Annotated in this window: 40 protein-coding genes and 1 riboswitch (1 of these 41 only partly in view); of the genes, 28 read left to right on the forward strand and 12 right to left on the reverse strand. The window is 68.2% G+C overall.

The annotated features are described in order from the left end of the window. Together AB0I34_RS34025 and AB0I34_RS34030 are read left to right on the forward strand one after the other, a co-directional pair. On the forward strand, window positions 1–766 hold the 3' portion of the coding sequence (locus AB0I34_RS34025) for an SDR family oxidoreductase (protein WP_360453066.1). The gene continues 8 nt to the left of window position 1, outside the view; only the last 766 of its 774 coding nucleotides appear in the window; the start codon falls outside the window, past its left edge; it ends in the stop codon at window positions 764–766. 172 nt (window positions 767–938) lie between these two features. Further along, window positions 939–1325: a MerR family transcriptional regulator gene (locus AB0I34_RS34030; RefSeq protein WP_360453068.1), complete on the forward strand. Its 387-nt coding sequence runs from the start codon at window positions 939–941 to the stop codon at window positions 1323–1325. Here AB0I34_RS34030 and AB0I34_RS34035 read toward each other — a convergent pair. From AB0I34_RS34035 to AB0I34_RS34050, 4 genes are all read right to left on the reverse strand, one after another. After that, on the reverse strand, window positions 1306–2031 hold the full coding sequence (locus AB0I34_RS34035) for a DUF427 domain-containing protein (RefSeq protein ID WP_360453069.1): 726 nt from the start codon (window positions 2029–2031) through the stop codon (window positions 1306–1308). The two genes, AB0I34_RS34030 and AB0I34_RS34035, sit on opposite strands and share 20 nt — an antisense overlap. Window positions 2032–2090: 59 nt before the next feature. Further along, window positions 2091–4160 (reverse strand): fibronectin type III domain-containing protein, encoded by a 2070-nt coding sequence (locus AB0I34_RS34040; RefSeq protein ID WP_360453071.1) that lies wholly within the window; start codon window positions 4158–4160, stop codon window positions 2091–2093. A gap of 67 nt (window positions 4161–4227) precedes the next feature. Further along, window positions 4228–4872: a GNAT family protein gene (locus AB0I34_RS34045; protein ID WP_360453073.1), complete on the reverse strand. Its 645-nt coding sequence runs from the start codon at window positions 4870–4872 to the stop codon at window positions 4228–4230. A 120-nt stretch (window positions 4873–4992) separates the two neighbouring features. After that, the gene (locus AB0I34_RS34050; RefSeq protein WP_360453076.1) at window positions 4993–6531 is read right to left on the reverse strand and encodes an MFS transporter; all 1539 of its coding nucleotides are present in this window, start codon (window positions 6529–6531) and stop codon (window positions 4993–4995) included. A 109-nt stretch (window positions 6532–6640) separates the two neighbouring features. Here AB0I34_RS34050 and AB0I34_RS34055 point away from each other — a divergent pair, with 109 nt between their 5' ends. After that, window positions 6641–7528 carry a LysR substrate-binding domain-containing protein gene (locus tag AB0I34_RS34055; protein ID WP_360453079.1) on the forward strand — a complete coding sequence of 296 codons (888 nt, stop codon included), beginning with the start codon at window positions 6641–6643 and terminating at the stop codon, window positions 7526–7528. A 4-nt stretch (window positions 7529–7532) separates the two neighbouring features. Here AB0I34_RS34055 and AB0I34_RS34060 read toward each other — a convergent pair whose 3' ends face one another. After that, window positions 7533–8159, reverse strand: coding sequence for a dihydrofolate reductase family protein (locus AB0I34_RS34060; RefSeq protein WP_360453082.1), 627 nt, complete (start codon window positions 8157–8159; stop codon window positions 7533–7535). 130 nt (window positions 8160–8289) lie between these two features. On the opposite strand from AB0I34_RS34060, the gene AB0I34_RS34065 reads away from it, so the two are divergent. Then, complete coding sequence (locus AB0I34_RS34065) at window positions 8290–9150, forward strand: LysR family transcriptional regulator (RefSeq protein WP_360453085.1); 861 nt, start codon at window positions 8290–8292, stop codon at window positions 9148–9150. A gap of 30 nt (window positions 9151–9180) precedes the next feature. On the opposite strand, the gene AB0I34_RS34070 is transcribed toward AB0I34_RS34065, so the two are convergent. Beyond that, window positions 9181–9993: a UbiA family prenyltransferase gene (locus tag AB0I34_RS34070; protein WP_360453088.1), complete on the reverse strand. Its 813-nt coding sequence runs from the start codon at window positions 9991–9993 to the stop codon at window positions 9181–9183. Window positions 9994–10011: 18 nt separating this feature from the next. On the opposite strand from AB0I34_RS34070, the gene AB0I34_RS34075 reads away from it, so the two are divergent. Genes AB0I34_RS34075 through AB0I34_RS34085 form a run of 3 tightly spaced genes read left to right on the forward strand, consistent with a single transcriptional unit; the run spans window position 10012 to window position 12589 of the window. Beyond that, entirely contained in the window at window positions 10012–11064 is a 1053-nt protein-coding gene (locus AB0I34_RS34075) for a type III polyketide synthase (protein ID WP_360453091.1), read from the forward strand. After that, window positions 11064–11576, forward strand: a complete 513-nt coding sequence (locus AB0I34_RS34080) for an isoprenylcysteine carboxyl methyltransferase family protein (RefSeq protein WP_360453094.1) — start codon at window positions 11064–11066, stop codon at window positions 11574–11576. The genes AB0I34_RS34075 and AB0I34_RS34080 overlap by 1 nt, the downstream gene beginning before the upstream one ends. Continuing rightward, on the forward strand, window positions 11573–12589 hold the full coding sequence (locus tag AB0I34_RS34085) for an FAD-dependent monooxygenase (RefSeq protein ID WP_360453097.1): 1017 nt from the start codon (window positions 11573–11575) through the stop codon (window positions 12587–12589). The genes AB0I34_RS34080 and AB0I34_RS34085 overlap by 4 nt, the downstream gene beginning before the upstream one ends. Before the next feature lie 242 nt (window positions 12590–12831). Here AB0I34_RS34085 and AB0I34_RS34090 read toward each other — a convergent pair whose 3' ends face one another. Next, window positions 12832–14379, reverse strand: coding sequence for a helix-turn-helix domain-containing protein (locus tag AB0I34_RS34090; RefSeq protein WP_360453100.1), 1548 nt, complete (start codon window positions 14377–14379; stop codon window positions 12832–12834). Window positions 14380–14469: 90 nt separating this feature from the next. Between AB0I34_RS34090 and AB0I34_RS34095 the strand changes: the two genes are divergently transcribed. The 3 genes from AB0I34_RS34095 to AB0I34_RS34105 all read left to right on the forward strand — a co-directional run bounded on the left by AB0I34_RS34095 (window position 14470) and on the right by AB0I34_RS34105 (window position 17535). Beyond that, window positions 14470–15747 (forward strand): FAD-dependent oxidoreductase, encoded by a 1278-nt coding sequence (locus AB0I34_RS34095; protein WP_360453103.1) that lies wholly within the window; start codon window positions 14470–14472, stop codon window positions 15745–15747. A 252-nt stretch (window positions 15748–15999) separates the two neighbouring features. After that, window positions 16000–16401: a VOC family protein gene (locus AB0I34_RS34100; RefSeq protein WP_360453106.1), complete on the forward strand. Its 402-nt coding sequence runs from the start codon at window positions 16000–16002 to the stop codon at window positions 16399–16401. A gap of 465 nt (window positions 16402–16866) precedes the next feature. Beyond that, window positions 16867–17535 carry a hypothetical protein gene (locus tag AB0I34_RS34105; RefSeq protein ID WP_360453108.1) on the forward strand — a complete coding sequence of 223 codons (669 nt, stop codon included), beginning with the start codon at window positions 16867–16869 and terminating at the stop codon, window positions 17533–17535. Window positions 17536–17566: 31 nt separating this feature from the next. On the opposite strand, the gene trxA is transcribed toward AB0I34_RS34105, so the two are convergent. Further along, the gene (gene trxA, locus AB0I34_RS34110; protein WP_360453111.1) at window positions 17567–17956 is read right to left on the reverse strand and encodes a thioredoxin; all 390 of its coding nucleotides are present in this window, start codon (window positions 17954–17956) and stop codon (window positions 17567–17569) included. Between the two features lie 152 nt (window positions 17957–18108). Then, window positions 18109–18984 carry an aldo/keto reductase gene (locus tag AB0I34_RS34115; RefSeq protein WP_360453113.1) on the reverse strand — a complete coding sequence of 292 codons (876 nt, stop codon included), beginning with the start codon at window positions 18982–18984 and terminating at the stop codon, window positions 18109–18111. 769 nt (window positions 18985–19753) lie between these two features. On the opposite strand from AB0I34_RS34115, the gene AB0I34_RS34120 reads away from it, so the two are divergent. The 8 genes from AB0I34_RS34120 (at window position 19754) to AB0I34_RS34155 (ending at window position 30044) form a co-directional block, all read left to right on the forward strand. Beyond that, window positions 19754–20653, forward strand: a complete 900-nt coding sequence (locus AB0I34_RS34120) for a conjugal transfer protein (protein ID WP_360453116.1) — start codon at window positions 19754–19756, stop codon at window positions 20651–20653. Window positions 20654–20702: 49 nt separating this feature from the next. Continuing rightward, complete coding sequence (locus AB0I34_RS34125; RefSeq protein ID WP_131350394.1) at window positions 20703–20990, forward strand: hypothetical protein; 288 nt, start codon at window positions 20703–20705, stop codon at window positions 20988–20990. Beyond that, complete coding sequence (locus AB0I34_RS34130; protein ID WP_360453121.1) at window positions 20991–21554, forward strand: hypothetical protein; 564 nt, start codon at window positions 20991–20993, stop codon at window positions 21552–21554. It begins immediately after the preceding gene. Beyond that, the gene (locus tag AB0I34_RS34135) at window positions 21551–24850 is read left to right on the forward strand and encodes an ATP-binding protein (RefSeq protein WP_360453124.1); all 3300 of its coding nucleotides are present in this window, start codon (window positions 21551–21553) and stop codon (window positions 24848–24850) included. Before AB0I34_RS34130 ends, AB0I34_RS34135 begins: the two co-directional genes overlap by 4 nt. Before the next feature lie 266 nt (window positions 24851–25116). Continuing rightward, the gene (locus tag AB0I34_RS34140; RefSeq protein ID WP_360453126.1) at window positions 25117–26850 is read left to right on the forward strand and encodes a hypothetical protein; all 1734 of its coding nucleotides are present in this window, start codon (window positions 25117–25119) and stop codon (window positions 26848–26850) included. A gap of 156 nt (window positions 26851–27006) precedes the next feature. Beyond that, a complete protein-coding gene (locus AB0I34_RS34145) occupies window positions 27007–27792 on the forward strand; it encodes a hypothetical protein (protein WP_360453129.1) in 786 nt (261 codons plus the stop codon). A gap of 15 nt (window positions 27793–27807) precedes the next feature. After that, on the forward strand, window positions 27808–28956 hold the full coding sequence (locus tag AB0I34_RS34150) for a hypothetical protein (RefSeq protein WP_360453132.1): 1149 nt from the start codon (window positions 27808–27810) through the stop codon (window positions 28954–28956). A 41-nt stretch (window positions 28957–28997) separates the two neighbouring features. Beyond that, complete coding sequence (locus AB0I34_RS34155; protein WP_360453135.1) at window positions 28998–30044, forward strand: M48 family metalloprotease; 1047 nt, start codon at window positions 28998–29000, stop codon at window positions 30042–30044. 34 nt (window positions 30045–30078) lie between these two features. Here AB0I34_RS34155 and AB0I34_RS34160 read toward each other — a convergent pair whose 3' ends face one another. Together AB0I34_RS34160 and AB0I34_RS34165 are read right to left on the reverse strand one after the other, a co-directional pair. After that, a complete protein-coding gene (locus tag AB0I34_RS34160) occupies window positions 30079–31197 on the reverse strand; it encodes a winged helix DNA-binding domain-containing protein (RefSeq protein ID WP_360453138.1) in 1119 nt (372 codons plus the stop codon). Window positions 31198–31292: 95 nt separating this feature from the next. Next, the gene (locus tag AB0I34_RS34165) at window positions 31293–31853 is read right to left on the reverse strand and encodes an alpha/beta hydrolase (protein WP_360453141.1); all 561 of its coding nucleotides are present in this window, start codon (window positions 31851–31853) and stop codon (window positions 31293–31295) included. 89 nt (window positions 31854–31942) lie between these two features. Between AB0I34_RS34165 and AB0I34_RS34170 the strand changes: the two genes are divergently transcribed. The 6 genes from AB0I34_RS34170 (at window position 31943) to AB0I34_RS34195 (ending at window position 38015) form a co-directional block, all read left to right on the forward strand. Continuing rightward, window positions 31943–32398, forward strand: coding sequence for an Lrp/AsnC family transcriptional regulator (locus tag AB0I34_RS34170; protein ID WP_360453144.1), 456 nt, complete (start codon window positions 31943–31945; stop codon window positions 32396–32398). Between the two features lie 170 nt (window positions 32399–32568). Continuing rightward, window positions 32569–34029: a M36 family metallopeptidase gene (locus AB0I34_RS34175; protein ID WP_360453147.1), complete on the forward strand. Its 1461-nt coding sequence runs from the start codon at window positions 32569–32571 to the stop codon at window positions 34027–34029. A gap of 40 nt (window positions 34030–34069) precedes the next feature. Continuing rightward, a complete protein-coding gene (locus tag AB0I34_RS34180; RefSeq protein WP_360453150.1) occupies window positions 34070–35005 on the forward strand; it encodes an oxidoreductase in 936 nt (311 codons plus the stop codon). A 70-nt stretch (window positions 35006–35075) separates the two neighbouring features. Beyond that, entirely contained in the window at window positions 35076–36671 is a 1596-nt protein-coding gene (locus tag AB0I34_RS34185) for a CocE/NonD family hydrolase (protein WP_360453153.1), read from the forward strand. Between the two features lie 161 nt (window positions 36672–36832). Next, window positions 36833–37669 carry an aldo/keto reductase gene (locus AB0I34_RS34190; protein WP_360453155.1) on the forward strand — a complete coding sequence of 279 codons (837 nt, stop codon included), beginning with the start codon at window positions 36833–36835 and terminating at the stop codon, window positions 37667–37669. Between the two features lie 3 nt (window positions 37670–37672). Then, window positions 37673–37740: riboswitch (guanidine-III (ykkC-III) riboswitch) on the forward strand. Between the two features lie 20 nt (window positions 37741–37760). Continuing rightward, window positions 37761–38015 (forward strand): hypothetical protein, encoded by a 255-nt coding sequence (locus tag AB0I34_RS34195; protein WP_360453158.1) that lies wholly within the window; start codon window positions 37761–37763, stop codon window positions 38013–38015. A 63-nt stretch (window positions 38016–38078) separates the two neighbouring features. On the opposite strand, the gene AB0I34_RS34200 is transcribed toward AB0I34_RS34195, so the two are convergent. Then, window positions 38079–38924: a hypothetical protein gene (locus tag AB0I34_RS34200; protein ID WP_360453160.1), complete on the reverse strand. Its 846-nt coding sequence runs from the start codon at window positions 38922–38924 to the stop codon at window positions 38079–38081. Window positions 38925–39165: 241 nt separating this feature from the next. Here AB0I34_RS34200 and AB0I34_RS34205 point away from each other — a divergent pair, with 241 nt between their 5' ends. The 4 genes from AB0I34_RS34205 (at window position 39166) to AB0I34_RS34220 (ending at window position 42799) form a co-directional block, all read left to right on the forward strand. Next, entirely contained in the window at window positions 39166–40200 is a 1035-nt protein-coding gene (locus AB0I34_RS34205) for a MoxR family ATPase (RefSeq protein WP_360453163.1), read from the forward strand. Between the two features lie 29 nt (window positions 40201–40229). Beyond that, window positions 40230–41189, forward strand: a complete 960-nt coding sequence (locus tag AB0I34_RS34210; RefSeq protein ID WP_360453166.1) for a DUF58 domain-containing protein — start codon at window positions 40230–40232, stop codon at window positions 41187–41189. After that, on the forward strand, window positions 41189–42142 hold the full coding sequence (locus tag AB0I34_RS34215) for a VWA domain-containing protein (RefSeq protein WP_360453169.1): 954 nt from the start codon (window positions 41189–41191) through the stop codon (window positions 42140–42142). The genes AB0I34_RS34210 and AB0I34_RS34215 overlap by 1 nt, the downstream gene beginning before the upstream one ends. A gap of 159 nt (window positions 42143–42301) precedes the next feature. Continuing rightward, window positions 42302–42799, forward strand: coding sequence for a DUF3145 domain-containing protein (locus tag AB0I34_RS34220; RefSeq protein WP_131350428.1), 498 nt, complete (start codon window positions 42302–42304; stop codon window positions 42797–42799). Window positions 42800–43018: the final 219 nt, after the last annotated feature.

Genomic DNA, 43018 nt, shown 5'->3' on the forward strand with positions numbered 1-43018 from the left:
GCAACTGTCCGGCAAGACCGCGGTGGTCACCGGTGCCAGCAAGGGAATCGGGCTCGCGTGTGCCGAGGCACTCGCGTGGGAGGGCGTCACGGTGACCGGGATCTCCCGTGATTCCGCCAACCTGGCGAAGGCCCAGGAGGAGCTCGCCGCCAAGGGCCTGACGTACGCCGTGGAAGCGGTCGACCTCACCGATCCAGACGCGACCAACACTGTGTTCGAGCGCATCGGCGTACCGGACATCCTGATCAACTGCGCGGGAGCGGCCCGCCGTACGCCGGTTGACGAGTTGGACAGCAAGGCCCTGCACGCCGCTATGGAGGCGAAGTACTTCACGTACATGCACGCGACCGACGCGGTCATCCGCGGTATGGCCGAGCGTGGCAGCGGTGCCATCGTGAACGTGGTCGGCCAGGGCGGCCGGCAGGCGAACCCTCTGCACATCGGTGGCGGCGCGGCCAACGCGGCCTTGATGCTGGCCTCGGTCGGCTACGCCAAGGCGTACGCCGCTCAGGGTGTTCGGGTCAACGTGATCAACCCGGGCACGACCCGCACCGGCCGCGTCGACGAGGGCCTGGAAGCGGCGGTCCGGGCGAGCGGCCGGTCGAAGGAGGAGTTGCTCGGCGAGATGGTCGCCGACACCCCGCTCGGCCGGATCGGCGAACCTGAGGAGGTGGCTCGGGTCGCTGTCTTCCTCGCGTCGCCCGCCGCCAGCTACGTAACCGGCGCGATCATCCCGATGGACGGCGGCGTCACCTCGGCCATCTGATGCCGCCGTCTTGACGGTGAATTTCCAGGTCGGTCCACCTGGGCGCGATCGACAGGACGTATACGTCCACTGCCGTCCACCGCCCGCCTGAGCCGACCGGATATTCGGCTCGATCGCCAGACACCTCCTGTCGAACTGCACGACTCAGAACGGCGACCACTAGATTCGGTGGATGAGGATCGGCGATCTGGCCGCCCGGTTCGGGCTCGCGACCCACGTCCTGCGGCACTGGGAGGACGTCGGCCTACTCACCCCGGCGGCCCGGGTCGCCGGCCGGCGGCAGTACGACGAGTCGCACGTGGCGCGGGTGGTGATGATCCAGCGCGCCAAGGCGACCGGGCTCAGCCTGGAGCAGATCCGCCGGATGTTCGAGGCGCCCGGTGGAGCCGAGCGGCGGACGGTGCTGGCCGAGCAGGACACCCGGCTGGACGAGCAGATCCGGCGGGCTCAGGAGTCCAAGCGCCTGATCGAGCATGCGCTGACCTGCGAGACACCGGACTTCACCGAGTGTCCGCGCTTCCACCAGTTGGTGGCCGAGCTCAGTCCGAGAAGTGGGTGACCGGGCGGTCCAGCGGTACGCCGTCCAGCGTCACGTCGACGCGTTCGTTGAAGAACGCGATGAGGCCGGCGATCGGGAGGAGCGGGGCGGTCGGGAAGTCGTAGGACCAGGCCAGGTCGCGGCCGTCGACCGACCAGTATCCCGTGGTGCGGCCCTTGTACGGGCACGCGGTCCGGGTCTCGCTGGCGGTGAGGTGCCCGAAGTTCACTTCGGTCCGCGGGAAGTAGTAGCGCGGCGGCAGACCGGTCTCGAACACGATCACCGTCGAGCGCGACTCGGCCAGCACCTTGCCGTCGTACTCGACCTTCACCTGGCGGCCGGAGCGGATCGCGTCGCACCGGGCGTAGGGACTGCGCGGGTGGACGAAGACCTCCTCGTCCTCCTCGAACCAGCTGTCCAGCGCGTCCCACTGGAACCGGACCCGATCCTTCGCGATCCCGTCGTCGTACACCCACGCCTTGCCCGACCCAGCTGTGTGCACCCGCGCGACCCCGTGCTCGAACTCCTTCGTCTCACCGGTATCGGTCAGTACGCCGTCCGCCACATCGGCGACCGGGATGTAGTACTGCGGGTACGGCGGGAACTCCCACAGGTAGATCCCGTCCTGGGTGTCGAGTACGACGCGCCCGTCGAGTGTCGCGCGGATCCGCCGCGGGACCGGGACGGTCTGACCGGGTGGGACCAGGGGAGCCGGGTAGTCGTTCATGACTCCAGTAAAGGTCGCGGGGCCGACCTGAGGGAAGGCCGGCCCCGCGGTGGGGTGGGTCAGACAGTGATCCAGTCGATGTCGGCGATGTAGCCGCTCGGGTTGCTGACCTTGATGGAGTTGGCTCCGGCGGTCAGCTTCATCGGGAGGTACGTCACCTGCGGCGTACCCCAGTCGTTGTCGCCGAGGCCGTGGTAGTTGACCCAGTAGGAGTCGGCGTCGTTGACGGTGAGCATGCTCTGCCGGCTGGTGTCGCCGTCGGTGTACGCGATCTTCACCAGATAGGTACCGGTGGTCGGGACGGTGATGTTGTGCAGCGTCACTGTGGCGTCGTACCCGATGTTGCCGATCTTCGAGCCGCCGGAGCACAGGTTGCAGCCGGAGATACCTGCGTTCCCGGTCAGCGTGCTGGTCGATGCCTCGGCCTCGTACCGGACCGGCCCACCCGACTTCGAGGTGAACATGGTGACCGGCGCGCTCGCATCCGACGTACGACCGCCGGACACGCCCTTCACAGTGAAGGCGTACTGCGTCTGCGGCAGCAGCCCGGTCACCACAGCGCTCGTGGTCGAGCTGGTCGCCACCTGCTTGCCGTTGGCGTACACCTTGTACGACGAGGCGCCGGTGCTCGGCCGCCAGTTCAGGCTGACCGTCGTACGGCTCACGTCGGTCGCGGTGAGGTCGGCCGGCTTGCTCGGCGCGTCATTCTTCTCCGGCGTGATCTTGTACAGCTTCGAGCCGTGCGCAGGCAGCGCCGCGCTGACCTGGCCGGCGACGTTCCGGGTGTTCTGGTTCGCCCAGATGTCGCGGACGGTTGCCTTGCCGGTCAGGCCGAGCTGGTCGAAGTTCCCGGTCACCGTGGCTGGAGTGTCGGCCAGGTTGAAGAGGGCGACGGTGACGCTGCCGTCCGCGTTCTTGGCGTACCAGGTCTGCTGCAACTGGTCCTGATTCAGCGGCCGGGCCGGGTTGCCGGACTGGTTGATCGCGATGACCTCGCGGTTGGTCAGCAGCTTCAGGCCGTACGCGTCCAGCTTGGTCATGTCGTCACCGACGAACAGCGGTGCGGTGTTGATCGCCCAGAACGTCATGTAGCTCTGCCGCTCGGCGTCGCTGAGGCCGTCCATCTCTCCGACGCCGACGTTGATCGCGTCCAGGTTGTTCCAGTGACCCGGTCCGGCGTCGTCGATCCACTGCGGCAGATCCCACCAGCGGGCCTTCACCGAGCTGTCCCAGCGGACGATCGTGTCGCAGTAGCACTCCACGTCGGTGTCGATCCGCCAGCCGTTCGAGTTCTGCTTCCAGACATCGGCGTACCGGTGGCTCAGCGACCACGACAGCGTGTACATCATCGGGCGCCCGGCGTTCTGGACCGCGCGCCACCAGGCCTCGATGTCCTCGGTGTTGTTGTGGTTCGGGTCGTCCGGCGCGCCCTTCCACGAGCCCGGGCCGACGCCGTCCATCTTGATGAAGTCGACGCCCCAGTCCGCAAAGAGCTTGGCGATCGAGTCGGCGTACTTCTGCGCGCACGGGCTTGCGTAGTTGATCTTGTACGCCTGGTCCCAGCCGTTCGTCGTGCGCAGGTCCGGGTACACGATGTCGCGGGTGAAGCAGCCGGGTGCGTTGTAGATCGGTGTGTTGCCGTCGCGGTAGACGTCGAAGCCGAGGCCGACCACGGTGTAGATGCCGAACTTCAGTCCGAGTTTGTGGATGTCGTCGCCGACGGCCTTCATGCCGCGCGGGAATCGCTGCGCGTTCGCCACCGGCCGGCCGTACTCGTCACCGCCGAGCTGCCAGCCCGCGTCGACGTTGATGTACTCGTAGCCGTACGGCTTGAGCTTGGTCGCCAGTGCGTGCGCCTGGGTGAGGATGTTGTTCTCACTGATGAAGCTGCCCGGACCGTCCGGGTTCACGCCCGGGTAGTTGGTGGACTGCAGGCTCCAACTGCTCCAGCCCATGTAGGGCTTGGCCGCGACCTGCGGGTACTTCGCCGGGACCGGCTCCTTGGCCTGGACGGCGGTCGGGACAGCAGAGCCCTGGACCGCATCGGCCGGGGCGGTCGCGGCGGCCGTCGACACCAGGGCGACGGTGGCGAGCACGGCAGCGGCAGTACGACGTCTGAGATTCAGCACGGTGGTCCTCCGGATGACCGGGGAGAGAGCGGACGCGGCCGAGCCTAGGGTTGGTTAATTTACATCGTCAAGTATTCATCGCCGATGACTGTGCGTGGTCGCCGGCGAGGCGTTGCTCGAGGTGTTCACGGGCAGCCGGCCATTCGCTGCCGGTGATGGAGAACATCGCCGAATCACGGAGGCGGCCGTTCTCGCCCGGAGCCCAGGACGGCGACCAGTTCCGCAGTACGCCCTCGAAATGTGCGCCGACGGATTCGATCGCCGCTCGGCTCCGCGCATTGCGAGCGTCCGCCTTCAGGTCGACGCGGGCGACGTCCCAGACCTCGAAGGCATGCCGGAACAGGAGGTACTTCGCCTCCGTGTTGATCCCGGTGCCTTGGGCTGAACCCGCCAGCCAGGTGAAGCCGACCTCGATGGCCCGCAGCCGTTCACCGTCCGGCCACAGCCGCGGATCCCAGAACGACGTGGCTCCCACGACGCGGCCGGTCTCGACGGCGATCTGCGCGTACGGCGCCAGCCTGCCGGTGGCCGCCCGCTCGAGTTGCGCATCGATGTAGCCGGCCGCTTCTGTTGCCGTGGGCACCCAAGTGAAGGCGTATGACGCCCGGTCCTGGTCGCCCGCGGCGCCAAGGCCCTCCGCATGCCGAGGGCTGAGCGGCTCCAGCCGGACGCGCTCGCCCTCGAGCACCGGGCCTTCCAGTACGAATCCCACGACACACCCCTCCTGGCCGAGACGAGGTGTCATCGTCGCAGTCGGCCGGTGGCGTGGACCTGGATTTACCACGATCCGGGACAGGGCCGGGAGGCAGCTTCCCGGCCCTGCCCCGGATGACTAGTGGTGCTGCGGACGGCGGCGTGGACGCAGTGGCCGGCTGTGCGGATCGGTGCGTCCGTGCTCGCGCCGGCTGAAGACGAACGGGCGCGACGGACGCTCCGCCGCCGGGTGAACCGTCGGCCGGGACAGCTGGATCGGCGCCTGCTCGAGATTGACGCGGATCGGGCGCTGGTGCCAGGGCGAGCGGGTCCGGACCACGACCAGGCGGAACCCTCCGTCGCGGCGCAGCCGGAGACCGATCGCGATGGTCGCGATGGCCGGCACCAGACCGGCCAGCAGCAGGCCGTTGCGGGCGCCCCAGTGTTGGGCGATGAAGCCGACCGTGGGTCCGCCGATCGCGCCGCCCCCGATGAACACCAGGTTGTAGATCCCGGACACGCGCCCGCGCAGGCCGTCCGGCGTGGTCAGTTGGACCATCGACTGGGCCGCCGTGAGGAACATCAGCGTCGCCATGCCCATCGCCGACAGCAGCGGGATGAAGGTCCACAGCGAGGGCTGGATCGAGGCGACCATCTCGGTGATGGCCAGGATCGACGCGATGCCGACCAGGTTCCGCAGTCGGGGAGTCCGGATCCGTCGGGCGGACAGCAACGCTCCGCTCAGGGCTCCCACGGCCACCACCGAGTTGAGTACGCCGTACCCGGTCGCGCCGGTATGGAAGACCCGGTCCGCGAAGGCGGTCAGCGTGACCGGCAGGCTGATCGTGAACATGCCGTAGATGCCGACCAGGGCGATCGCCCACCGGACCGCCGGCTCGTGGAAGGCGTACCTGACGCCATCGCGCAAGCCGTCCCGCATCCGCAGACCCGCGCTGGCCCGCCGGGCCGCGACCAAGCCTGGCATCTCGGACTCCCGCATCCGGAGCAGCGCGGAGATCGAACCGAAGAACGTCACCGCGTTGAGCGCGAAGGACCAGCCGGTGCCGAGGGTGCCGAGCAGGATGCCGCCGAGTGCCGGCCCGATCAGGCTGCCCAGCTGGAACGTCGACGACACCATGCTGATCGCGTTGCGGACCCGGTCTTTGCCGACGAGTTCGGTGACGAACGACTGCCTGGTCGGATTGTCGACCGCGGTGGCCAGACCGAGGATGAAGGCCATCATGTAGACCTGCCAGACGTGCACCTGGCCGGTGAACGCCAACACGGCCAGAGTGCCGGCCAGGCTCCCCATCGTGGCCTGGGTGACGAGCAGGATCTTCCGCTTCGGGAAGCGGTCGGCGATCACGCCGCCGTACAGGCCGAACAGGAGGGTGGGCAGGAACTGCAGCGCGGTGGTGATACCGACCGCGGTGGCGCTGCCGGTCAGCGTGAGGACCAGCCAGTCCTGGGCGATGCGCTGGATCCAGCCGCCGGTCGAGCTGACCAGCAGTCCGCTGACCAGGAGGCGGAAGTTGCGGACCTGCAGAGCGCTGAAGGTGTCCCGGAATCCGGGCCGGCGCTGCGTGGCCGGGATCTCGCCGGAGGCGGGCTTCGAGGTGGTGCGGTGGGTGTGGAAGTCGGGGACGGAAGGGACAGTACCGGTGGCCCGGGTGGTCAAGAGTGTTCCTAAGCGACGTGGACTGGTCAGGGGAGGACATGTCTATCCTCAGGGTTCGGTACTGGATTTCGACAGCGAATTACTCCTATTAGTCTTATAGCGTCACGTAATGGGAGGGATGTCGATGTACGACCCGGACCAGCTCCGCACGTTCCTGGCGGTGGCGCAGTCGCTCAGCTTCACCCAGGCCGCGGAGAGGCTGGGTATCCGGCAGCCGACGGTGAGTCAACATGTCCGCAAACTCGAGGCGGCGGTTGGGCGACCATTGTTCCTCCGCGACACGCGGACAGTCACTCTGACCGCGGACGGCGAGGCGATGGCCGGGTTCGCCCGGACGATCCTGGCCGCCCATGAGGAGGCGGCCGGGTACTTCACCGGCTCGGAGTTGCGCGGCCGGCTGCGGTTCGGGGTCACCGACGACCTGGCGCTGACCCCGCTGCCGAAGATCCTGCGTGACTTCCGCCAGCTCTACCCACGGATCGACCTCGAGCTGACCGTGGCCCAGAGCCCCAATCTGCTCCGCCGGGTCGAGTCCGGCCACCTCGACCTGGCGTACGTCAAGCACGGCGTCGGCGGTGGCTACGAGCCGAACGGACGCCTGGTACGCCGGGATCCGCTGGTCTGGGCCGGGATCGCGGGGACGCGGATCGCACCGGACGGCCCGGTGCCACTCGTCGCGTACCAGGCGCCCAGCCTGAGCCGTTCTCTCGGTGTACAGACGCTCGAACAGGCGGGCCGGACCTGCCGGATCACCTGCATCGTCCGCGGCGTGAACGGCGTCCTCGCGGCTGTCCGGGCCGGGCTGGGGCTCGCGATCTTCGCACGGTCGCTGATGCCGGCGGACCTGGTCGAGCCGCCGCCGAGCGCCGGGCTGCCGGAGTTGCCGTCGATCGACCTCGTCCTGATCACCAACCCGCGCGCTTCCAAGAAACCGGCCGAGGCACTCACGGCCGCGATCCTTGGAAGCAACGCACCGCTGAAGCCGGACGCCGCCTAGCGCCTCAGGCGCGGTTGAACGTCAGGTGCGTGACTCCGCTGGGCGAGGAGGTGGTCTCGATCTTGTAGTCCTTCTCGACGCCCTCCAGTCCGTCCCAGAGGCGTACGCCCCGGCCGAGCAGGACCGGCACCACCACGACGTGCATGTGGTCGATGAGCCGGGCAGCAAGGAAATCGCGGATCACGGTAGGCCCCCCGCCGATGCGTACGTCCTGGTCGCCGGCAGCCTTGCGGGCAGTCTCGAGCGCCTCGGCGGGTGAGGAGTCGAGGAAGTGGAACGTCGTACCGCCCTCCATCTCGATCGACGGGCGGGTGTGATGGGTGAGGACGAAGACCGGCGTGTGGAACGGCGGGTTGGGACCCCAGGCGCCCTTCCACTCCGGGTCCTCGTGCCATCCGGGGTGGCCCCACTTCCCGGCGCCCATGATCTCCGCGCCGATGCCCGGGTCGTGCCGCTGGACGAAGGCGTCGTCAACGCCTGCGCTACCGCCCGCCTCCCACCACTGGGTGGCGAACATCCATTGGTGCAGCCTGTCCCCGGCGTGACCGAAGTGCGCGTCGGGGCCTTGGTCCGCTCCGGTTCCGAAGCCGTCGAGTGAGATGGAGAAGTTGTGGACGCGGGCGAGTGACATGGCGGGTGGGTCCTTTCCGTCTCTCGGTCGAGCTTGGCCGGATCAGCTCGGTCTGTGCATCGATCATCGCGGTCCCACGTCATGACGTCGAATGCCAATATTGCGAGCTTTTCATAGATAAACTTGATCTATGCTCAACGTCACCCACCTCAAGGTGCTGGAGGCGGTCGCCCGTCACGGATCGGTGACCGGAGCCGCGAACGAACTGCACTACTCCCAGCCGTCGGTCAGCCACCACCTGGGCCGGCTGGAAGCCGCCACCGGAGCCAAGCTCATCCAGCGCGTGGGCCGCGGGATCCGGCTCACCCCCGAAGGGGAACTGCTGGCCCAACGGGCGACAGAGATCCTGGGGCGACTGGACGCCGCGTCTGTCGAGCTGGAGGCGCGCGTGGGACTTCGGGCCGGACGGGTCCGACTGGCCGGATTCCAGACGGTCCTCAGCACGCTGGTGCCGAGGGCAGCCACCGAACTGTCCCGAACCCACCCGGGCATCGAGTTGAATCTCGTCGACGCCCACCCGGCCGATGGGCTCGAGATGCTGCGGGCCGGGCATGTCGACGTCGCCTTGATCTTCCGGCACACCGGCACTCCGTTCGAGGAGGAAGGATTCCGGCTCACCCACCTGCTGGACGACCCCCTCTACCTCGTCAGTGATCAACCCGATCAGCGTCTCGAGGACCACCGTGACTCCGCCTGGGTCGGCGGATGCGAGCACTGCCGAGCCGCCACGATGACGGCTTGCGAAGGCGCCGGCTTCTCGCCACGCATCGCCTTCTCCTGCGACGACACCGTCGTCTCCCAGGCCGTGGTGGCCGCCGGAATGGGAGTTGCCATCCTCAACGGACTCGCACTGGAGGCACACCAGGCTCCGGGCATCCACGCCACACCGATCGCCGGCTTCGCCCGCTCGATCTACGCCGCGACGTACGGCGACCCGCCAGACCCGCCCGCCACGACCGCCCTGATCGAGATCCTGTCCTCGCTGCCCTAGTGCCCTGCGTCGGAGATCCCACGCAGGGCACTAGGTGAGGGCGTCGCCGCGGATGACCAGCGTGATGACGCTGACCGCGGCGACTGCGATCGTGACCAGGAACGGCGCGTTCCGCCACAACAGGATCACAGCCAGCAGTCCCGCGACCACGACCAGCGCGATCCACCCGACCACGCCGACCGGACCGGCGGGCGCGATCACGAGCAGCCCGGTCGCCAACGCGAGCGGCAGGGGCGCGAGCAGTCGCGCGTAGCGCCCGAGTCGTTGCGGCCAGCCCCTGACTCCGGTCGCCAGGTCGTCAGCCATGTCGGGTACGACGTTTGCCAAATGGGCACCGACGCCGAGAAGCGCGGTCGCGACAGTTGCCCACCAGGGCGCCCAGGTGCCCGCCGTGCCGAGCGTCACGAACGACGGCAGTGCGCCGAAGGCGACGGCGTACGGGAGCCAGGAGATCACGGTGGACTTGAGACCGAGGTTGTACGCCCAGGCGCAGGCGACGAAGAGCAGATGCATCAGGCCGGCCGCGACCCCGTTGGCCAGCGACACCGGGATCGTGACGACCAGCGCGATGCCGGCGGCCACCTCGAGGGTCCGGCGACTCACCAGTCCGCGCACCACAGGCTTGTCCTGGCGGTTAACAATGGTGTCGCGGGCGGCATCAATCGCGTCATTGCTCCAGCCGATCGAGAGGTGGCCGGTGAGGATCGTTGCGGCGACGAGGAGACATCCGGCCGGATTCCGCCCGGCCGACCAGGCGGTGGCGGTGACGAACGCGGTGACGGCGATGGTCGGACCGGGATGGCAGGCAAGCGCCAGACCTCGCACCGTCCGCAGAACGCTCACGCACGTAACGATGCCACGATGACGCGGATCGCAGCCGTCCGGCCCGCGTTGCCGCCGTACCGCTATCCGCAGGCGGAGCTGACCGACGCCTTCGCCTCGATCTGCCTCCCGGACGGCCGGGGTACGGCGTTGCTGCGGCGACTGCACGCGAATGCGGGAGTGTCGTTCCGGCATCTCGCCTTGCCGCTGGAGCAGTACGCCGTACTGAAGGACTTCGGCGAGGCGAACGACGCGTGGATCGCGGCGGCCGTGGATCTTGGCGCGGAGGCGGTCGCGGGGGCAGTGAAGGACGCCGGGCTGTCGTTGGACGACGTGGACGTGCTGATGTTCACGACCGTGACCGGTGTGGCTGCGCCGTCGATCGATGCACGGGTCGCGTTGCGGCTGGGGCTGCGGGAGGACGTGAAACGGCTGCCGCTGTTCGGGCTCGGGTGTGTGGGTGGGGCGGCCGGGATCGCCCGTTTGCATGACTATTTGAAGGCTTGGCCCACGCACGTCGCCGTACTGCTGTCAGTGGAGTTGTGTTCGCTGACGTTGCAGCGGGAGGACGCCTCGCTGCCGAACCTCGTCGGTGGGGCGCTGTTCGGGGACGGCGCGGCGGCTGTGGTGTTGACCGGGTCGGAGCATCCAGCGGCGTCCGGGCCGTCCGTGGTGGCGACGCGGAGCAGGTTGTATCCGGACTCCGAGCGAGTGATGGGCTGGGACGTCGGGGCCGGTGGGTTCCGGATCGTGCTCGGCGCGGACGTGCCTGAGGTCGTCCGGCAGTACCTCGGTGACGATGTGCGCGGCTTCCTCGGGGACCGCGGGCTGACGGTGCCGGACGTCGGGACGTGGGTCAGCCATCCGGGTGGGCCGAAGGTGCTGGAGGCGGTGTCCGAGACGCTCGACCTGCGGCCAGGCGCTCTGGACCTGACCTGGAAATCGCTCGATGCGGTCGGCAACTTGTCGTCATCATCGGTGCTGCACGTGCTCGGTGACACGCTGCGGCTGGATCCTTCTCCACAAGGCCCTGGGTTGTTGCTCGCGATGGGGCCGGGGTTCTGTTCCGAGCTCGTCCTGCTGGAGTGGTGATGTACACCTTCTACGTCGTCTTCGTGTTGCTGGTCGCCGCCGAGCGGTTGGTGGAGCTGGTGGTGTCGGTGCGGAACGCGCGCTGGAGCTTCGCACAGGGCGGAGTGGAGTACGGGCGCGCGCACTATCCGTACATGGTCGCGCTGCACACGGCGCTGCTCGGTGGGTGCCTGGCCGAGGGGGCGCACCGGCCGTTCATCCCGTGGCTGGGGTGGACGATGGTCGCGGTGGTGCTGTTGTCGCAAGGGCTGCGGTGGTGGTGCATCACGGTGCTCGGTCATCAGTGGAACACCCGGGTGATCGTCGTACCAGGGCTGCATTTGGTTGCCCGCGGCCCGTATCGGTGGATCCGGCACCCGAACTACGTGGCGGTGGTTGCCGAGGGCATCGCGCTGCCGCTGGTCCACACGGCCTGGCTGACGGCGGTGGTCTTCACGGTGCTGAACATCCCGCTGCTCGCGATCCGGATCCGGTCCGAAGAGGCCGCCCTGAACTCCGCCTTGATCAAGTGATCGATCTCCTCGTCGCCGGTTGCGGTCCCGCCGGGGCGGCGACGGCGATCCGTGCCGCGCTGGCCGGTCTGTCCGTGGTTGTCGTCGAGCCACGTGCCGTACCGATCGACAAGGCGTGCGGGGAGGGGATCGCCCACAGTGCTGCTTCGTATCTGTCCCGCCTCGGAGTCGAGCTGGACGGCCGACCGTTCTACGGCATTCGGTATCTCGACGGACAGCATCAGGTCGACGCCCGCTTCCACGCCGGCCCCGGGCTCGGAGTACGCCGTACGACGCTGCATGAGGCTCTCATGAAGCGAGTCGCCGACCTGGGCATTCCCGTGGTCCAGACTCGCGTCGGCACCATCACCCAGAACACCACCTCGATCACCGCCGCCGGCCACACCGCCCGCTACCTGGCGGCCGCTGACGGCCTCCACTCACCCATCCGCCGCCAACTGGACCTCGGTTCGACCTCCGTGGGAGATGTTCGCCGCGGACTGCGCCGGCACTTTCACGTCTCACCGTGGACTGATCTGGTGGAGGTGTACTGGTCGCGTCTGGGGGAGGCCTACGTGACACCGGTCGCGGGTGACTTGGTCGGCGTCGCGGTCCTCACCTCCGCCCGCGGCACGTTCGACTCTCACCTCAGCGCCTTCCCTGCCCTCCAACGACGGCTGACGGGTGCCTGCCCCGCAAACGACGTCATGGGTGCCGGCCCGCTCCGCCAAAGAGTCCGCAGCCGCGTCGCCGGTCGCGTCCTGCTCGTGGGCGACGCAGCCGGGTACGTCGACGCGCTCACCGGCGAGGGAATCGCGGTCGCCCTGCGCACCTCGGCGGAACTGGTGGACTGTGTTCTCAAGGACCGGCCCGAAGACTACGAAGCGGCCTGGCGCCGGGTCTCCTGGGAGTGCCGCCTGCTCACCGGCTCGTTGCTCTGGGCCCGGAACAGATCGTTGCTCGCTCCCCGCATCGTTCCCGCCGCGGCGCTGCTTCCCGGGGTCTACGCGCACATCGTGAACCGGTTGTCCTAGGCAAGGTGAACCGGTTGTCCTAGGCAAGATGTGTGGCCCGGCGATCGCTCAGACAACCGCCGGGCCCCACGATGGCCCGAGCTTCCTGGTGAAAAGCTCGGACCCGGCCTTTCCAGCCGCCTGGTGAACGGCTGGACCGGCTGCTGAGTACGACTCAACCAGCCGGATGTTGCCCAACCATTGCCAGAATATGAAGCCTTGTTACACAGGGATGTGGCGAACCTCTCAGTGCTTTCGGGAACTCAGTGCTCGGTCCGCACGGCCGCGATCTGCAGCTGCAGTGCCAGCCGTTCGCGCGGATCCGAGAGATCCAGCTCCGCGATCTCGCCGATCCGCTTCATCCGGTGCCGCAAGGTGTTCGTGTGCAGGTGCAGCTGCCGCGCCGCGCGCTGCGGCTGACCCGGGTACTCGAGCCAGGCCTGCAACGTCTCCACGAATCCGGTGCTGTGCTCGATGTCGTGCCGCAGCAATGTGGCGAGCGGTCCGTCAAGCTTGGTCGTGTCCAGCGAGGTGACGGCTCGGTGAACAGTCAGCACATGCCACGCCTCTTCCACCCGCAACGCCGGTCCGGGCGCGAGTCCCCGTCGTACCAGGCCGAGCAGCTCGACCGCCTCGGCCCGTGAGCTCGGAAGGTCGGCCGGACCACGGGCTGGGCCGCCCGCTGCGGCGACGGTGCCGGGTGTGGCCTTCGCCTGATCGGTCACCAGCTTGCTCAGCCAGGTCCACGACCCCGGTCCGTCGTTGTCCGTGACGACGGCGAGCACTGTGCCGTCCAGGTCGGCCAGCTGCGGCTCGCTCCAGCCGTACCGACGACCGGTCGACTCCCACAGGTCGAGCTGCTGCGGTACGTCGTACCCGTCGGGCGACCCGAGTGCGACAACCCGCCAGGGCTGCGGTGGCAGCCGTACGTCGACCGGATTGTCGGGGGAGAACTGCCGGAGGATGGTCCGCAGCCTGTCGATGGCACTCCGTCGCGCGACATCCGCCTGAGCGCGCAGTCGCAGCAGATGCAGGGCCAGCACCGAGGCAGCGTTGCTCAGCTCGGTGGTGACCTCCTCACTCACCGGACCGTCCACCACAGCCCAGATCGACCCCAGCCACTCGCCACCGGCCCGCACGGGCACGACGAGACGCGGGCGGATGCCGTTCGGTCCGTCGGGCACCAGGAACGGTTCGCTGGAGCGCGCCAGCCGGCGGAAGATGCCTCGTGCCCGGAAGTGGGCGATCACCTCGGCCGGGACACGGCGACCGACGATGGTGGAGACCCGGGTGGGGTCGGTGAAGTCCTGCCCGGAGGAGTACGCCAGCACGCGCGACTGGTTGTCCTCGATGGTGACAGGCGCGTCCACGATCGCCGCAGCGGCGTCTGCCAGTGCGAACAGCTCCTGATGTACTCCGGCGTCCCCAGCGGCGGGGGAGTCGGGCGCAGCAGCTCTGTCGATCACACCGCGGAGCAGCCACACCACGTGCGCCCAGGTCACGCTCGGCTGCAGTGCGACGAGCGTGAGCTGCCAGCGTTCGGCAGCCGCGACCAAGGTGGGTTCGTGGGCGAGCGTCGTACGCACGACGACGCCAGAGGCGTTGCCGGCCGCGCACCGCTCGACCAGTTCGACGGCGTCCTCCGCGTCGCGCAGGCCGAGGCCCAGCACCAAGTCACCGGGCTGACCAGTCGCCGGCTCCTGCGGATCGGCCAGGAAGACATCCCGGACCTCTCCGTCCCCCTTGCCGGTCACCACCACCTCGAACAGGGCTGGGCCGACGGCGACGATGAGGTCAGGCGCGGTGATCATGAGGTTATTGTGCTCTGCGCACAGTCATTTGTCCCGTCTGTGGTGTGATCGCACCATGACATCGGATGGTTGACGACGCACCATCGATACATGGTCGCTGCTGGTTCTGCTGCTGGTGTCATTCACACCGTTCCCGATCGCGTCGCTATCGTCGGGGCGGGCATGGTCGGACTCGCCACCGCCTGGTTCCTCCAGGAGGCCGGCGTCGAGGTCACCGTGCTCGATCGCGAGGGCGTCGCCGCGGGTGCGTCCTGGGGCAACGCCGGCTGGCTCACGCCCGGCCTGGCCACGCCGTTGCCGGAGCCGGCCGTCCTCAAGTACGGCGTCCGCGCGGTGCTGAGCCCCTCCTCACCGGTCTACGTACCGCCGACGGCGAGCCCTCGGCTCCTCAATTTCCTCACCCGCTTCGCTCGCAACAGCACCGCCGGACGCTGGAAGACCGCGATGGAGTCGCTGGTCCCGATCAACCGGCAGGCCCTGAACGCCTTCGACCTGCTCGGCAAGGCCGGCGTCGAGGCGGAGACGTACGAGGCCAAGTCGTTCCTGGCCGCGTACCGGACCGAGGCCGAGCGCAGCGTGCTGCTCGAGGAGATCGAGCAGATCCACGCCGCCGGTCAGGGCATCGAGTTCGAGGCGATCACCGGTGACGACGCCCGCGAGATCGAGCCGTCGCTGTCCGACGAGATCGGTGCCGCGATCCGGCTGCACGGGCAGCGCTTCATCAACCCGGGCGAGTACGTCCAACTCCTGGCCGACTCGGTCACCGCGCGCGGTGGCCAGATCATCAGCGGCGTCGTGGTGAAGGACATCGTGGACGAGATCCGCGGCGTACGGCTCATCACCGGCGACGGTGAGACCGACCCGTTCGACGCCGTGGTGATGGCGACCGGCGCGTGGCTGAACGACCTGGCCCGGGACTTCGGCGTACGCACCGTCGTGCAGGCGGGGCGTGGCTACAGCTTCAGCGTGCCGATCGCCCACGTGCCGGCCGGTCCGATGTACTTCCCGGCGCAGCGCATCGCCTGTACGCCGCTGGGCGACCGGCTGCGCGTGGCCGGGATGATGGAGTTCCGCAGGCCGGAGGCGAAGCTCGACCCGCGCAGGATCGACGCCATCGTCGAGGCGGCCCGTCCGTTGCTGCGCGACGCCGACCTGGACGCCCGCACCTTCGAGTGGGTCGGCCCGCGCCCCTGCACGCCGGACGGCCTGCCGCTGATCGGTGCGACCGCGTCACCGCGCGTCTTCGCCGCCGGCGGACACGGCATGTGGGGCATCACGCTCGGCCCGATCACCGGTCAGCTGCTGGCCGAGACCATCACCACCGGCCGCACCCCGGACGAACTGCGTCCCTTCAACCCGCTCCGCTGAGGATCGACGTCGCGAGAGGGCGATCGCCGGTTCTCGGCATCGCCCACCCCGGCTGACCGACACCTCGGGCGCCAGGTGACCCTCCCGGACGGCAGACCACCCCGTCCACGAGCTCTACTGCCGGTCACCTCCGCCGCCCCGGTCAGCCCCAAGAGCGGGCCCTGGCTGAGATCCCCTGCCCAGGGCCCGCTCTTCGTTTTCTGTCGGTCCTAGGTGTCAGAGTGTTCTCCTCGACGACGAGGAGGGCCTCTCATGGTGCTGCGGTGGTACACGGTGGTGGTCGATTGTCACGACGTACGCAAGCAGGCCGCCTGGTGGGCGGAGGCGCTCGCGTGGAAGACGATCTACGACACCGAGACCGAGTGCGTGAACATCCCCGGCTGGGTGGACGAGGACGCCATGCGCAACACCCCGTGGGAGCGGATCGGGCCGGGCATGGTGTTCGTCCCCGTGCCGGAGGGCAAGACGGTGAAGAATCGCCTGCACCTCGACCTCGCACCTCACACCACCCAGGATCGCGATGCCGAGATCGCCCGCCTGGAAGCCCTTGGCGCCAGTCGCGTCAACGTCGGCCAGCCCGACGAGCCCAGCTGGACGGTCCTCGCCGATCCCGAAGGCAACGAGTTCTGCGTCCTCAGCTCCCGCGACTCCTGAGCCCCGCGGCCTCGGCCAGCTTGTGCGCCCAGCACCAGGCCACCGCCGCGAGCGCACCGAGAGCAAGCGACAAGCCACGCATGGCTGGATTCTCGCGGCCGAGCGAACCCCTCGACCGGCCGTTGCAGCAACCTGACGCCAGGTAGTTGCCGAACGGCCGCCCGCGGAGCACGATCGGCTGAACGCCCGACGAGGTGAGAGGCAGCCCGGATGTCTGACGATCGCCCTGCAAGTCCGGACCGCGGTTCGACGAGCGGTTCGTGGCCGTACACCCAGGAGCCTGTCCCACCCGGAGGCGGCAGCGACCTCCACACGTTCGAACTCAACCAACCCACCACCCCACAGCCCACCAATCCTCAGCGTGCAGCGCCGAACCCGGGGCCCGGCCCGAGGGGTGGTGCAGATCCCCGGCGGCAGTCGTTCACGCAGTCTTCGACCGACTCGACCCTGAGGCGACTGGGGGTCGTGGCCCGGATCCTCTGGCTGTCGGCGGGTGGCGCGTTGTGCGCCGCCGCGATCGTCGGACTCTTCGTCGGCGTAGGTGAAGTCGAGTTGCTGATCGTGCTCGCGGGTGGGGTCGTGCTCGCGATCATGCCGGCGGTCGTGGACCGCATCCGCTCGATGAAGGCGGGGCACTTCGAGATCCAGCTGATCGAGCAGATCGCCGACAACGCGCGCAAGAGTGCGGAGATGCTGCGACGACTCGGCATGGAGCACGAGCTCGACGCCTACGCCACGATCTACACCGAGATGCGTGGCGCTGAACTGACCGAGGTCCGGGGCGCGATGCTCGACCGGATCGTGCAGCGGGTGTCGAACGCGTCCGCGGTCGAGAAATTCGACCGGGGCGAGGTGAAGGACATGTTCACGCTGGGCTCGCCGATCGTCCGCGTGCTGGCCCTCGGACTCATGGAGGGCGATCTGTCACTGATCGACAGCGAGGTACTGGTCGAGGCCCTCAAACGACCGCTGACCGGGAACGAGCACTACCACGCGCTGAAGCTGGTCCTGGGCGGTTGGGGCCATTTCTCGGCCGCCGAGCGCGCAAAGCTGAAGGACGCGATCGACTCCAACCAGCAGATCCAGTACGGGCCGGGACGGCGCGAGCTGGCAGAAAGAATCCGGAAGCTCTGAGCGAGCTCCCGGATTCTTTGAACTGTTTGAATCAGTGCGTGTGCGGTTCCGCGCCGTGCTCCGCCTCGTGGGCGGCGATCTGGGCCCGGACCTCCTCCATGTCGACCGCACGCAGCTGGCCGATCAGGTCTTCCAGGTTGGCGGCCGGAAGCGCGCCGGGCTGGGAGTACAGGACGACGCCGTCGCGCACCGCCATCAGGGTCGGGATCGACCTGATGTCGAACGCTTGAGCCAGCTCGACCTGCGCTTCCGTGTCGACCTTGCCGAACGTGATGTCCGCGTGCTGCTCGGACGACTTCTCGAACACGGGACCGAACATCTTGCACGGGCCACACCACTCTGCCCAGAAATCAACCAGGATCAGGCCGTCGCTACCGACCACCTCGTTGAAGTTGTCCTGGGTCAGCTCGACCGTTGCCACTACGACCTCCGAAATTAGACGACTACGGATCCTTCAACACCGCCCCGCCTCGCAGTGTTCCCGGGCAGTACGGCATACCAGGTGAGTGACCTCGTACGCCGTACGGATTGCCCGCTATGCGGATGCCGGACTGTGACCTGGGACACGCCGAATCAGATCGGAATGTCCACGAAGGGTGACGCGTAGTCCTTGACCTCGTCCAGGATCGACGCGGCGGCCTCCGGTGTGAGGTCGGCGCGCTCCCGCTCGGCGACGACCATCTGCTGCAGCAGCCGGGTCTCGCCGGCCGTGGCCAGGCCGGTGATCTCCGGGTGACCGTTCAGCAGCCAGGCGGTCGCGGCCGTGATGTAGCGCTGCTCGTCGAAAGGCCGGTACCAGGTGTCGTACGACTTCTCCTCGCCCTCACGCCAGTTGCGCCGGGCAATCATCTTGATCGTCATCAGCGCCGCGTCGGAGGCCTTGATCGCCTCCACCAGCGCCGCATAGTCGGCGGCGTACTGCGGGTCCGTCGAGAGGCGATAGTTGAGCGGTGTGAGAACGCTGTCGAAGTCGAACCGGCGCAGGCCCTCGGTGTGCACCGACGGCGCCTGGGCGGTGTGGCCGGTGATGCCGATGGCCCGGACCATACCCTCGTCCTTGGCGCGGATCGCCGCCTCCAGCGAGCCACCCTTGCCGGTGACGAGGTCGAGGTTCTCCAGATCGCAGACGGCGTGCATCTGGATCAGATCGACATGGTCGGTCTGGAGCCGCTCCAGCGACCGGTTGATCTCGCTCCAGGCCTCCTCGAAGGTGCGGCGGCCGGTCTTGGTGGCGAGGAAGATGCGGTCGCGGATCTCCGGCATCCGCGGGCCGAGCCGCAGCTCGGCGTCGCCGTAGTCCGCGGCGACGTCGAAGTGGTTGAGGCCGGCGTCCAGGGCCTCCTGGATCGAGGCGTCGGCCCGATCCTGGTCGACCCCGCCGAGCGAGGCCGCGCCGTAGATCAGCACCGAGCTCTCGTGCCCGAGTCTGCCCAGTCGGCGTGTTTCCATCCTGGTCCTCCAGGGGTAGCAGGGATACATCGGACCCTATGCCCGGAGTATGCCGTTTTGACCCCTCGCCACGGGAGAGTTTTCCACAGGCTGGACCCACTGATCAGTTACTATCTGTGATCACTTGTCCTGTTCTTTACCATGTTGTTCGCACGGATTTTCGAACCTGTCCGCGGCGTGTGGCATGGTGTGCGCTGCCCGATCGACCCGAACGGGCATGAGAGAGGAGCTATGACGACGGTGCCGAAGGTGTCACTCTTGCCCGATGAGTGTGACACTGCCCGCGAGTTGGGTAACAGTATGACTGCGGGGAGCGATGGAGCATCCGGATCCTGGTCTCAGGCCTCCCGGACGACAGTCGCTTGCCGTATTCTCCCGGCTACTGTCCGCGTAACTGCTGTCTGAGGGGCGGGTAGCGATGAGTTGGTGGCGAACGTTGCTGAATCTGCCGCCAAGAGGTGAGCATTGGTCGGACCAGCGGCGTACGAAGAAGCCGGGCAAGGGACGGCCGCAGAACACCGCACCGGAGTGGTGGGACCACCCGGATGGTCCGGTGTCACCCACCCCTCGCCAGGCACAGGGCGTAGCGGCGCAGTACTCGACTCCGCAGCAGGCTCCGCCGCCTGCCGGCGGTGTGATGGCACCACCGCGTCGTCCCTCATCTCGTCCGTCTGAGCCTTCGCAACCGGGACAGCGCCCACCCGAACGTTTGAAACAGCGATCGTCTCATGGTGCGCATCCCGCACCGGTCCCGGTCCCGGGCCGTGAGGTGTACGAGCCCGGCCAGGCGCCATGGTCGACCGAGTCCGAGTCGTCGTTCTCCACGTGGGCCCGCCGGTTCTTCCGCGGCCTGGTGGTCGTCGTACTGCTGCTGGCTGCCATCAGTGGCGTTCGTTCGTGGATCAGTCCGAACCGGGCGCCCGAGACGGTGGTCAGCGGGCAGAGCAACTTCCCGTCCGACGAGGCCCGCGCGGTCGCGACTCGCTACGCCGTGTCATACCTGAACTGGGACGAGGATGAACCGGATGCCCGGCCGGCCCAGATCGGGCTTGACCTGGCCGCCGGTCTGGACAGCCGCGCCGGCTGGAACGGCCGCGGCAAGCAGACCGCGGACCGTGCCTACCCGGGAGAGGTCACCGTCGACTCCGGTGGCGTTACCGCTGTGGTCGACGTACGAGTGGAAGTTCGTCCGTATGTGAAGAAGGGGAAGGTGTGGACCGCGGGGGCGGCCACGTGGGAGCGGCTGTCCGTTCCGGTTGCCCGGACCGCATCGCGAGTGGTGGCCAGTGGGCCGCCGACGTTCGTGCCGGATGTGCGCGTGCCGCTGCCGGACAACATGCCCGAGGCCAGCGCTCCGGACGACGACCTGACCGCGGCCACGCTGAAGGATGCCGAGGCCTTCTTCGGTGCGTACGCGGAGTCGGACAACAAGGTGTCGGCAGTGACCGCGCCAGGCTCCACCATCCGCAGCCTGAACGGCGCGGTGAAGTTCGGTGAGCTGAAGGATTGGCAGGTCTATACCGGCAACGACGACGAGCGGCGGGCGACCGCGGCCGTCACCTGGGACGGGGAGGGTGACACCACCCTCGACCAGACGTACACGCTCACGTTGAGGCGTACTGTCGCCACGGACGGAGCACAACGATGGCAAGTGGCTGCCGTCGGATGAATCCAGCGACAGGCCATCGGATCACCAAGGCAACAAGGGAGACACCGCAATGACGACTCACGAACTGGCCGCGAGCGTGGTGCAGCTCGCCGCGCCCCTGGCCGATCCCAATGTCCCCACGGGTGCGGACTTCAAGGACTGGGTGCTGGTCATCGCGGGGAACATCTTCATCGCCATCCTCGTGCTGCGGGCCATCGGGCACTACTTCAAGCGCGAGTGGGGCGAGCTGTTCGGGCACATTGCGGCCGGGGTCCTGGTCGGCGGGCTGATCTACGCCAACAACCAGACCATCAATGTGCTGAAGGGGTTTTGGGGATTGCTGTCCGGAGGTAGCTGAATGCGCGTCGGCCGTACCCTGACCCACCACTTCGAGATCGAGACCCGGCAGTACGACCTGCTCGGAATCGACCTGGGAGAAGGCGCCCGGCGACGGATGATCATCTTCGGAGCGGTCATCATCGTGCTCTGGGTGGCATTGCTCATCCCGTTCATCGGGGTGCCGCAGAAGGGCACTGTGAGTCTGTACGTCGTTCCGCCGTTCGTGATCACCGCGTTCGGCTGGCGCCCCGGTAAGTTCCACGAACGCCGCCGCCGCGTGACCGAGTGGGCGCTGGCCGTCCGCTACGCGTTGCGCGCCCACCGCCCGATCATCGGTCTCGGCGCCCGGGCCGCCGACAAGACGGAGTACTTGCCATGGCGTGAGCGCATCGCGACCCAGAAGGTGGCCAACCTGGCGAAGGCCAGAGTGACGCCGGAGTGGGACCGCGAGGTCGTGGTGGAGCTGGACCCGATGGTCCGCGCGGGTGCGGACATCACTGTGAACCAGCGTGCCCGATTGCTCGGGGCGGACCACGTGCAACGGGTCAGTCGCAGGAACTCGTCAGGGAAGGGCCAACGATGAAGATCGCTGACAAACTCCTGAACCTGGTCGGCGTCGGCCGCGAGCGTGGTCTACCGCCGCCTCGCCTGGTGGCCATCGCCGACGGCCTGCTGGTGACCGAGCGCAGTGCGGAGGCGTGGTTCCTGATCTCGGTGGCGAACACCGACCTGGCCACCGAAGCAGAGCAGGACGCCGCCTTGGACGCTGCGGTCAGCGCCGCCGCAACCATCCTGGGTGACCGGCTCAGCCACCTCAAGGTGGTCTGGGGCCGCTCCACGGGCCAGGACTACATCGACTCCATGGCCGGCCACTACCGGCTCGGCGACCACGAGGCCTGGGCGCAGACGCGCGCCGACCGCATCGACGAGATGCGGATGCCCGAGCGGTACGTCGCTCTCGGCGTCCACCTCAGCGACCGCGACCCGCGGGCGACCGCGCAGGTGCGCGGTTCGATCAGCGACGCCCTCGGGACGACGTCCTGGCGGGTCAGCGCCCGTGAGCTCGCGCACCTGGACGAGCGGGTCCGCAAGCTCGCCCGGCAGCTCGGCTCCACCGTCTGGCGGGCGCACACCGCGCCGGCCGAGGTGATCTCCTGGCTGGTCAGCCGTGAGATGCACCGCGGAGCCGTCGCCGCGCCCCGCCGCGGCCTGATCACCGGTGCCGCGCTGGCCCGGCTCACCTCGGGTCGAGTGGTGCCGTACACCGATCACCTGCGCATCTACGACACCCGCGGCCAGATCGCGGCGTACACGACTGTGCTGGCGATGACGGACTTCCCCGAGGAGCTCGAGACGCCAGGTGCGGGGGAGTGGCTGCGCACGCTGTCCGAGATCAAGGCGATCGACGACGACGGTGACGAGATCGACGTCACCGTCGAGGCGTCCGTCCGGTTCCGGGTGCTGACCAAGAAGACCGCGCGGAGCCTGGTCGACGAGACGCGCAAGAGCGCCAAGGAACAGCGCCGGTCCGCCGCGAAGGGCACTGCGGAGGAGACCGCGGACGAGATCGTCGAGACCGAACGCATCATGCGCGAGGTGAAGCGAGACATCAACCGCAGTGGCCTGACGCTGGTCGAGGACCACCCTCGTCTGCTGGTCAGCGCGGACACCCGCGAGGATCTCGAGGCGTACGTCGACGCCGTCATCGCGCACTACGCCGACCGCGGTATCACCGTGGCGCCGGGCGCGGACGAGCAGCGCGACCTGTGGCTGGAATCCCTGCCAGGCGACCAGTTGCGGGTCCCCGACCTCGGACATGTGCGTGAATCGACCGCCTTCTTCGGCTCCTGGTTCTGGGGCGGTGCGTCGATCGGTGACGCCACTGGTCCTGCCATCGGCTATCTGACCGGGTCGACGCCCGGTCTGGTGCGTTTCGACGCGGCCGCGGGTTCTGCTCTCGGTGACGCGACGACGACGCTGTTCCTGGGCCGGTCCGGTCGAGGCAAGACCACCGCCGCCATGATGGGTGGTCTCGACTCCGCCTTCGCCGGTGCCTGGGTGCCACTGCTCGACCTGAAGGGCGACGCGGCCGGCGTGTCCGCAGTCGCCGCGGAGTACGGCGTACCGACTGCTGTCATCGAGATCACGGCACAGTTCTCCGGTGCTGCGGACCTGCTGCGCGTGCTGCCCGTCGACGACGCGTTGCTACAGGCGCCCTCTCAGCTGATGCTGTTGCTGCCACCGCATCTGCGCGGTGCGGCTGAGGCTCCGGTCGTTGCCGCGACCCGCGCGGAGATCCAGTCGCCCGATCCCTCGTCATGGGGTGTCATCCAGCGCCTGTGCAACTCCGACTCGGAGACGACCCGGACCGTTGGCTTTGCGTTGCGTGACTTGGTGGAGACCGGCCTTGGTTCGGTCGTCGCCGGTCCGCCGTCCGGCCTGTCCTCGCTGACGACGAACCCTGGTCTCTGGGTCGTTCAGATGCCCGGCCTCACGCTGCCCTCACCCGAGTCGGCACCAGAGTCCTGGTCGCCGATCGAACGTGTCGGTATGGCGTGTCTGCGCGGTTGCCTCGCGTGGATGGTCCGGACGACCGGCCGTCGCGAGTTCCGTGGCCGCTCCAAGGTCGTCATCGTGCCTGAGGTCCACCTGCTGACGAAGACCCCTGACGGCGCGTCCTTCCTGGACTACATCGCCCGTGTCGGCCGTGCGCTCGGCGCGTCCCTGGTGCTGGACACCCAGGACCCCGCGTCGATCCTGAAGCTCCCGGGTCTGGTCGAGCAGATCACCACGCTGTTCGCCTTCAGTCTGCGTTCCCGCGAGCAGGTCGACTCGCTGCTCGAGCTACTCGGTCGCCCGCAGACACCGCCGTACCAGACGCTCGTCCGCGGCATCAACACCGCCGCCAACGGCAAGAGCATCCGCCACGGCCACTGCATCATGCGCGACCGCTGGGACGAGGTCGCCACCGTCCAGATCGACATCCCCAGCGAACGCGTGGCCGCCCTGCTCCGCACCACCCCCGAGTCCGAACACGACGTCCAGCCGGCTCAGCCCGTCATCGCGGCGTACGAGCCCGAAGACCCGTTCGCCGAAGACGAACAAGAAACCTTCGAACCAGCCGCCACCGCGACAGCCCAAGCCGACGCCCACACCCAACTCGCCGACGAGCCGCCGCCCACCCCCACCGAGCCGCGCCCGGCCCAGGAGCCGACCCCGGCCTACTCTCCCAACGGCTCACCGAACCCGCCCTACGCACTCGCGGCCCACACCCAGAACGGCTCATCCCACCCTGCAAAGCCCCCCGGGCACGCCCAAGACGCCTCAGCCTCAGCCAACCCCGGATACGCCCAAAACGGCTCAGCCGACCCCGCGTACGCACCAAACGGCTCGTCTGGCTCTGACTACGCACCAAACGGCTCAGCCGACTCCGCGTACGCACCAAACGGCTCGGCTGGCCCTGAGTACGCACCAAACGGCTCAGCCGAGCCTGAGTACGCACCAAACGGCTCGGCCCATCCGGCCCCCGCAGCAGAGGCACCACCTGCCCCCGCGTCGGCAGCAACCGAGCCCAACCAGTCAGCCCCGGCCTCAGCCGGCCACTCCCCGATGGCGCCAGCCGAGCCCCAAACCACCTCGGCCGACCCATCCACCGCCCCTCAGCCAGTAGCCCAGCAAAACGGCCACCCGCCTACCTCCAACGGCCACGACCACCACCACCCCACTCGCTACGAATCCCCCATCGGCCCCGATGAGGTCTACGACCAAGAGGCAGACGAAGCCGCCTACAACGAGGCCATGTACCAACCCGCCCCCAACGGCACCTCCGACAACGACCCCCAGCGATCCCCCTCCGGCAACAAGGAGCACGTCGCATGAGATGGCAGCGCCGAGCCCGCACGGCGCTAACCGTCCTCGCCATCTCCCTGATCGTCACCAGCCAGGTCGCGCTGGCAGCTGATCCCCAGCCGGGCCCCACCAACCCCGCAGGATTCGGTGACCTGCTCCCGACGCCTGACCTGACGCACGGCGACACGAGGACGCTGTTCGAGCAGTACGGTCCGATGACGTACGGACTGGACTTCGAGACCAGCATCCGCGACCCTCTGCAGGCGGTCTTCAACGGCTACGCCTACATGGTGATGATGTACATCATCGCCATCACCCGTGCGGCGATCTCGGTCGGCTGGTGGCTGTTCTCGTTCACCGATGTCAAGCCGCTGACCGACGCCACCGCGACGACGATCGGGGCCTCGAGCAATCAACTCGTCGGTTGGTTGCTTCCTTCGGCGCTCGCCTTCGGTGCCGTGGCGGCTTATACGCAACGCAGGGCGAGCGGCAGCGCGATGGGCCAGCTGGTCTGGGTGCTGGTCGCCGGCGTGCTGAGCGTCAGTTTCGCGGTGGCGCCGGCGATGTGGCTGCGCGGAATCGACGGAGCCCGCCAACTGGGCGCGGCAACCATCATGACGACCTCTGCCGACGCGATGGGGCCGACGATGCAGAGCCCGATACCTTGGCCCGAGCCCGGCTTCACCGGGACTCCGAAAGACACCCTGCTGAGAAAGTCCGCAGACGCCACCTGGCGCGGTTTTGCCGTGACGCCGTGGTGCATTGCGGAATTCGGGTCGGTGGAGGCCTGCGGCCGGTACGGGAAAGGCATGCTCGACGCGGGCACGGATGGGGACGCGCGCTCGAAGTACATCGATTCCGTCATCAAGCCGGCCGAAGGCGGCGATGACGCCGCGACGGTGAAATGGGTCAAGGGCGAGAACCCGTTCGGGCGAATTTCGGTGGTCATGCTCGCCGCGATTGCGGCGACGTTGTTCGCATTCCTGACCATCTCGTTGGCCTTCACGGCTTTGATGGCGTTCATCGGGTGTTTGCTGTTGCTGGTCGTCGGGGTCTTCTTCGCGTGCCTGTGGATCATTCCCGGCAAGCCCAGGCAATGGGGCTTGAACTGGTTCGAGGCCCTGATAGGTCTGGTGATCCAGTCGTTCCTCGCGATGCTGGTGTTCGGGACGACCTTGACCTTGGTCACCGTGATCTTCAGCCTGACCGGTGTGCTCGGGTGGCTGCCGGTCACCGGACTGGCCATTGCGGTCTTGATCGCCGCATTCAGGTTGCGCCGACTTCTCGACAACCTCACGTCGCTGATGCGGCCGGGATCCGGGAGCATCCTCCTCGGCGGTCTCGCCCGTAAGGGCGCCCTCGGGGCGTTCAGACGACTGACGGGTGCGGTGGGCGGCCGTGGGGCGGCCCCGGCCATGACAGAGCGGCGAGAGCGCAGCGGAGGCACCGGCGCGACCGGCCCGCAGACAGTTTCCTCGGTGCGCGTCTACCGGCAGGCGCCCGCCTTGAACGCTCTACCGCGTGGAGGCGCGAGCAGCTCGCCGTACGAGTTGACTCCAGGTTCTGACCGGCGGCGGACCGACGCAGCAGCAGGTCCGGCCGGACCTGCTGGTGGACAGGGCACGGCCGGTGCCGGCGGGCGACTTGCTGCCGCGGCACACCCGACAGGAAGCACCTCTGCACTCAATCTCGCCCGCTCTCGCGGTCAGGGCAAGGATGTCGACAAGCGCCGCACCATCACGGTGACCGCCGCGGGAGTCGCGGCCACGGGCAGTTCATCGACCAGCCGCGCCTCGAGGCGCGCCGCATCGGATGCGCCGAAGGGGCGGCATTCTCGGCAGACAGCGATGCCTGCGAACGAGCTCAGGCATCAGCAGCCGCGTGTCCACACGCATTCTGCGAGTCTGCGGGAGGGACCACCCAAGGGACAGCGATCGCGGCGCAAGCCACCGACCTCTCAACAGCGGAGATTCCGGGAGTACTCCACTGTCACGAAGGACGGCGTGACAATGCACGTGCCGCGCAGGTGATGCTTGATGGCTCGGAGATCACGATCGCCTCACGCCCGCCGCGAAGGTAGCGGCCGGTCACGTCACAACGCCCCGGACCCAAGTCCGCCGGAGGACATTGACGGCGGGCACCCGTCAGATCGGCGGCCGGATGCGCCCGACGGCTGGCGCTCGCTGATGAGCACGGATTACGACTATCCGGAGGAGATGGACGAGCTCAGCGGTCGCGAGCGTCGTCGTGCGAAGAAGAGCTGGCGGCGCGACGATCATGCGCAGCGTATGGCGTGGCTGCGCAGCCAACGACAGGCCGAGCCAACCAGCCCGGCGGTCATCGTCGTCCTGGTCGTCATCCTGGCCATCGTGATTCTCGGTCTGGGCGGTGGTCTGCCGCGCCTCTTCGGCGACAAGGACACGGACGGAGGATCTCCGGTTGGGCTGCTGACACCGGGAAGCACGGTCGTCCTGCCGACGGCTCCGTCCAACAATCAGTCGAGCCAAGCTGCTCCGACCGCGACGACATCGGCCCTGACGACCCCGCCACCTGAGACCCGGCGCCCATCTGCGAATGCGACAGCGTTGGCCACTGGTGTAGTTGGCGCCTGGGCTCGGGTGTTCTACACCCGCGACCCGAGCACCGAGGACTATGCCGCGCTGGTCGGCAAGGCCTCGAAGTACATGACCGAGGAAGTGGCCGCGAGCTTCACGTCGGCGGGCGATCCCACCTACGACGCCCTGAAGGCAGACGGTGGAAAGTCGACGGTCGTCTCTGCTCCGGTGAGTGCGCCGGCCGCCAACGCGGAGGCGCCCGTCGACACACCGGATCGCATCACGCGCTTCGTGAAGGTCACGATCAATGTCACGGGCAAGCATGCTCAGCGCATCGACGTACCCCTGCTTGTCATGCTCGCGAACCAGAACGGCCAGTGGGTCATCAGTGACGTGTCTGGCGGTACGGGGCCATGACGGTGGGGGATCGCGATGTTCGACGAACGTGATGTCGGTCGGGGTTTCCTGGCAGTCGCGAGCAAAAGTGTGTACGTCAAGGGCGCGGTTGCGCTTGCGGTCGTCGGGATCGTGAGTCTGTTGATGGTCGCGCCTTTCGGCGGAACGACTCAGCCGCAGGCGGCGTGCCTTCCGCTGCCACCGGGACAGGCCGGCGGCCGCGTCCCAGCAGGCTGGATCCGCAAATCCCAGCAAGACTTCGCCAAGCTCATCGACCAGGTCGCGATCGAGCGTGGTCTGCCCGGCAAGGCGACTCTGATCGCGTTGATGACGGCTCTGGTCGAATCGGACCTGCAGAACTTGTCGTACGGCGACGCAGACTCCGTTGGGTTGTTCCAGCAGCGTCCGGGAGCCGGATGGGGAACAGTCGCAGAGATCATGGATCCGCACTATGCAGCCAACGCCTTCTTCGGTGGGTCCGCAGCTCCGAACCCTCCTGGACTGGTCGATATCAACGGCTGGCCGACGATGCCTCTTGGCGACGTCGCTCAAGCTGTTCAGGTCTCGGCGTTCCCCGACCGCTATGCGCTGCGGGAGCAGGAGGCGCGACAGATCGCGTCGGAGGCGGGCATCGACCTGACCCGTGCGGGGAATCCGTATGCTGGTCGATCAGGCGCACCTCCTCCGGGTTCGGCGAATGAAGGCGTGCTGGACGATGACGACTGCGGTGGGCAAGGTGGCGGTCTGGTCGAGAACGGACCGATCAATGGGGTCTGGCCCGAGCAGAAGGCAAGTGTCACCGATCCGAGTGGCACCGGCGGCCTGGTCACACCGCGGACGGCGGCCTGGATCGCCGAGGCCCGCAAGAACCTTGGAACCCTCAGCATGAGCTGTTGGGACGCCCACGTCTGGAACCCGACCAGCGACCATCCGCGGGGGAAAGCCTGCGACGTCATGGTCGGAGCCGACGCCAGGAAGTCCGCCCCGGCTCGAGCCCGCGGCGACCAGATCGCCAACTGGGCAGTCAAGACCGCGGCGCAGACTGGGGTGCACTATGTGATCTGGTACGGCAAGATCTGGTCAGCCCGCCGCGGAACGTGGATCCCGTACAACGGCGGCGGCGTCTACAACCCCACCGACGCCACCGGCGGCCACTTCGACCACGTTCACGTGTCCGTGTTCTGACACGTACCTCACGCCTCACCCATGCAGAAGGAGAATCTCGGATGACCGGCCCCGGTGACCCACCTGAGGACAGCGCCTGGGAGTCCGGCCAACTCGAGCCCAGGCGGCCGCCGGGGCCGGGTGGTCCACCGGCCGTGCCCCCGAATCCACAGTGGATCCAGTTGCCTCCGGATGCGGCTGGAACCGGTGCCGATGCCGGTTCCCAACGCGCCCGGGTCGACGTTTCCACCGCGACTCTCCTGCTGTCGGCGTTGCCTTGGTACTTCTGGAGCTTCGCGATCGTCTCGTGGATCGTTGGGCTGCTCGGCTTCGGCTGGGGATGGATCATTGTTGTCGCCTGGATGCTGTCCGGAGCGGTTGTCTTCGTTCGGCCTGTCGAAGACATGCTTGCTCGCTACTTGTTCCGACTTCGGCAGCCGACTCTCGTGGAGGAGCAGCGACTGCAGCTGGCCTGGCGGCAGGTCATCGAACGAGCCGGTGTGCCGCAGGACAGGTACACGCTGTGGATTCAGGATTCCGAAGAGGTCAACGCAACACCGACGCCGGGACACGTTGTCGGTGTGAGCCGCTGGGCGCTCTACACACTGCCTCCGGCGCACCTCGAAGCGGCGCTGGCTCATGAACTCGGTCATCACCTGGGCGGACGGGCCTGGTTGAGCCTGCTCAGCTTCTGGTACTCGATTCCGGCGCGGTGCGCACTGATCGGAGTACGGGCACTCGGCCGGTTGATGCTGGCGGTTCCCGCCGTCGGATGTGTGGTCGTTGCCTTCGTATTGCTGGCGTACTCCGGAGTCCTCTTCGCCGTCCTGCTGCTCGATGACAGCTTGCTGCTGCCGCTGCTGTTCCTCACGCCGTTCGTCGCGCCGCCGATCCTCGCGTGGCTCAGCCGACGCGACGTGATCCGCGCCGATCGCCGCGCCGCCGAGCTCGGCTACGGTGCGACGCTCATCCAGGTTCTCTACGGCTGGCAGTTCCAGCACCAGCAGATGCTGGGGCGCGACGGCAGCCGACGGCGGCAGTTGATGTCGAGCTACCCATCTCTCACCGACCGCGCGCACGCCCTGGAACGCTTCCTGCAGTCGACCTGATCTGGTGCGTCTCCGCTGATCTGGGGGGCGCGGATCAGGACTTGGTGAACCTGACTTCGTGGGTGGTGTTGGGGGCGGTGAAAGTCAGGAGGTTGTGGGCTTCTGACTCGATCGCGGCGCGGGCGGAGCGAGTCAGTTTGATGATCGGCTCGATGTCCAGGAGAGCTGATTTCTTGGACTTCGTTTGCTTCCAGAGGGCGGTGGCTTGGCCGTTGTGGAGGAGGGAGCCTCGGGTCAGGACTTCTTGGAGGGTTAGTTGCTGGCGGGTGGGGGTGTCTATCCAGCGGGTTCGGTCGGCGTGGGAGAGGAGGAGGTTGTCGAATTCGGGGAGGAAGCGAGTGGGGGCGGGAGTGTCTTCGGCGGGGAGGGTGATGGTGGGGAGGTCGTAGAGGGTTCGGCCGGTGGTGGCGTCGGTGTAGGTGCGGAGGTCCAGGCGGTCGAAGATCTCGGCGAGGCGGGTGAGGCCGGACCAGGTCTGGGCGTCGGCGACCGAGGCGGGGCCGTACGCGGCCAGGTAGCGCAGGACGAGCCGCTCGAGGGACGGGACCGGGTCGGTGGAGGCGGCGGGGTCGACGGGGGAGTCGAGCCAGAGGTCGGCGGTGGACATGGCGGGGTTGCCGCCCTTGCCCCAGATGCCGCGTGGCGGGGTCTGGATGGTGGGGAGGAGGCAGCGTACGGCGTGGGCCAGTGCGGCGGGTTCGCGGTCGGGCCAGAGTGGGCCGAGGTGTTCACGCAGTTGTACGGCGGTCGCCGGGCCTGCGGTCATGCGGTCGATGCCGGCTCGCAGTACGGCGTCGATGTCGAGCCCCTCGAGACGGTGCCGACCATAGGTCATGTTCTGGAACACCTCGCGCTCGAGCCGCGGCTGGATCAGCGGGCGGAACGCGAGAAAGTCGCGGCTCGACATCAGGTGGATCGTCGCCCGCATCATCGAACCGCGGACGGCCTGCCGGTCCTCCAGCAGCTTGGCGAGTTCCTCGGGCTGGAAGGACTGCAGTCGCGTCCACAGCCCGACGTACGGCGCGAGTGGTGACTGTGCCTGCATACCGACGAGGTGCTCGATCGCCTCCAGCGCGGTCGCATCCCGGCGTTCGAGCAGCCACTGCCGCTCCAGGGTGGCGCGACTCAGGGCCTGCAGGCTCAGCTTGGTCATGGCCGGATCCTCTCCTGTACGTCGGGTTCGACGCTACGAGAAGAAGCGGCCAGGTTCGGTCCTCTACTCGATACGACGATCGCCGATCGTCAGCGTCAAGTGGCGACCGTCAGGCCAAGGCCGGCCACGAAGGTGGTGAGGAGTCGCTGGCCGAGAGGCCACAGACCGAGATCGCTGTCGGAATTGATGTGGCCTTGGCGGCCGGTGGTGACAAGAGGGACGGTCCAGTTGACGGCGAGGCGGGCCGCGGCTTCCACGGTGCAGTACGGGTCGTCGTCGCTGGCGACCAGTACGGCGGGGAGGCGTAGGGGACTGGGCTCGAGGCCGGCAAAGGTCGGGAGAAGCGTGATCGGGAATGAAGGTGCGCGTTGGTCCGGTGGCGCGACCATGAAGACTCCACGCACGTGCGGTGCCGCACTCGTGGTCAGCCAGTGAGCGGCGGCGTAGCAGCCGAGGCTGTGCGTGACGAGGACAACGTCGTCGTCGGCGTGCTGACGGACCGCGTGGTCGATCGCGGCAGTCCAGTCGTCGCGGTCGGGATGCGTCCAGGATGCCGGCGCGATGCGGGTCGAGTTGGCGAGCCAGGCGGATTCCCAGGCGGACTGCCAGTGGTTGTGATCGGAGCCGTTCAGGCCGGGGACGATGATGAAATGCATGAGACGGCTCCCAAGAGGTGATCAGAGATGGCACCATCATGGTGCTGGTCATTGGCAGGGAGACGTGTCAGCTGATGGATCGAAGGCAGATGAGCGAATCGAACACGAATTCATTGGATGCGATCGACCGGGAGATCCTGGCGATCCTGCAGACCGACGGGCGGTTGAGTGGTGCCGACATCGGGCGGAAGGTGAATCTGTCGCAGCCGGCAGTGTCGGCGCGGATTCAGCGGCTCGAGCGGTCCGGCGTGATCACCGGCTATCAAGCGATCGTGGATCCGGCCCGGATCGGGCTCAACATCCACGCGGCGGTGCGGGTCCGGACGCTGCATGCGCGGATCCCGGAGGCACTCGAACTGTTCGCCGGTCTGCCGGAGATCACCGCGACGTACCGGCTGACGGGTGAGGACTGTTTCCTCCTCGACGTCCACACGCCTGACGCCGGCCGGCTGGAGCAAGTGGTCGACGCCATCGGGCGTCTCGGACCGGTCAGCACCTCGCTCGTCCTGCGCAACTACCCGACCAAACCTCTCGCGACGGGGTGAAGGCGGCAACCCGGCCGGCCCTGCGGGCGGTTGACAGGTTTTCCCTTGCGGGCGCGGAACGACGGGGGCTATCGCTTCCCAGCAGGCAGTGAGGCGAATTAGGGTCTCGACGGACTGTAGTTGTTGCATCACGCAACACGAACGGGTTCGTCGACTGTGGGAGGGAACGTATGACGAAACGCCGCAAGGCGGTCGTGGCCGTCACCGCCGGACTGGCCACCATTTCGCTCGGGCTGTCCGTCACCAGCGCCGCGGGGGCCGCGCCGGAGGCCACGACCCTGGGCAACCTGAAGTTGATCAAGACCAAGACGTCGCTGCTCGGCAAGCACTACTGGTACCAGCAGACCTTCAAGGGCCTGCCTGTCGTCAACGGGTACTACGCCAAGCACGAGACCAAGGCCGGCGGTGTCGAGATCGCCGACGGGCGGGACGCCATTCCGGCCGATCTGGACGTGTCGGCGAAGGTGCCCGCGGCAACAGCCACCAGCAGCGCGAACAGCGTCGTCAGCGCTCGGGCCGCCCGGGCCCGGATCGCCGGGCCGCACAAGGACGCCGTACCGGCGCCGACCGCCACCCAGGGCGCGGCCCAGCTCGCCGTCGTCGGCGGCAAGGACGCGCGGGTGGTGTGGAAGGTGACCAGCAAGTCGGCCGAGGGTGTCAGCCAGTCCCTGGTCGACGCCAAGAGCGGCACCGTGGTGGAGTCGAAGGTGGTCAGCCAGAACGTCGACGGCCACGGCTCGGTGTTCGACCCGAACCCGGTGGTCAGCGAGAAGAACGAGAAGCTGACCGACCAGAACGACAAGAACCAGGACGCCCTGTTCCTGGCGCAGAAGAACGTGATCCTGCGGAACCTGGACGGCTCCGGCAAGCTCAACGGCACCTACGTGAACATCGCCGAGGCCAAGGGCGGGGTCGCACAGAACACGAACAACAACTTCGTCTACCAGCGCGCGAACAACAAGTTCGAGCAGGTGATGGCGTACTACCACGTCAACCAGACGCAGGAGTACATCCACCAACTGGGCTTCACTGAGGTGAACAACGAGTCGCAGGACTTCTCGATCAACACCTTCGCCGGCGACAACTCGTTCTACTCCCCGGACGACGACATGATCACGATGGGCGAAGGCGGCGTCGACGACGCCGAGGACGCCGAGGTGATCTGGCACGAGTACGGTCACGCGATGCAGGACGACGTCGTGCCGGGGTTCGGTGCGACGGTCGAGGCCGGCTCGATCGGTGAGGGCTTCGGCGACTACTGGGCCGTCACCATGTCCGAGCCGGTCAGCAAGGGCTTCGAGCTGCCCTGCGTGATGGACTGGGACGCGACGTCGTACACCAGCACCGAGCCGCACTGCCTGCGTCGTACCGACACCGGCAAGACCACCGACGACATCGTCGGCGAGGTGCACGACGACGGTGAGATCTGGTCGAACGCGCTCTGGGACATCAACCGGGCGCTGGGCCGGACCAAGGCCAACAAGGTGATCCTCGAGGCGACGTTCTTCTACGACCCGGACACCTCGTTCGCCGCCGCGGCCCAGGACACCGTCCAGGCCGCCCGGCTGCTCTACGGCAAGCCCGCCGCGCAGCAGGTGACCGACGCCTTCAAGGCGCGCAAGATCCTCTGACGGTCGCACCAGGTTGTGCGCCCACGACTACTGTGGGCGCATGACCTGGAGTACGGCGGACATCCCCGACCTGACCGGACGACGGGCGCTGGTCACCGGCGCCACCAGCGGCCTCGGGTACGAGACGGCGCTCGAACTGCTGAGGCACGGCGCCGAGGTGCTCATCGGTGCGCGCAATCCGGAGAAGGCCGCCAAGGTCTCCCAAGCCCTTGCCGACGCATCCGGCCGGCTGCCCACCGTCGTCGAGCTGGACCTGGCCGATCTGGCGAGTGTCGAGCAGGCGGCCGGCAAACTCACAGCGACGTACAACACGCTCGATCTACTCGTGAACAACGCCGGCGTGATGGCGACGCCGTACCTGCAAACCAAGGACGGGTTCGAGCTCCAGATCGGCACCAACCATCTCGGGCATTTCGCCCTCACCGGCCGGCTGCTGCCGTTGCTGCTCGAGGCACCCGCGGCCCGGGTCGTGACGGTCAGCTCATTCGTGCACACGACTGTCCGCGGGATCGCGCAGGCGGACTTCCGGCGACCCGCCGGCGGCTACTCCAAGTGGGACGCGTACGGGAAGTCGAAGCTCGCCAACGTGCTCTTCATGCTCGAGCTCGACCGCCGCGCCCGCGCTGCCGGTGTGAAGCTGCTCAGCGCCGGCGCACATCCCGGCTACGCGTCCACCCACCTGCAGGCCTACGGCCCCGAGCTCGCGGGGCAGCGGTTCATGGCCAAACTGATGGCCATCGGGAACACGCTGTTCGCGCAGTCCGCCGCCGCAGGTGCCTGGCCGAGCCTGTTCGCTGCGACCGATCCTGACCTGCGTCCCGGCTCGTACGTCGGCCCAGGCTTCCTCGGGTTCCGCGGCAAACCGGCGATCGCGCTCCCCACCCGCACCGCGCAGGACCCCGACCTGGCCAAGCGCCTGTGGGAGTGGTCGATCGAGGCAACCGGCGTGGATCCGGCACTCACCGTGCCGAGATAGTGACACAGCGGCAGCTTTCTGGTTACCCTCCGGTAATTCTCGATGGTAGTCCGGACGCCGGAGGTCTCACATGCGCAGACTCGCAGCCGCCCTCGCTGTTGTCCTTGCCGTTGCGCTGGCCCTGATCACCATCGGTCCGCGTGCCGAGGCCGATCAGTCCGCGGCAGGCTTCAGTACGTCGTACCAGCGCATCCCCGGGGTGGACGGGACCGGGATCGGCGCCGTCGTGCTGACGCCGACAGGACAGGGCGACGGGCCGTTCCCGCTCGTCGTGATGCCGTCGAGCTGGGGCGTGCCGAACGTCGAGTACGTCGGTCAGGGCGCGAAGCTGGCCAAGTCCGGGTTCCAGGTCATCGCGTACTCGAGTCGCGGCTTCTGGGATTCCGGCGGCGGCATCGACATCGCCGGCCCGCCGACCGTCACCGACGTCAGCAAGGTGATCGACTGGGCCGATCAGCACACGCCGGCCGACACCGGCCGCGTCGCGGCGGTCGGGATCTCGTACGGCGCCGGCACCTCGCTGCTCGCGAGTGCGCAGGACCCTAGGATCAAGGCGGTCGGCGCGATGAGCGGCTGGGCCGACCTGATCGCGTCGCTCGATCCGAACGACACGGTCGCGCTCCAGTCCGTCGCCGGTCTGCTTGCCCTCGGCAACATCACCGGCCGTCCGGGTCCGGAGATGGCGTCGCTGCAGACCAAGTTCGTCACCGGGAACTTCGACGGCGCGATCGCCGAGGCCAAGCAGTTGGCGCCGGTCAGGTCGGCCGCGACGATGGTCGACCGGATCAACGCGAAGGCGCCGGCGGTGTTTCTGGCCAACGCGTTCGAGGACTCGATCTTCCCGCCCTCGCAGTACACCGACTTCTTCAGCCGGCTGACCGGCCCGAAGCGGCTGCTGCTCGCGCACGGCGACCATGCGACCCCTGAGGTGCCCGGCGCGATCGGTCTGCCCAACGAGACCTGGGACGAGCTCGCGGCCTGGCTGCGGCACTACATCGCCGGCGCGGACAACGGCGCCGACGCCGAGGCGCCGGTGCAGCTGAAGTCGCAACGTGGCGTGTGGCGTGGGTACCCGAGCTGGGCCGCCGTCGGACAGCCGCGTACGGCGTACCTCACCAAGCCGACCGGGTTGTCGCGCACCGGCAGTCTCCAGTCGCAGGCCTCGACGGGGTGGACCAGTAGCATCGCCGCTGGTGTGCCGACCCTTGCGGACAGCGGCGTGGTGCTCGTTTCCGGCGCGCTGCAAGGGCTTCTGTCGATCCCGACCGCGGTCGCGACTCCGCTCGTGGACAGGTCGTTCGCGGGCGTCTGGTCCGGCCCGGTCTACACCAGTGGCGCCGTGGTCAACGGCACGCCGAAGCTGCATCTGACGGTCAAGCCGTCCGGTGCGAACACGTCGCTCTTCGCGTACCTGTACGACGTCAACGCGCTCGGCGTCGGCTCGCTGATCACGCACAAGCCGTTGACCCTGCGCGGCGCGACGGCAGGCAAGGCGGTGCCGATCGACGTGCGACTCGAGGCGACGAGTTGGGAGGTCCCGGCCGGCGATCACCTGGTTCTCGTGGTGGACACGGTCGACCCGCGCTACCTCGGCCGGAGCGCTCTCGGCACATCGGTCACCTTCAGCTCCCCGGCGAGCGACCCGTCCTGGATCAGCATCTCGTGATTCACTGACCAGGCAAGCTCAGAGTGCTGAATAGTCAACCCACCAAGGGATCCGCGCCCTGACGACGGTCCCGGCCGCTGAGGCGGGCGGGTTCGGGGTGCGAAGTCGTCGCGTCTCACCGATCCTGGTAGGTACTGCCAACCATGGGAGGTGACAGTGCAATGGCCGCTCCCAGCCATGCGCTCGCGCCCACCTCGGTGAGCAGGTTCCGGCCACCCCGCTTCGGGCTCGGCGGTTCGCGTCTCGGCGAACCGCCGGGGCCGGACGGTGACGCGGCCGCGGTCGCCACCGTGGACGCGGCGTACCAGGCCGGCATCCGGTTCTTCGACACCTCTCCGGCGTACGGAGAGTCGGAACGACGTCTCGGTACGGCGCTGCAACAGCGACCGCGCAGTGAGTTCCTCGTGTCCACCAAGGTGGCGGGTGAGGAGGCCGGTGGGTCGGTGCGGGCGAGTGTGAAACGGCTCGGGCTCGCAGTCGACGTGGTGCTCGTCCGAGATCCCGACGAGGCCGCGATCGAGGCGGCGTACCCGGTGCTGGACGAGTTGCGGCGTAGGGGAGAGATCAAGGCAATCGGGGTGGCCTCGGGGGACTGGCGGTTGCTCGATGGGCTGGTGCGCGATGTGGACCTGGATTGTGTGCTGCTGTCCGGGCAGTACTCGCTCCTCGATCAGTCCGCGGCGCCGCTCCTGGATCGTTGCCTGGCTCGCGGTATCTCGGTGATCGTGTCCGGGATTCTGACCCGGCCGATCCTGCAGAGCGAGAAGTCCAGCGATCCCGTCGCGATCCGGGCCCGGCGGATCGCCGCGGTCTGCGAGCGGTACGGCGTTTCGTTGCCGCAGGCAGCACTCGCCTTCCCGGCAAGGCATGCCGCGGTCACGTCCGTGCTGATCGCCGCGGCCAGCCCGGCCGAGATCCGCGCCGACGCGGCCCTGGTGCGGCAGCCGGTGCCGGCCACCTTGTGGCGGGATCCGGAATTGCTGCGATTGGTATCCTGACGGCAGGTTCCGCGGTCTGCGGTTCCCCGGTCGAGTGGCGTCGTACCCGGTCCACGACAAGACGACGCCCGCCCCAGGAGGGGCCACCCCGATGCATGCCATCGACATTCTCGAGATCGCCGGCGCGGTCACCATTCTGGTCGCCTTCGCGGCCGCCCAGGCGGGCAAACTCCGTCAGCGCACGCTCGCGTACCAACTGCTCAACCTGCTCGGCTCAGGGGTGCTCGCGGTGATCGCCGCGGTCGAGTCCTCGTGGGGTTTCCTGCTCCTCGAGGGCAGCTGGGCCGTGATCAGCCTGATCGGCCTGCTCACCCTCAACCGAGGCCGCGAGCCGGCCACGCACTGAGCCGCAGGCACTGAGCCGCACTGAGCCGGCCACGCACCGACGCCGGCCAGTGAAGTGCCGGGGTCAGAACTTGTCGCCGGGGTTGGTCGGCGGCGTCCCCGTAGTCGGCGTACCCGTGGGAGTCCCGCCCGTCGGGGTCTGGCTCGTGCTCGGCGTCGGTCCGGACGATCCGGTGTTCGGCGGCGGGGTGGTCGGGGTCACTGTCACCGTCACCGTGTTGCTCGGCGTCGGGATGACCGGCTCCGGCTCCAGCGGCTCGGCGTTGCGGAACAGCAGCCAGGCCAGGAACACGGCCAGCACCATGATGAGCGCCATCGTCGCGAGCGCGAAGATCAGCGCCCAGCGCGACGCCGGGCGCAGGATGTTCGGCCACGGCAGCGGCCAGATCCGGAACAGGCCCGGCCGGCGGCGGCCCTCCCAGTAGTGCCGGAAGTCCGGTCCGCGGACCCGTCCGTTGTGCGGGATCCGGTCCATCAGTACGGCGGACAGCACGTCCTCGCCGCGGCGCTCCGCGATCAGCCGCTCGTCCGACGCCGCGCTGGTCCCGTCGTCGGTCCGGATCGGGCCGAGCGCGACCCACAGCGCCAGGTCGTCGTCGTCCGAGTCGTTGTGCGCCAGTACGGCGTCGTCCGGCAACTCGTCGACGGCGTTCACGAACCGGTCCCGGGCAGCCGCGTCGTCCGCGGAGCCCTCGGTCATCATCGCGACCACCGCGCTCCGGCCGTCGTCGGCGCTTGCGGTGTACAGGTAGCCGGCCGCATTCGCGCCGAGGCGGCCGCGCAGCCAGTACTCGCCGACCCGCGGCGGATCCTCCGGCAGCAGCGGCAGTGCCTCCGGGATCACCCGCGCAGGCGCGTCGTCCGGCGTGTCCGCCGTACGCACCTCAGCCTGTGATTCCGTCGCAGTCATCACCTCCAATCCCACCACATCCCTGGTAGCACTGTCGCCACCGGGAGAACTCACCCGCTGTGACGGCCCAGGTCGAGGCTTGTGAATTTGGGTCGATGGGGAGGATGGGGAAAGGACCTGGTGGGCCGTCGGCCCGGCGGACCCGGGGATCTGATGGAATGGCCGGAGTTGTGAGTGCGCCGCAGCAGCGACGCGGCGCGGAGATGACCAAGGTCCGAGCGCGGACCCCGGAAGGACAGGCATGACCGAAACCACTGTGCCAGCTGGATCGGTGGCCCAGCAGTCCCGGCTGATCGGCGAGGCCGTCACCGAGGTCAAGCGGGTGATCGTGGGCCAGGAGCACATGGTCGAGACGCTGATGGTCTCGCTGCTCGCCAAGGGCCACTGCCTGCTCGAGGGCGTGCCCGGCGTCGCCAAGACGCTGGCGGTGCGGACCTTCGCGTCGGTGGTCGGTGGCACGTTCGCCCGGATCCAGTTCACCCCCGACCTGGTCCCGTCCGACATCGTCGGCACCCGGATCTACCGGCAGACCCGGGAAGCGTTCGACATCGAACTCGGCCCGACGTTCGTGAACTTCGTGCTCGCCGACGAGGTGAACCGGGCCCCGGCCAAGGTGCAGTCCGCGATGCTGGAGCTGATGGCCGAGCGGCAGGTGTCGATCGGCGGCCAGACCTTCCCGATGCCGAAGCCGTTCATCGTCATCGCCACCCAGAACCCGATCGAGTCCGAGGGCGTCTACCCGCTGCCCGAGGCGCAGCGGGACCGGTTCCTGGTCAAGATCGACGTACCCCACCCGCGCGGGCACGAGGAGTTCGAGATCCTCCGCCGGATGAGCGTCGACCCGCCGGAGCCCCGGCAGGTGCTCAAGCCGGAGACGATCCTGGAGCTGCAGCGGTCCGCGGATCAGGTCTTCGTCCACAACCTGGTCGCGGAGTACGCAGTCCGCCTGGTGATGGCGACCCGGACACCGTCCGACTTCCACCTGCCCGACCTGGAGCCGATCATCGAGCTCGGTGTCAGCCCGCGGGCCACCCTCGGCATGATCGCGGCCGGGCGGGGTCTGGCACTGATCCACGGCCGCGACTACCTGCTGCCGAGCGACATCCAGACCGTTGCGCTGGACGTGATGGGTCACCGGCTCGGCCTGACCTTCGACGCGGTCGCGGACAACATCGACCCGCGCGCCGTGATCGAGCGCATCCTGGCCACGGTCCCGCCGCCCCAGCCGGTCTGGCGCGACGGCAACGACGGCACCGGCCGCCCGGAGTTCGTCTAGTGGCCAACCGTCCGGATCCGCGGGCTGCGATGACGATCTCGCAGCTCGCTCCCGAGCGTGCACTCCGGCGGCTGGAGCTGACCGTCGTACGGCGGCTCGAGGGGTACCTGCACGGGGAGCACCTCGGCCTGCTGCCGGGGCCTGGCACCGAGCTGGCCGAGGCCCGGGAGTACCAGATCGGTGACGACGTACGACGGATGGACTGGGCCGTCACCGCCCGTACGACGATTCCGCACGTGCGGGACCTGATCGCGGACCGGGAGCTGGAGACGTGGGCCCTGGTGGACCTGTCCGGGTCGATGGATTTCGGGACGTCGCAGCTGGAGAAGAGAGAGTTGGCCGTCGCGGCCGTCGCCACGGTCGGGTTCCTCACCCATCGGCTGGGGGACCGGTTCGGTGGCCTGATGCTGCGTGACTCGGCGCTGCGGCGCTGGCCGGCCCGGTCCGGGCGGCTGGCCCTGTACGGATTGCTGCGGGCGCTGCTGGCCGAGCAGATGGGCGACCAGGAAGCGCATCGCAGCGATCTGGCCGCAGCCCTCGAATCGATGGCCCGGACTCAGCGCAAGCGGGGTCTGCGCGTGGTCGTGTCCGACTTCCTCACCCCTCAGGACGGTGAGGTCGACAGCCGGCTGGAGCCGTCCTGGGAGCGTGCGATGCGCAAGCTCACCGCCCAGCACCAGGTGCTCGCGGTGGAGATCGTCGACCCGCGCGAGCTCGAACTGCCGAACATCGGCGTGGTCACGATCGGCGATCCCGAGACCGGCGAGGTGCGGGAGATCGACACCCGCCGGCGCAAGATCCGGGAGGCGTTCGGGCTGGCCGCACTCGCGCAACGGGAACGAACCCGGATCGCCCTGCGTAGGGTAGGTGCGGGGCACCTGGTCCTGCGGACCGATCGGGACTGGGTCGCCGACACCGTGCGGTTCGTGCTCGCCTACCGGCGAGTGGCGCCCCGCCTGCACCAACCGCCGAAGGGAGTGGCTCGCTGATGGAGTTCCTGTCTCCGGCCAGACTGTGGTTCCTGCTCATCATCCCGGTCGTGCTCGCGGCGTACATCTTCCTGCAGCACCGCCGCTCGCAGTACGCGCTGCGCTTCACCAACATCGCCCTGCTGGACCGGGTCGCGCCGCGCCGGCCGCAGTGGCGGCGGCACCTGGCCGTCGGGCTGGCGCTGCTGTCCGCGCTGTCGTGCATCGTGGCGTTCGCGCAGCCCAAGGACAAGGTCAAGGTGCCGCGCGAACGGGCCACCATCGTGGTCGCGGTCGACGTGTCGCTGTCGATGATGGCGACCGACATCGAGCCGAACCGGCTGGAGGCGGCGAAGAAGTCGGCGAAGAACTTCATCAACCAGTTGCCGGGCAAATTCAACGTGGCCCTGGTCAACTTCGCCGGTACGGCGTCCATCATCGTGCCGCCGACCACCGACCGGGCGACCGTACTGCGTTCCGTCGACGGCCTGGAGCTGGCCGAGTCGACGGCGACCGGCGAGGGCATCTTCACCTCACTGCAGGCACTCACGCAGGTCCCACCGGACCCTGACCACCCGAACGACCCGGCCCCGGCCCGGATCGTGCTGCTGTCCGACGGGAAGCGGACAGTCGGCCGGACGGCGCAGGAGGGTGCGCAGGCCGCGAAGGCGAAGAACACCCCGGTGTACACGATCTGCTTCGGCACCGACTCCGGCTTCATCGAGATGGACGGCATCCGCCAGCGGGTCCCACCGGACCGCGCCGAGCTGCGTAGCGTCGCCGAGATCAGCGGCGGCGAGGCGTACACCGCTGAGTCCGCGGGTGAGCTCGAGGACGTCTACAAGGACATCGGCTCCTCGGTCGGGTACGACGAGGTGGACAAGGAAGTCACCGCCCGGTTCGCCGGCATCGCCATGCTCTTCACCCTGGCCGCCGCCGGCGCGTGCATCGCCCTGGCCTCGCGGTTCCCGTAACCCCGACCAGAAGCGCGACACGGCCGTGATGTAGTTGACACGGCGAGGTTGCTGGTGTTGGAGGGGGCGGTGGTGCAAGATGTACGCAGTTGGTCTGCTGGGATCGAGTAGTTGTTCGAGAACGCTGGGGAAGGCGCCCCTCGAGCACAGGAGGTCCCGGTGGCGACGACTCGTGGCGTTCTTTACGTCCACACGGTGCCGTCAGCGTTGTGCCCGCATGTCGAGTGGGCCGCGGGCGGCGTACTCGGCGTGCCTGTGAAACTTGACTGGACGCCGCAGCCCGCAGCTCAGGGCACCTACCGGGCCGAGCTGTCCTGGCAGGCCGAGGCAGGGACAGCGGCCAAGCTGGCTTCCGCGCTGCGCGGATGGCAGAAGCTCCGGTTCGAGGTGACCGAGGAGCCGAGCAACGGCGTCGAGGGCGAGCGGTACTCGTTCACGCCCGACCTCGGTGTCTTCCACGCGACGACCGGTGTCCACGGCGACATCATGGTGCCCGAGGAGCGGCTGAAGGCCGCGATGCTGAAGGCCGCCAGCGGTGAAGCCGACCTGACCGAGGAGGTCGAACGCTTGCTCGGTCGCCCTTGGGACGACGAGCTCGAGCCCTTCCGGTATGCCGGCGACGGGGCACCGGTCCGATGGCTCCATCAGGTCGTCTGAACGGAACCTGAGAACTTCAGAAGAAAGCCATGAACGGCACGACATCCCCGAACTTTTCGATGAGACTGAGCATCAGACATCCCACCAGGGTGGGAGGGGCCGTGGCCGCTGGGGCCACCGGGTGTCGGGACACCCCCGGTTGTCGAACAACAGCGGCCGCACCACGTGAAGGGGGGGGGGCCCCGGGGGGCCGCCCCCACCACACGCGACAACCCCGTC

It is taken from the genome of Kribbella sp. NPDC050281 (genome assembly GCF_040655855.1).
Lineage (GTDB): Bacteria > Actinomycetota > Actinomycetes > Propionibacteriales > Kribbellaceae > Kribbella.

Bases quoted from the DNA above. Each gene is read 5' to 3' on its own strand.
- AB0I34_RS34145 (WP_360453129.1), top strand. From the start codon at position 27,007: ATGAGCACGGATTACGACTATCCGGAGGAGATGGACGAGCTCAGCGGT.
- AB0I34_RS34175 (WP_360453147.1), top strand. From the start codon at position 32,569: ATGACGAAACGCCGCAAGGCGGTCGTGGCCGTCACCGCCGGACTGGCC.
- AB0I34_RS34150 (WP_360453132.1), top strand. From the start codon at position 27,808: ATGTTCGACGAACGTGATGTCGGTCGGGGTTTCCTGGCAGTCGCGAGC.
- AB0I34_RS34160 (WP_360453138.1), bottom strand. From the start codon at position 31,197: ATGACCAAGCTGAGCCTGCAGGCCCTGAGTCGCGCCACCCTGGAGCGG.
- AB0I34_RS34190 (WP_360453155.1), top strand. From the start codon at position 36,833: ATGGCCGCTCCCAGCCATGCGCTCGCGCCCACCTCGGTGAGCAGGTTC.
- AB0I34_RS34195 (WP_360453158.1), top strand. From the start codon at position 37,761: ATGCATGCCATCGACATTCTCGAGATCGCCGGCGCGGTCACCATTCTG.
- AB0I34_RS34095 (WP_360453103.1), top strand. From the start codon at position 14,470: ATGGTCGCTGCTGGTTCTGCTGCTGGTGTCATTCACACCGTTCCCGAT.
- AB0I34_RS34135 (WP_360453124.1), top strand. From the start codon at position 21,551: ATGAAGATCGCTGACAAACTCCTGAACCTGGTCGGCGTCGGCCGCGAG.
- AB0I34_RS34125 (WP_131350394.1), top strand. From the start codon at position 20,703: ATGACGACTCACGAACTGGCCGCGAGCGTGGTGCAGCTCGCCGCGCCC.
- AB0I34_RS34080 (WP_360453094.1), top strand. From the start codon at position 11,064: ATGTACACCTTCTACGTCGTCTTCGTGTTGCTGGTCGCCGCCGAGCGG.
- AB0I34_RS34100 (WP_360453106.1), top strand. From the start codon at position 16,000: ATGGTGCTGCGGTGGTACACGGTGGTGGTCGATTGTCACGACGTACGC.
- AB0I34_RS34180 (WP_360453150.1), top strand. From the start codon at position 34,070: ATGACCTGGAGTACGGCGGACATCCCCGACCTGACCGGACGACGGGCG.
- AB0I34_RS34065 (WP_360453085.1), top strand. From the start codon at position 8,290: ATGCTCAACGTCACCCACCTCAAGGTGCTGGAGGCGGTCGCCCGTCAC.
- AB0I34_RS34030 (WP_360453068.1), top strand. From the start codon at position 939: ATGAGGATCGGCGATCTGGCCGCCCGGTTCGGGCTCGCGACCCACGTC.
- AB0I34_RS34075 (WP_360453091.1), top strand. From the start codon at position 10,012: ATGACGCGGATCGCAGCCGTCCGGCCCGCGTTGCCGCCGTACCGCTAT.
- AB0I34_RS34200 (WP_360453160.1), bottom strand. From the start codon at position 38,924: ATGACTGCGACGGAATCACAGGCTGAGGTGCGTACGGCGGACACGCCG.
- AB0I34_RS34090 (WP_360453100.1), bottom strand. From the start codon at position 14,379: ATGATCACCGCGCCTGACCTCATCGTCGCCGTCGGCCCAGCCCTGTTC.
- AB0I34_RS34205 (WP_360453163.1), top strand. From the start codon at position 39,166: ATGACCGAAACCACTGTGCCAGCTGGATCGGTGGCCCAGCAGTCCCGG.
- AB0I34_RS34165 (WP_360453141.1), bottom strand. From the start codon at position 31,853: ATGCATTTCATCATCGTCCCCGGCCTGAACGGCTCCGATCACAACCAC.
- AB0I34_RS34140 (WP_360453126.1), top strand. From the start codon at position 25,117: ATGTACATCATCGCCATCACCCGTGCGGCGATCTCGGTCGGCTGGTGG.
- AB0I34_RS34035 (WP_360453069.1), bottom strand. From the start codon at position 2,031: ATGAACGACTACCCGGCTCCCCTGGTCCCACCCGGTCAGACCGTCCCG.
- AB0I34_RS34215 (WP_360453169.1), top strand. From the start codon at position 41,189: ATGGAGTTCCTGTCTCCGGCCAGACTGTGGTTCCTGCTCATCATCCCG.
- AB0I34_RS34130 (WP_360453121.1), top strand. From the start codon at position 20,991: ATGCGCGTCGGCCGTACCCTGACCCACCACTTCGAGATCGAGACCCGG.
- AB0I34_RS34155 (WP_360453135.1), top strand. From the start codon at position 28,998: ATGACCGGCCCCGGTGACCCACCTGAGGACAGCGCCTGGGAGTCCGGC.
- AB0I34_RS34210 (WP_360453166.1), top strand. From the start codon at position 40,230: ATGACGATCTCGCAGCTCGCTCCCGAGCGTGCACTCCGGCGGCTGGAG.
- AB0I34_RS34055 (WP_360453079.1), top strand. From the start codon at position 6,641: ATGGGAGGGATGTCGATGTACGACCCGGACCAGCTCCGCACGTTCCTG.
- AB0I34_RS34115 (WP_360453113.1), bottom strand. From the start codon at position 18,984: ATGGAAACACGCCGACTGGGCAGACTCGGGCACGAGAGCTCGGTGCTG.
- AB0I34_RS34185 (WP_360453153.1), top strand. From the start codon at position 35,076: ATGCGCAGACTCGCAGCCGCCCTCGCTGTTGTCCTTGCCGTTGCGCTG.
- AB0I34_RS34170 (WP_360453144.1), top strand. From the start codon at position 31,943: ATGAGCGAATCGAACACGAATTCATTGGATGCGATCGACCGGGAGATC.
- AB0I34_RS34060 (WP_360453082.1), bottom strand. From the start codon at position 8,159: ATGTCACTCGCCCGCGTCCACAACTTCTCCATCTCACTCGACGGCTTC.